Source organism: Arthrobacter sp. 05L417 (genome assembly GCF_056397865.1).
The window spans coordinates 1-54939 of sequence record NZ_JBFTOG010000028.1 but is presented as its reverse complement, the minus strand read 5'-3'; the positions used below and the strand labels follow the sequence as shown (position 1 = coordinate 54939).

Sequence of the window (54939 nt, the reverse complement as noted above, 5' to 3'; positions counted from 1 at the left end):
TGGATGACCGCGCTGTTCTGGGCAATCAGCCTCCGAATCCGGAGCCGTGCCAGTGAAGCCAACGTGCGGTACCGTTACCTCTTCATGCACCCCAGCGGCGAGGACTTGAAATTCCTGTCCCGCCTGGTTTCCGAAGGGAAACTGCAACCCGTGGTGGACAGCAGCTATCCGCTCGAAAAGATCGCCGACGCTTTCGCCGCGCTGGAGCAAGGACGCGCCAAGGGCAAGATCGTGGTGACCATGGACACTCCCGGCTGGGCCCATTCTGTCGGGTTCCCTGGCCGAGTGTAGCGAGGTTAGGGGGTAGAAGGTGGGCCCATTCTGTCGGGTTCCCTGGCCGAGTGTAGCGAGGTTAGGGGGCAGAAGGTGGGCCCATTCTGCCGGGTTCCCTGGCCGAGTGTAGCGAGGTTAGGGGGCAGAAGGTGGGCCCATTCTGCCGGGTTCCCTGGCCGAGTGTAGCGAGGTTAGGGGGCAGAAGGGATTAGGCTGTCCGGGTGGATGCACAGACGATTGCCCCTGGATTCGAACCGGTAGCCGAACTCTTTGGCCGTTTCCTCAGCGAGGACCCGGAATATTCAGCCCAGCTCGCGGCCTACCACCGCGGAGTCAAGGTATTGGACATCAGCGGCGGGCCGCACCGCCGCCCGGATTCCGTAACCGGTGTCTTCTCCTGCTCCAAGGGAGTGTCCGGGCTGGTCATCGCACTTTTGATCCAGGACGGCTTCCTGGACCTCGACGCCGAAGTGGTCAAGTATTGGCCGGAATTCGGCGCCGAAGGAAAGGCCACGATTACCGTGGCCCAGCTGCTCTCCCACCAGGCCGGGCTTCTGGGAGTTGAAGGCGGACTCACCCTGGCGGAGTACAACAACTCCGAGCTGGCCGCCGCCAAACTCGCGCAGATGCGGCCGCTCTGGAAACCCGGGGCCGCCTTCGGATACCACGCCCTGACCATCGGCGTCTTCATGGAGGAGCTTTGCCGCAGGATCACCGGGTCCACCCTCCAGGAAATCTACGAACAACGCATCCGCTCGGTCACGGGCGCCCAGTTCTTCCTGGGGCTGCCTGAGTCAGAGGAGCCTCGCTACGCCACCCTCCGTTGGGCCGAGGACCCCTCCCAGCCGTGGATTGATCCCGCGAGCCATTTCGGCCTTTCGGCAAACTCTGCGGTGGGGGACATCCTTGACCTGCCTAATATCCGCGAGGTCCGCGCAGCCGGCCTGAGTTCCGCCGCCGGGGTCGCCAGCGCCGAAGGCATGGCCCGCGTCTACGCTGCGGCACTCACCGGACTTGGCCCCGACGGCGACCGACCCGCCGTCGCGCCCCTCCTGAGCGAAGAGACCATCCAGGCCGTCTCGGCCGAGCAGGTCTTCGGCATCGACCGCGTGTTCGGCGAGACCAGTTGCTTTGGGACGGTGTTCATGAAATCGCATGCACGCTCGCCTTACGGCAGCTACCGGGCGTTCGGGCACGACGGCGCCAGCGCATCTTTGGGGTTCGCTGACCCTGTGTATGAACTCGCCTTCGGATACGTGCCGCAACAGGCCGAGCCGGGTGGAGCAGGATGCCGCAACCTCGAGCTGAGCGCCGCCGTGCGGAAGGCAGTCACCGAACTGGCGCAGAAGGATGAAAAGTGACCTTCACTGTTGAAACAGCCATGGTCCTTGCCGGGGTGGCGCACAACCGCCAGAAGGACAAACTGAAACGGCCGCACAGTGAGCACGTGATGGCGGTCGGAGATGCGCTTGCCGATTTCGATGACGATATCCGGATCGCCGGCTACCTGCACGACATCGCCAAGGACACGCCCATCACCAAACAAGCATTGCTGGACATGGGCGTTTCCGAACGCGCCGTAGAAATCATCGAACGCGTGACGCGCCGCTTCCAGGACGACCCGGCTAACGATGAGGCCGTCATTCTGCATATCGCGCAGGACCACGATGCCACCTTGGTCAAGATCGCCTGCAATGCCCACAACTCCTTGCCGGAGCGCGTACAGGCATTTGCGGAGAAGTGGCCAGACAAAGTGTCGCCCACGCGCTACGCGGACGCCCGGAAAGTGCTCTACAAGGCGGTGCCCCGGGGCGAAAGCCACTTGATCGTGGAGCGCATCAACACGGATCTGCTGTACGAGCTGGATCAGTTGGCGGACTAGCAGTTCGACCCGGTAGGTCCCACCTGCCTACGGTTTCGTCGGGTCATCCGGCCGCGGGTTGGCAGCGGCAACCGCCTCTCGCGCGGTGGGCGCGGTGACCTCCGCGAGGACCCGCTGGTGGATCTGGGCGGTGAGCTCGTGAATCGCACGCGTCAGCTCGGTGTTCTCCTCGAGCAGCTGCTCCTGGGCGTTGTAGTCATGGTCCGCCTTCACTTGCTGGAAAGCCGCTTGACGGTTCTGTCCGATCATGACGAAGGTCGAGAGGAAGATCGCTTCGAGCGAGACGATCAGGGTCAACGTCGGCCACGGACTCTGCTCGAACACGAGCATCCACACGGCGAAAAGCAAAATGTGCAGGTAGACGAAGTTCATCGATCCGGCGAAGGCCGTGATTGCGTCCGCGACTCGAAGCTGAATGCTTGCGGCCCGGCGCTCGGCCTCTGCCAGGACGGATGGGTGGAGCTTTGAACGCTCGCTTTGGGAGAGCAACCGCGTAGGTCTCAGATAAGAGCGCGAATGCGGAAGAGCGCCCGTCGTGGATGTCGATTGGTGTCCGGCCTGCTGTGCCATACGTTCAATCCCTTGGCTCGCGGCGAGCCCGTCTCGCCTCTGAGAGCGAGCCTAGCGTCGCCATGCGGGTGAACCTTGGATTGAACGGTTGATACTTACACGCGGGATCTTCCACGGAGGAAGTGGAAAATCAGGACGATCACCGCAACAACCAAAAGCAGGTGGATGAACCCGCCGCCGATGTTGCCAATCAATCCGAGAAGCCAGAGAACAGCGATAATGATGGCTATCCAAAGCAACATGAGGGTCTCCCTTGTTAGTCTGCGGATGCAAATGCTGATTCTGCGCCAGGCCGCTCCGCGACCCACGCAGATATCGTTTGGTGCCCTTACTTTATGCCACGATCGGGCTGGTGTTAACGGGTACGCAATAAGCGATAGTTCAACTGCCGCTTTGACCCCTGGTGCAGGGAAAGTTACCCGCCCATCAGCCTTCGCCGATGCTTTAGCTCCTTGATCCAGTCCCTTGTCTGCACCGCCCCGAAAGGCGAGGCGCCGGCGTCGAGCTCTGCGATGAGCGGTCCCGAAGCCTTGAGCGCGAGTCCCAAAACTCCCTCCGCTGCGCGCTCCGTCAGTCCGAGCTTCCCGGCCCAGGCAAGGAAGTGCTTTCGGGAGATTCCGCTCTTCTTGCCGCCGATTCCGAGCGCGAGCGTCTTGTCCCCATAGACCACCGTGGAGGGGATGTCGTAGACCGGGGCGATGGTGTACTCGCCCTGCGGCGACTGAACCCCTGCCTGCGACTGAAGCATGGACACGTTTTTCGCGTGGAGGTCGCCGTTGCCGCTGAGCCAAGCGAAAGCCAGTTGGATGGCCAGGTTCCGCAAGGCCGGCAGCGGCGCGGAACAATGCGCCGCCAAAGCCGCGCAAACCTCGCCGAACGGCACGCTGTACTTGTCCGCAGGATAGAGTCCCAACACTTGGGCGCCGTCCTCGACGGCGAGACGCACGGGAGTGCCGTCGGCTCCGGTGAGGCGATCGAAACGCTCGACGAGCAGCCCGGCTCGCCCGCCGACGTCGTGCACCAACTGCACGCTACTCACCGGGATCCGGAGCTTGCGCGCAAAACGGAACATGAGGAACTCGTTTTCCACCACGAACGGGAACTCGGGCGCATTGAGTTTGAGGATGAAGCGCTTGCCCGCTTGCGCCACCGGAAGCGAAATCATCCCGGCCGACAACTTGTCCTGCACACCCGCCAACGCCACAGGATCGATAAGGCCCGAATCGCCGAGCAGAGCGTCGAAGTCGAGCGGCAGCTTCGAGTCGAGCACGACGGCGGAGCCTCCTTCCGTGGGCGGCTCGCCGTGGGGGACCGTCTGGACATCGCCCACGGCGTCCCCGCCCGCGCCCATGAGGAGCGCGAGCTCGTCGTCGGCGCTGGCCTTGACCGCCCGGCGCAGGGAATTCAGGCGGCGGCCTTCCGGGAGGAGACCCGTGAAGTAGGGCGGAACCGCGCCGCTCGGGGTGAACACTGCTTCATTTGTCAATGGGAGCGTAGTGGCAACGGCCGGACCGCCTGATTCGAGGTACCGCGGCAAGTAGCTGAACTTGGTGCCGCCTTCATGCCGCTCGATGCGCGCCGCCAGGACGCCCTGCTTGTAAACGTCGGCGATGCGGTGGAAGGTCATGACTGGCTGGATTGCTTGCCCGCGGGTTGCACTTTGAGCTCAAGGCCCAGTGTGCCGAGGACCGCGAGGAGTGGCTCCAATTGGACCGTGGTCTTCCCCTGCTCCACGAAGCGGACGAATCGTTCCGAGACTCCTGCGAGGTCTGCGAGGTCGGACTGGCTCAGGCTGAGGGAAACGCGGCGGGCACGTACCTTGGCTCCGAGGGACTCGGTAAATTCCCAGGGGGACATGTCCATCCTTCGTTGTGTTCTGTGGGCATCCGCGTTGTGCGTGTCCGGTACGTTCGTGCCGGTTTCATCATTTTCCGCTTACTTGGGAGGCGAATCAAGGATTGGCGGCAGGGAATCGGTACGTTCGTGCCGGTGAGCCCGCCGCGACATCGTGCGTGCGGGCCGTCCGCTGCGTGCCGCCGGTACAGCGGTCCCGAGCCCAGACCCACGAATTCGCCTAGGTGGCCGGGTGTGCCCTCAGCCTTTCCAGGGCTGCTTCCCGGCGTGCGGTCCCGCGCCGTTCGTCGATCACGATCGAGATAGCCAACGCCGCCACAATCACCATCATGCAGACAGGAACAGAGACGTCCAGGGCGGCCAAGCCCACACTGCCGCAGAGCAACACGACCACGAGAGCCGTGACTCCGAGGAGTGCGCGGTCGAAACCCAACAGGTAGCCGTACAGCGAACTCAGGGCTACCTTGAACAGGGCCACGGGTACGGCGATGGTGGCCACTACAATGGTGGCGCTGATGTGGGCAGAATGATCGATGAAGAGGGCCGCGACGTGAAGTCCGCCGCCGGTGGCTGCGATCGACCCGAAGATGAACATGTGGCCGTATCCGAAGGCGAATGCCCGGTGCCGCTGGTGATGCAGGGCGTGGCCGGACGGAAGGATGAAGTAGATCCACCACATTCCAAAGGCCAGCCCCGTACCGCCGAGGCCAACGAGGGCGGCGTCAACGGACCAGCCATGAAGGGCCACGATCGCCCGAAGGGATTCAATGGCTCCAATCAAACACTCGCCCAGGGCGATGATGGCCAGAAGTCCGTAGCGTTCCGCGATGTGGTGTGCGTGCCACGGTGTCTTGGCTTTGCGCTCGGCGATTGTCGGCGTCGCCATTTCCAGCAGGAAAAGCGGGACGGCCATGAGGAAATTCGTCAGGATGTCGGCGTGGACAATCAGCACCACCACCCAGCCGATCTGCGCCACCACCAGGAACTTCGCGTAGGTGAGGCAAGCGCTTCGGCGCTCCGGATCCTGCTTCGCGGCGCGCAGCCACTGGAACACCAACGCCAACCGCATGATGATGTAGCCCAGCACCATGGTGGAGTTGTCCACGCGGTGGCCCTCATCGAGGGATTGGAACATCGGTTCGATGCCCATGGCAAGGATGAGTACACCCACCATCTGCACCATGGTGACAACGCGGAACACCCAGTCGTCAGTGTCGTAGGCGCTGGCAAACCACGAGAAATTGATCCAGGCCCACATGACGGCGAACATTGCGAAGGTGAAGCCCATCAACCCGGAGCCGAAACGGGCCTCGGCCAGCTCATGCGCGAACTGGCTGCCGGCAACCCCAAAGGCGATAACGAACGTCAAATCAAAGAAGAGTTCCAAGGGCGTGGCTGTGCGATTCAGCTCCAAGGGATCGCGCCCGCCCATGCGCGACAGTGCATGGCGCAATGGATTCATGGACATGGTTCAGGGTACCGCCGGGAGGCCCCCCGAGTCCCGATCCCGCGAGAGGGCGCCCGGGTTTCTCTTCGCCCATAACAGCAGCCCGATATAGCTCAGGTCGAAAATGCTGCAGAGGACGCCGATGCCCAGGATGAACAGTGAATTCTCGAGGACCCCGAAGGTGATGGTGGGCGCGAGGGTTCCGATCCATTTCGCCACGGCGATCACCATGGATTGGCCTCGCAAGCCCCGCCGGGCCGCGAACATGGCAATGAATAGCCCGGACATCAGGAGATTCTGCAGAAAAGCCGCGTACCGGGATGCGGGATCCCAATCGAACTCGGTGATGAAGAGCCACTGCACAGCGAACGAGGCCAGGCCCAGCAGAACCGCCCATCCGATGAACAGGGGCCGCGTGACAAATCCGGGAAGTTCCCGCCTGCCGAACGCGAAGAACGTGTAGACAATCGCGACGTCGGCCAACGCCCAGGCAATGTTGATGACGCCCTGCACGGAGAGCCTCGTGCTGAGCGAATGTACCGAGTAGATGACCTCCCACGCGAAGTTCAGGCCCAGCGCCGCCGCCGGGATGGCATATGTCTTGTCGCGAAACCCGATCCGGATCGCGCAAATGTAGACCGTCGTCCAGGCGACCCCGCTCAGGATTGTCAGAAACAGGTTCACGGTTCCTCCTTTTCCAACGCGGGGTCACTTAGCGCCCATCCCGGGGCCGAACATGGGCCGTAAGTGACCCCGCGTTGCTCTAAACGCGGCCTAGTACGTCGATGTCTTCGAGGAAGTCCTGGTGGACTTCGTCGCTGACGGTAGTGCGGGTATCGGCGATGGCGTCGAGGTAGTCCTGCGTGACCGGTCCCTTGCGGGCATTCGACGCCGGTGCGGCGCCCCCGGCGGAGGCGTCGGGAGCGCCGGACGTGTAGACGGCTTTTTCCAAAGCACGCTGTGAGGCGCTGCGTGCCGCGTACTCAATGTCCGCGGGGGAGAAGCCCTCCGTCCGGGAAACCAACAGCGCCACGTCCACCGAGTCCACCACGCTGGCCGGGATGAAGCGCTGCCACATGGCCTCGCGGGCATGGACGTCGGGCAGGCCGATGGGGATGACGTAGTCGAAGCGGCCGTGGCGCAGGAAGGCGGTGTCCAGGGCCCGGATGAAGTTGGTGGCGCAAACCAGCAAGCGGCCCGGCTGTTCGCGGAAAGCCGGGATGATCTTGAGGAGCTCGTTGGTGACGCCCTGCAGAGGCGACGGAGGCTCGCCCGACCGCTGGGACGCGATTTCCTCCACCTCGTCGATGAACACAACCGCGTGCTCGAGTTCGGCGATTTCCAGGAACGTCTCGCGCAGCGCCCCGGCCAGGCCCTTGGGATCAGAGGCCAGGCGGGAGGGGAAGACCTCCACGAACGGCCACTCGAGCCGGGACGCGATCGCCTTGGCGAACGTCGTCTTGCCCGTCCCAGGCGGGCCGAAGAGCACGACGGCGCGAGGCGGCACCACGCCGAACTCATCGGCGAGATCGGCCTCAGCGAGGGGAAGGACCAGGCGTCGTTCCAGCAGTTCCTTTTCGCGGCGCATGCCGGCGACGTTTTCCCACAGGTCACGGGCTAGAATGCGGCCGCCGAGCTGGCTCAACGGCTCGAGTTCCTGGCGCTGCACCGGAATGGTCCGCTCGAAGTAGTGCAGGTTCTGCTTGAGCAGGAAGCCGCGGCCCAGGAACGCTTCGACACGGGTCTCGGACTCCGGCATGAGCGCCGAGAGCTTGTTGAGGCCGTGCGGAGTCATCCGGTTCTCGACGGCGGCCAGCAGCGAGGTGCCGATCCCGCGGCCACGGAACTCTGGCAGAGTGGCCAGGAAAACGATCCAGCCTTGGTCATGGGCCGCGCGTCCGACGGCGGCACCCACCACCTGCTCGCCCTGCACCGCCACCACGGCGTGGTCTTTCTCGCACGACGCGAGGACCTCGGAGAGCGCATAGACCGGCTCGACATTGTCCGCTTTGAGCGACTCCCAAAGGTGCAGGATGCCGTCCATGTCAGACGAGTGGAAGTCCCTGATGCGCCAATTGCTCATGCCCTGCTCCTTGGTGGATCGCCATCGATTGCCTGGTGTTGAGCATAGGCGAACCGGCCGTGGAGAGGGGTTGCGCGGGCGTTGCGTTACGCGGCTACCCCACCGGGCGCAACCGCAGCCCCTGCATCCCGCCGTCGATCGCCAGCGACGTGCCCGACGTCGAGCCGGACAGCGGGCTCGCGAGGTAGGCGACGGCGCCCGCCACCTCTGCGGCCTCCACCAGGCGGCCGTGTGGCTGGCGGGCGTTGAGCGCGGCGCGTTCGGCGGCGGGGTCGGCGGAGGAATCCAGTAGCCTGCCCACCCACGGCGTGTCCACCGTGCCCGGGTTGACACAGTTGACGCGGATCCCTTCGCGAACATGGTCGGCCGCCATGGCCAGAGTCAGGGACAATACGGCGCCCTTCGACGCCGAATACAAGGCCCTTTGCGGTAGCCCGGCGGTCGCGGCGATGGAACACGTGTTGACGATCGCGGCCGCCGGCGATTCGCGCAAATACGGGAGGGCCGCACGGCTGACGCGGGCGATGCCCACCACGTTGATGTCCAGCACACGGTGCCATTCGTCGTCGTCGTTCGCCGAAATATCACCTTGGGCGCCGATCCCCGCGTTGTTGACCACCACGTCAAGGCGGCCGAACTTCCGGGCGACAGTGTCGACGGCGGCACGCACCGAGGCGTCGTCGGCCACGTTGCATTCGACGCCGAAGTGCGGGGTCCCGGACGGGTTGAGGTCGAGCACCGCGACCTGCGCCCCGCCTGCGGCGAGCCGGTCCGCGATAGCCGCGCCGATGCCCGACGCCCCGCCGGTGACCAGCGCTACGAGGCCCTCGAACTCGGTGCTCACCGCGTTGCCTTGTCTGTGCCTACTGCTGCAAGCGAACCAGAGCGGGTCCTGTAGAACTCCTGCCGCTGACGGCCGAGCCCCTCTACCTCAAGCTCCACCACGTCGCCGGGCTGAATGTACGGGAAACGGCCGGAGAGCGCCACGCCTTCGGGAGTGCCCGTGAGGATCACGTCGCCGGGCTCCAGGACCATGTACTGGCTGAGGTGGTGGACCACGGTAAGCGCGTCGAAGATCATGTCCGAGGTGTCCGAGGACTGGCGGATCTCGCCGTTGACCCAGGTGCGCAACGCGAGGTGTCCGGCGTCGAGCTGGTCTGCTGGAACCAGCCACGGGCCCAGGGGAGTGGACTGCGGAAGGGACTTGCCCTTGGTCCACTGGCCAGCGGCGCCGGGCAGTTGGTAGTCGCGTTCGGAGAGGTCGTTGGCGACGACGTAGCCCGCGATGCAGTCTGCGGCCTCGTCGGTGCCTGAAAGGTATGACGCTTCACGGCCGATGACGATTCCGAGTTCCACCTCCCAGTCGTACTTTTCGGACAACGGCGGGATGGGCGCGGCGTCGAACGGTCCACTGACCGTGTTGCTGGGTTTCAGGAACACCACGGGTGATTCCGGGGGCGTTGCTCCGGATTCGGCTGCGTGCGCGGTGTAGTTGAGGCCGATGCAGACGACGTTTCCGGGCCGGGCGATGGGTGAACCGATCCGGAGTCCCTCGGCTGGAATCTCGGGCAAAATGCCTGCTGCAAGGGCTTCTTGGGTGCGTGCGATGCCGTCCGCGGCGAGGAACTCTCCGTTGATGTCCTTCGTCAGCGGGTCAAGGCTGAAGTACTTTTCGGTGCCGTTGGCGTCTTGGGCGATGACAACCGGCTTTTCATTTCCGGCAGCGCCCAGCCGGGCGAATTTCATGTTCATGCATTCCTCCGTGCTCTGGCTCTTACATCCGAGCTCTAGTCTGCTGTTGCTCTCCATAATACGGAAATGTGACCCATTGACAATGCAGACATCGGATGTTTACGCTCTTCCCAGCAAACTACCTGCTGCCAAGCAAGGAGCACAATGAGCGTCATCACCGCAGTGGATACCTTCGATATCCGCTTTCCCACCTCCCAGGAACTGGACGGATCGGATGCCATGAATCCGGATCCGGACTATTCGGCGGCATATTTGGTGATCAAGACCGATGCCGCTGACGGTCACGAGGGCCACGGTTTCGTCTTCACCATCGGGCGCGGCAATGAGGTGGAAGCCGTGGCGATCGAGGCCCTCCGCCACCACATCCTGGGCCGCAACGTCGAGGAGTTGCTCGGCGACATGGGCGGCACCTGGAAGCTCCTGGCCCACGATTCCCAACTCCGCTGGCTCGGCCCCGAAAAGGGCGTGATGCACATGGCGATCGGCGCCGTCGTGAACGCCCTCTGGGACCTCAAAGCCAAGCGGGCCGGGCTACCTCTCTGGGAGCTGCTCTCCGGGATGAACCCCGAGGAGATCGTGGCACTCGTGGACTTCCGGTACCTCAGCGATGCCCTCACACCCGAAGAGGCGCTGGGAATATTGCGGACGGCGGAGCCGGGGCGCGCCGCCCGCAGGTTAGCGCTTCTCGCGGAGGGATACCCCGCATACACCACGACGCCGGGCTGGTTGGGTTACAGCGACGACAAACTCGTGCGTCTGGCCAAGGAAGCCGTTGCGGACGGTTTCGGGCAGATCAAGCTCAAGGTGGGGGCCTCGCTGGACGACGACATCAGGCGCGTCCGCACGGCCCGCGATACGGTGGGGCCGGACATCAAGATCGCCGTGGATGCGAACCAACGCTGGGACGTCCAGGAAGCGATTGACTGGATGGCGCATTTGGCTCCCTATGACATTGCCTGGATTGAGGAACCCACCAGTCCGGATGATGTCCTCGGCCATGCCGCGATTGCCCGGGGCGTGGCGCCGATCCCCGTGGCCACGGGTGAGCATGTCCAAAATCGCGTGATGTTCAAGCAGATGCTGCAGGCCGGATCCCTGCAGGTCTTGCAACTGGATGCGGCGAGGGTGGCGGGAGTGAACGAGAACATCGCCATCCTCCTGCTCGCGGCGAAGTTCGGCGTCCGCGTCTGCCCACATGCAGGTGGAGTTGGCCTCTGCGAGGCCGTCCAACACTTGTCGATGTTCGATTTCGTGGCGGTATCCGCCGACAAGAATGGTCGGATGATTGAGTTCGTCGACCATCTGCACGAGCACTTTGTCACTCCGGTGGATGTCCACGACGGCTCGTACTGGCCGCCGTCGGCACCAGGTGCCGGCAGTGAAATGGTCGGCGGCACGTTGGCCGGCTACGGCTTTCCCGATGGCCCTGTGTGGGCCGCGGGATCCCCTCCTTTGACTCCCCAGCAATAACCATTATCGAAATTCCTCGAAAGCACAGTTCCCTACTGAAAGCACGTGGTGAAAGATATGCGCAAAGAAGCGTTGGTGGCAGGTGCCTTGGCACTGGGCCTCATTGGACTCACAGGCTGCGGGGGCAGCTCGTCCGGCAGTACCGCAGACGGCAAGACCGCCATGACGTGGGCCATGTGGGTCGGCGGCACGGAAGACCAGAAGAACTGGGAGAAAGTTGCCGATGACGTCAGCAACACGTTGGGCGATGTGAAGATCACCCTGCAGGGTTCTACCTTCCAGGACTACTTCACCAAGATGAGCACCCAGCTCAGCTCGAACACAGCCCCGTGCCTGGTGGCGGTCCAGAGCCTGCGGACAGCGCAGCTCAAGGATGGCATGCTGCCGCTCGATGACCTGGTGAAAAAGAACAACCTGGATTTGAGCGCCTTCGACTCCTCCATGATCAAGGGGCTCAGCGCCGACAACAATCTGTACGCCCTGCCGTATGACGTGGGCCCGGTGATGATGTTCTACAACAAGGACATGTTCGACGCCGCGGGCGTGCCGGTCCCGAAGGCGGGCTGGACGGCCGACGAGTTCGTGGCAGCCGCGAAGAAGCTGACGGCCAACGGCAAACATGCGATCGCACCGAACACGGCCGATCTCTTCGTTGAATCGCAAGTCCTCGCCTACAACGGCGGACGCGTCTTGAAGGAAGACGGCACCATGGACGCGAGCGATCCGACCTTCGCCAAGGGACTCCAGTGGGTTTCCGACCTGACAAGCAAGGAGAAGGTCTCCCCCGAACTGCCCGGCGGCGACACGGCATTCAGCGCCAATGAATACATGGCCGGCAATACCGCGATGAGTATCGACGGTCCGTGGTCCCTGCTGGACGTCAAGGCCAAAGCGAAGTTCAAAGTCGGCGTCACCACCCTTCCCGCCGGCCCTGGCGGCGGGAAGACGTTCAGCGCCGGCTCCGGCTGGGGCATCTCCAAGCAATGCGCTACTCCGGACAAGGCCTTTGCCGCCCTCAAGGAAATGACCGGCGACAAGGTCCTGGGGAATCTGGCGGCAGCCGGGCGCGCACTGGCCGCACGCACCGCCCAGCAGACAAAGTGGATTGACAACGCGGGCATTCCCGGAGTCGCGGAGACCCTTAAGAGCGCCGAGGCCACGGCAGTGCCGATGCCAAGCAACACCAACAGCGACCAACTGGGCCAGCTTTTCAACCAGTACCTCGTCAAATCCATCAATGGACAGCAGAGCGCAGCGGATGTCATGAAAGACATTGCGGCCCAGCTGCCCCGATGATCAGTGTGATGCCTGCCTGGCAGTGCCCGAGCAACAGCCGGGCAGGCACGCACTCTTCGCAAAGGAATGAGAAATGACACTACTCAAGCCCGCAAAGGCGCCGCTTCCTGAAGTAACGGCTGCCACCGCCAGTGGGAAGGCGAAGGCCGAGACGGATGCACAGCTCGGCCGGAGGACAATGTGGGGACCGGCCTTTGCCCTGCCGCATGGCCTCGGTCTCGCGATCTTCACGCTGCTGCCGATCGTTGTTTCCCTCGTCATCAGCTTCTTCCGCTGGCCGCTCCTGGGAACCCCGAGTTTCCTCGGCCTGGGCAACTACGAGAAGCTGTTCAGCGATCCGATCTTCGGGCAGGTTGTCGGGAACACCGTGCTCTTCGTGGTCCTCTATGTGCCCCTGAACCTGGTTGTTTCCCTCGGCCTTGCCGCGTGGTTGACTCCGCGCATCAAGGGGCGCCACATCTTCCGGGTCATCTTCTTCATTCCTTCGATCACCCCGGTGGTGGCCAACGTCGTCGTCTGGAGGATGCTGTACCAACCCGGTGGATTCATCGACGGCACCCTGCAAAGCGCCACGGGAATTTCAGCGCCGAACTTCCTCGGAGACGAACACTGGGCAATGATGGCCATTGTCGTCATGAGCGTGTGGCAGGGGTTCGGCTACAACATGCTGGTGTTCTCCGCCGCCTTGGACGCAGTTCCTGAGAACCTCACCGAAGCGGCCGCAATCGATGGCGCCCACGCCTGGACCATCTTCTGGCGCATCAAGCTCAAGCTCATTTCGCCGTCCATCTTCTTTGGCACGATGATGACCCTCATTACCTCGTTCCAGGTCTTCGCCCAGCCGTTCATCCTCACCAAGGGAGGGCCGGGTTCGGCCACCTCGACGATCGTCCTCTATATCTACAACCAGGGTTTCCAGTTCCACCAGCTCGGCCTGGCATCCGCGGCTGCTTGGATCCTGTTCGTCATCATCCTCGGCGTGACGGCAGTCCAGTTCCTCGGACAAAAGAAGTGGGTCCACTACGATGCTTGAGACAACCAGCCGGATACGCCCTCTCACAGCCCGTCCCCGTGGCTCCGGAGCGCCCGGAAGACGATGGACCACGAGGATCCGGCCCGCCATCGGATACGTGATCCTTTGCCTTATCGCGCTGCTCTTCCTGTCGCCGCTCATCTACATGTTTGCGACATCGTTCAAACCCCCTGCTGAGATCTTCAGCGCCCCGCCGAAGTTGTTCGGCTCGGAATTCCGGTGGCAGAACTACCAGGAGGCCCTGAACTACATGCCGTTCCTGCGCTTCATGGGCAACGGACTCTTGGTTTCGGCCGCTGGAACGGCACTCACCCTGGTGGTTTCCGCTTTCTCCGGCTACGCCTTCTCCCGGCAGCGCTGGCGGGGACGGAACCTGGTTTTCATGGTGTTCCTCGCAACGCTGATGATCCCCCAAGAAGTCCTGATTGTCCCGATGTTCGTCATGATGCAGAAGGTGGGCTGGGTGAACACCTTCCAGGCGCTCATTGTGCCCTGGGCGTTCACGGCATTCGGTGCCTTCCTGCTCCGGCAGTTCTTCCTTGGCGTACCCCAAGAACTCGACGACGCGGCCAGGGTGGACGGCGCGGGAACCCTGAGGACCTTCCTGTTGGTCATGCTTCCACTGGCTAGGCCCACCATGGCCGTCCTGGCGGTCTTCAGCTTCATCAGCTACTGGAACTCGTTCCTCTGGCCATTGGTAGTGATCAACGACGTCAACAACCTCGGCACCATCCCGCTGGGGCTCCAGATGTTCTTCGGCCAACAGGGCAATCAGTGGCACCTGGTCATGGCCGCCTCCGTGATCTCAATGGCTCCCACCCTTCTGCTGCTGATCCTCCTGCAGAAACACCTCGTCAAAGGCATCGTCACGAGCGGCTTTGGCGGCCGCTGAAGCGTTACCTCCAAGGCCGCACAACACTCAACAACCCAAAGACCCGCAACAACCTTGAAGGAGTAACTACCAATGATCGCCCAAGCACCTTGGTTTACGGAGTCCCGGTTCGGCATGTTCGTCCACTGGGGCTTGTACGCCCTGCCGGCCCGGCACGAGTGGGTCATGAACCGCGAACGCATTCCTGCCGAGGAATATGAAAAGTACTTCCAGCACTTCAACCCGGATCTCTATGATCCGCGGGAATGGGCCCGTGCTGCGAAGGACGCCGGGATGAAGTACGTCGTGCTGACCACCAAGCACCACGAGGGCTTCTGCCTGTGGGATTCCGCCCTTACTGACTACAAATCCACCAAGACTCCGTCCGGCCAGGACCTGGTGGCCCAGTACGTTGAGGCATTGCGGGAATTCGGCCTGAAGGTGGGTTTCTACCATTCACTTATTGACTGGCACCACCCGGATTTCACCATCGACGGGTTCCACCCCGAACGCGACAATCCCGAGGCCGAAAAGCTCAACGAGGGCCGCGATATGGCCCGCTACCGCGAATACCTCCATGGCCAGGTGCGAGAACTGCTGAGCAACTACGGCCAGATCGACTACCTCTTCTTCGACTTCTCCTACACCAGCGAGGACCACAAGGACATTTGGGGCGGCAAAGGCCGCGAGGCGTGGGGTTCAGTGGAACTCCTGAAGATGGTCCGGGAACTTCAGCCGGGCATCATCGTCAACGATCGCCTGGACATTCCCGGCGACTTCGCCACGCCCGAGCAGTACCAGCCTTCCGGGCCTATGGTGGTGGACGGCGTCGAGGTGCCTTGGGAGGCGTGCCAGACCCTGAACGGCAGCTGGGGCTATGACCGGGACAACCTGGACTACAAGTCCGTGGACCTGCTGGTGCGCATGCTTGTGGATGGAGTGTCCAAGGACGGAAACCTGCTCCTCAACGTCGGCCCCACTGGCCGCGGAAATTTCGATCCCCGGGCCGTGGAGTCCCTCCGCGGCATCGGCGACTGGATGAAACTGCACGCCCGGGCCATCTACGGGGCCGGCCCTGCGGCCTGGACCCCGCCAGCCGACACCCGGTATACGCGCCGCGGTGACCGCCTCTACGTCCACTTGTTCGCGTGGCCGTTCGAATACGTCCACCTCCCCGAACTCGCCGGCAAGGTGGAATACGCCCAACTGCTCAACGACGCTTCCGAAGTCGCCATGCTGGAGATCGCCCCGGACCGGGAAGCAATCAACACCACCCCTGGAGGACAGCCAGCAGGTACCCTGACACTGAAGCTGCCTGTCCAGCGACCGGACGTGGCGGTGCCCGTCGTCGAACTCTTCCTGAAGCCCGGGGTATAGCGTGCCGGAAACCATCGCTCTTCACACCCGGCTCAAACCGGGTGCCGAGCAGGACTATGCGGATGCCCATGCGGGGATCCCTGCCGAACTCGTCGCTGCCCTGAAAGAGGCCGGCGTGGGCAATTGGAGGATTTGGCGCAGCGGCCAGGATCTCTTCCATCTTGTTGAGGTGGCGGACTACCGGGCCATGCGCCGGGCGCTCGCGGACCACCCCGCCAATGTTCCGTGGCAAGCCCGCATGGCGGAGCTGCTCGAAGTCCAGGATGACTATTCGGGCAACGACTCGGGTATCGAGTTGGTATGGGAGCTGGAATGAGCGGGACAACGTGGACCGAGCAACTGGGCAAGCTCGGCTTCGGCGCCGCTGGCATCGGCAACCTGTACCGTGCCATGCCGGACTCCCGGGCCGCCGCCACCGTAACGGCCGCCTGGGACTCCGGGGTCCGCTACTTCGACACCGCCCCGCACTACGGCTTGGGGCTGTCCGAGCGAAGGCTCGGTGCCGTGCTTGGAGACAAGCCGCGCGGTGAATTCACCGTGTCTACCAAAGTAGGCCGGCTCTTGGTGCCCAACACTGCCGGGACCAACGCGAAAGACGACGAAGGCTTCGACGTCCCGGCGACGAGCAAACGCCAATGGGACTTCTCAGAAGCAGGGATCCGGCGGAGCATCGAGGAATCGCTTGAACGTCTCGGCCTGGACCACGTGGACATCGCCTACCTGCACGATCCTGATGTCCACGATCTTGCCAGGGGAATCGGCGAAGCGCTGCCGGCCTTGGAAAAGCTGCGTGCGGACGGCGTGGTGAAGGCGATCGGCGTCGGGACCAACTCGGCGGAAGCCGCCCTCGAATGCGTCGAAGCGGCGGATCTGGATCTGGTGATGCTCGCCGGCCGTTACACCTTGCTCGAGCAGCCCGGCGTTCCCTTCCTGGACCGCTGTGTGGCGCGCGGTACCGGCGTCGTGAACGTGGGCGTGTTCAACTCCGGCCTGCTGGCGCGACCCGAAGTACCCGAGGACGCGCATTACAACTATGCGCGTGCCCCGCGGGCGCTGGTGGAGCGTGCCCGGGCGCTCGCCGGCGTGTGCCGGGACTTCGGGGTGGAGCTCCCGACGGCGGCACTCCAGTTCAGCCTGCGGCATCCCGCCGTCGTGAACGTGACGGTGGGGGCGAGCACCCCGGAGCAAGTGTCCACCAATGCTGCGAGGATGCGTGAGGACGTGCCCGAAGAGCTGTGGGCGGCTTTGGCAGGTGTGCCGGGGTGATTGATTCCCACCTGCATCTGTGGGAGCTCGGGCCGGGGGCTTATTCGTGGCTTGGCCCGCAGCATGGCGGACTCTTCCGCAGTTACCGCGAGGCTGAGGCCCAGGAAACCTTGGACGCGGCCGGAGTCAGGGGAGCGGTGCTCGTCCAGGCTGACGACACCGTTGCGGACACTGAGTTCATGCTCGCCGTCGCCGACCGCAACTCCTGGGTACTCGGCGTCGTGGGCTGGATTCCCCTCGAAAAGCCGGCCGAGGCGGAGAAAGAACTGGAACGGTTCCTCCGGAATCCTGCGTTCCGGGGTGTCCGGCACTTGGTCCACGACGATCCGCGGGACGACTTCCTCGAATTGCCCGTGGTCCGCGATTCCTTGCGTATGCTCGCTGGCCACGGATTGGCGTTCGACGTCCCGGACGCCTTTCCGAGGCACCTCGGGGGTGCGGTCCGGCTTGCGAGGGAACTGCCGGAGCTGACGGTTGTCCTGGACCATCTCGGGAAGCCGCCGTTGGCCGACGCTGCGGCGATGGACTTGTGGCGAACGGAATTCCGGGCCTTGGCCGAGCTGCCCAACACTGTGGCCAAGGTGTCAGGCCTGCACTTGCCGGGCGTCCCCTATACGGCCGAGGCCTTGCGCCCACTCTGGGACGAGGCCCTGGAGGCTTTCGGTCCTGGACGGCTCATGTTCGGTGGCGATTGGCCTGTCAGTACCTTGGGTGCGCCATACGGACGCACTCTCGAGGGGCTGCTCGAACTGGCCGCGGAGCTCACTTTGGCCGAGCGCAGGGAGTTCCTTGAAGGGACCGCCGTGCGGACGTATGGGCTTCAGAAACGAAGCATGGACGCCAGCTAGAGCGCCTGGCGCAACCAGCTTTCGACGCCGCTGATGTGGACCGTGACGAGCGCCCGGACCAGCTCGGCGTCGCCGCGTTCCAAGGCGTCCGCGATGGCCTTGTGCTCGGCGAGGGTATGCGCCACGGCCTTTTCCTGGGTCAACCCGCGCCAAATGCGTGCCCGGACGGTGCTGCTGGAGAGGGCTTCGAGCAGGCCGGCGAGGTAGTCGTTGCCGGCGGCCTGGGTGATGATCCCGTGGAATTCGAGGTCGTGGGCAACGAGTTCCTCGACGTCGGTGTTCTCGTCGATCCCGTCCATCGTGGCGCGCAGCTCCGTGAGTGCCGTGGGAGTGATCTTGCCTGTGGCGATGAATGCGGTGGCGGGCTCAAGGATCCGTCGGACCTCAAAGAGTTCCAGGATGGAACGGTCCTGATGCAGATCAACGACGAACGCCACGGCTTCGTTGAGCAACTTGGCGTCAAGGCTCGTGACGTAGGTGCCGTCCCCACGCCGGACGTCCAGGACACGGATGAGCTCGAGGGCTTTGACGGCCTCGCGCAAGGAGCTTCGCGAGAGGCCGAGCCGTTCACTCAGTTCCTTCTCCGGCGGGAGGCGGTCCCCGGCCTTGAGTTCGCCGCGGATCAGCATGTCCTTGATCTTGCCGATCGCTTCATCTGTGACAGCCATGGCTACATCCTAACGGCGAATGATCCGATGTCTGGCACCCAACTGACTCGCATTTGTTGTCGTTTAGAGGTCTCATAACGACAACAAATGCGAGTCAGTTGGGCAGTACTGCAGGGCCTAGATCTTGTCCTCGGCTCCGGCAACCGGCAGGTTGGCGATCACGGGGGAGCTGCCGGTGTAACCGTCCCGGGCCGCAGCGATCTCGTGGATTTGCTTGCGGCACATGTACCAACCAACCACGATGAGCGCACAGGCGATGGCCGTGACCAGCATGGTGAGTGGAGAGTCGATGAACACCATTACCAGCACACCCGCGAGGAACAGCAACGAGAGGTAGCCGGTGTACGGGGCGCCGAACATCCGGAAGGATGGACGTTTCAGCCAGCCTTTGTCCGCCCAGCGCTTGAGCTGCATCTGGCACAAGACGATCGTGGCCCACGTGACGATGATGCCCACGGAGGCGACGTTGAGGACGATCTCGAAGGCGTCGGACGGTACGAGGTAGTTCAGCGGGACACCGAGCAGGGAGACGCCGGCCGTGATGGCGATGCCGCCGTAGGGGACGCCGGCTTTGTTCATGCGCTGGGCGAACTTTGGAGCGGATCCGGCCACGGACATGGAGCGCAGGATGCGGCCGGTGGAGTACAGGCCGGCGTTCAGGGAGGACAGGGCAGCCGTGAGGACCACGAGGTTCATGATCACGTCTACGCCCTGCACGCCGATGTGCCCGAAGAAGGTCACAAACGGGCTGACACCCTTGACATAGGAGGTGTACGGCAGCAGCAGCGCCAACAGGATGACGGAACCGACGTAGAAGACGGCGATGCGGAAGACCACGGAATTGATGGCCTTGGGCATGATCTTCTCGGGGTTCTCCGTTTCGCCCGCTGCGGTACCCACGAGCTCAATCGAGGCATAGGCGAACAGCACACCCTGCATGAGGATGATCATGGGCAGGATCCCGTTGGGGAAGATTCCGCCGTGGTCCGTGAGGAGGCTGAAGCCGACTTCCTGGCCCGGTACCGGCGTGCCGAAGACGACGAAGTAGGTACCGACGAACAGGAAGGCCACCAGCGCGGCCACCTTGATGAGCGCGAAGTAGAACTCCATTTCACCGAAGACCTTGACCGAGACCAGGTTCAGGCCAAGCACCACCAGAAGCGCGATCAGTGCCCAGGCCCATTGCGGGACGACGCCGATCCAAGGGACGTATTTGCCGAAGAAGTTCATGTAGAGGGCCGCGGCCGTGGTGTCCACGATGGTGGTGGTTGCCCAGTTGATCCAGTAGAACCAGCCGGAGACAAACGCAGCCTTCTCGCCGAAGAACTCGCGGGCGTAGGAGACGAAGGAGCCCGACGACGGGCGGTGCAGCACGAGTTCGCCGAGGGCGCGCAGGATCAGGAAGGCAAAGAAGCCGCAGACCGCATACGCGATGACGAGGGAAGGGCCCGCAGCGTTGAGGCGGCCGCCGGCACCCAGGAACAGGCCGGTGCCGATGGCGCCGCCGATTGCGATCATCTGGATCTGACGCGGCTTCAGGCTCTTGTGATAGCCCTTGTCCTCGGCGTGGAGGAGCTTTTCAGTGGAGTGCGCCTGCGGAGGGACCGTGTGGTCCGTGATGGGTGCATTGGTCATGGGAATCCTTAGGGGTGTCCTGTTGGGGGTCCGGATCTTGCCGTCCGGCCTGTTTCTTCGCGCGCTCAGGCCCGACGGCGGCTGGTGGGTGCCGCCGTCGTCGGACGCTCTGGGCGGCTCAGCTTAATTGCTGAGGTTGGCCAGGCGTTCGGGGCGGAGGAGCTCATCGAGCTGCTCCGAGGTCAGCAAGCCGTGTTCGAGAACGAGCTCGGCGACGCCCTTGCCGCTTGCCAGCGCTTCTTGGGCAATGGCAGTGGCGGAGGCGTAGCCAATGTGCGGATTGAGTGCCGTGACGAGTCCGATCGACTGCTCTACCGTGAGGCGCAGGTGTTCGGTATTCGCGGTGATGCCCCGGATACAGCGCGACGTGAGTGTGCGGCACGCGGCTTCCAGGTGGGAGATGCTCTTGTGGAGGCTGTGGACGATAATCGGTTCGAAGGCGTTCAGCTGGAGCTGTCCGGCTTCGGCTGCCATGGTGACTGTGACATCGTTGCCGATGACTTCATAGGCCACTTGGCTGACCACTTCCGGGATCACCGGATTGATCTTGCCTGGCATGATGGACGATCCCGACTGCACAGCCGGGAGGTTGATCTCGCCCAGTCCCGCACGCGGTCCGGAGGACAGCAAGCGGAGATCGTTGCAAATCTTGGAAAGCTTGACGGCGACGCGCTTGAGCACGCCGGAGAGGTGGACGAACGCGCCTACGTCCTGGGTGGCCTCGATGAGGTCCACCGAGGTGACGAGGGGCAAGCCGGTGATCTCGGCCAAGTGCCTGCAGGCTGCTGCGGCGTATCCAACGGGGGCGTTCAGGCCGGTCCCGATGGCGGTGGCGCCGAGGTTGATCTCGTGTATAAGCAGCTGGGACTCGGCCAGTCGCGCCCGGTCCTCGCCCACGGTCACTGCGTAGCCACCGAATTCCTGGCCGAGGGTCATGGGGACGGCGTCCTGCAACTGCGTGCGGCCCATCTTGACCACCGCGCGGAATTCCTGGCCCTTCTCCGCGAAGGCGACCTGGAGTTCCTGAAGAGCCTCCAGAAGGCCCTGGACCGAGAAAATGGTGGCCAGGTTGACGGCGGTGGGGTAGACATCGTTGGTGGACTGGCTCAGGTTGACGTGGTCGTTCGGGTGCAGCCTGGCGTAGTCGCCCTTGGGGTGGCCAAGGATTTCAAGGGCCCGGTTGGCAATGACCTCGTTGGCGTTCATGTTGGAGCTGGTGCCGGCGCCGCCCTGGATAACGTCCACCATGAACTGCTCGTGAAGCTTGCCGTCCAAGATGTCCTGGCAAGCCTGCTCGATCGCGTCCGCCCGTTCGTCGTCCAGGAGGCCGAGCTCGCGGTTGGTGCGGGCGGCGGCGAGCTTGACTGCGGCGAGGCCTTTGACGAGGTTGGCGTTGCTGGCCAAGGGGTGGCCGGTGATGGGGAAGTTCTCGATGGCACGCAGCGTGTGCACGCCCCAGTAGGCATCAGCAGGGACGTCGCGGTCACCGAGGAGATCGTGTTCCGAGCGGAACCGTGGAATTGTCGTGGTGGGCACGGCAGATGTCATTGCTGTCCTTAGGTCTTTTGTGCTTGTTTGGCTGCGTCAGTTGGACTCAGTCGAAGTCAGTTGGATGCGAGGAAGTTCGCGGCACGGAGCACGCCAACAGGGTGGCCGCCGCCCAACACAGGCGCGCTGGCAAGCGTGGCGAGCTGGCCGCCGTCGAGCCCTAGTTCCTCAAGGACGCGGACGGTGACGGGCATGCGGGCTCGATCGCCGCCGTCGGAGATCTTGATGGCGACGCCGGTGCCGTTCCGCAGGCCGATGAGCTGGAGGCCTTCGAAGCCGTCCTTGGCAAGCAGCCCTGGAATCGTGCGCATGATCGCTGTGACGTCGCGACCCTCGCCGGCCACCATCTCGGGGAAAGCGCGCATCGCGTGGGCTACTTGGCCTTCTGCTTGCGTGTTGTCCGCCGCCGCCATGCGGCCATAGGCCCGCGCCATGCCGTGCAGGCTGTGGGCAAAGAGCGGGGTGCCGCAACCGTCCGTGCTGATGGCCGCTGAGTCTTCGCCCGTGAGTTCGGTAATGGTGTCCTTCACGAGCACCTGCAGGGGATGTTCGGGATGCAGGTAGCCCTGGACAGGCCAGCCGTTGATCACGCACGTGGCGGCCATGGACGCGTGCTTGCCGGAACAGTTCTGTGCGAGTTGGGTGGGCTTGCCGCCGGCGCGGAGCCATTCTTCACGCTCGGCGGTGCCATAAGGGAGGTCGGTGCTGTTTTCCAACGCGCTTTTGTCCAGGCCGTGCATTTCGAGGATGCGTGCGGCACCGTCAAGGTGCATAGTGGCGCCGGAGTGGCTTGCAGCGGTGAGGGCGAGGAGGTTCTCCGGAAGCTTGAGCCCCGCGCGGACCATGGCGACCGCCTGCAGCGGTTTGAGGGAGGACCGCGGGTAGAACGCGGCGTCGGGCTCGCCCGCTTCGAGGAGGGTTTCACCGTCAGGCCCGACGGCGATCAGGGAGCCGTAGTGGACGCTCTCGACCAGGCCGTCGCGGGTCTGTTCCGCGAGGGGGACGTGGCGCGGGGTTGGCGGAATCGTCCCTGCCGGGGTGGTTTCGGGCATAGCGGTGCGCGTTGCATGCGGGGTGGGCATGACTTCCTTCAGTTGGTGGATCATTTGCTGAGGATGGTGTCCAACGCAACGCTGACGGCGCTGAGATGGTCGGCCATGGCGGCTTCGGCGGCTGAGGCGTCACCGGCTTCGATGGCTTCGACGATGCGGAGGTGTTCATCGTCTGAAACATGCTGGCGGTCGGCCACCATGTTCAAGGTTTCGGATTGGTGGGCAAGGGCTTCGCGGATGTCTGCGACGACGCTTTCGAAGACCTTGTTGCCGCTTGCGCGGGCAATGGCAGAATGGAAACTGGCGTCGAGGCTGACCCAGGTCTCAGGGTCGGTCTCGACTGCCATTGAACTGACGATTTCCTTGAGGTGTTCAAGTTCTTCCGGGCTGCGGCGTTTCGCAGCCAGGCCAGCTGCCGGGACTTCGATATGCGGGCGTGCCTCGTTGAGGTCCCGTGCCGAGTACTGGCCGAGTGTGAGGTCATTGGCTACCCGGTCGGCGACGACGAACGTGCCTTTGCCGGTCTTGGTGACCGTCAGCCCGAGCGCAGTGCAGGAGCGGAGCGCCTCACGGATCACCGAGCGGCTTACCCCGTACTGCGCTGCCAGCGTGGCCTCAGAACTGAGTTTGGCCCCCACTTCCACGTTTCCGTCTTCGATGTCCTGGCGGATGGCGCTGAACACAGCTTCCGCGGCACTGAAGCGGGCGAGGGGCCGGGGGCTTGATGGCTGGGCCACTTGGGCCGGCCGGGGGACGGCGCCGCTTGTGGCGGTGCGCTGGCCAGCCGCAGCTTTCTGGCTGACGGCTGGCTGTCCAGTGGCGGCCTGTCTGGCTGTCCGGCTGTCTGACAGGTTCACTCTACGAATATGGCACGGGTCACAGGGCGGTGTCAAGATTCGCTGGCTTGTCGGGTGGCCCTCGACTTAAAAGCTGAATGCCCCAGATTTAATTGTCTGACGCTCTTATGGCGGCGAGTTGGTTGATTTCTAGGGGCGGGACCGGGCGTTAACTTAATTGTTATGACTACCCTGGCGAAAATCTCGGTGCGATGAAGCCCATCGAATTTCCCGACTTCCTGTTCAGCTCTCCGCTCGCCTAGGCCATCATCGAGCTTGAACGGATACGTAGCGACATGGGCGAGGGAACGGCTCATCCTGCGATCTTTTCGCAGTTGAAGGACCTCTTCCAGCTGATGTCGAACATCATGAGTGCGCGCATCGAAGGGAACCGCACATCGATTGTCGACGCGGTGGCGGGCGTGGAACGGGCCGATCGCTATGGCGACGTGCAGCAAAATGATGGTGTTCAATAGATCGTCCAGTTGCAACAAGCAACGGCCTTCGTCGATGCATCGGTTAGCCCGGGAACTACGCTGACACACGGACTTGTTCCAGATGGGATTCCTGCCCCAGATATTGAGAGAGCCTCAATAGGCCAGTCGGTCGAACCGGCATTCGTGAGGCGAACGAACTGCTGCCGGAGCATAATTACTCCCATGGCCAACCGTCCGCGCGGGGGATGGGATTCAACGACACAGACAGCACCGCCCATCACAGTGGAGGTGCCGGTCCTCGGTGTCGGGGCAGGGCCTGCGGACTATGAGGAGTTGTCGCGGTACGTGTTTGCCTTGCGCAGGCAGCGGGGATTGCACATGACGCTATTGCATTTGGGCGTCCTGGATGACTTTTGCCGGGACGTGGCTGATTGGACCAAAGGCAACACCCGCGCCGATTCGGCCATGCTCAGGACCGTCGCGTGGCTTGAGGCGCTGCCCGTACTGGAGGCCTTCTCCGGCAGCGCCGAAAGGCTGATCGTCCTGGGCAGCGGTGGAGTGTGCGGACTGGAAGTAGATGTGCCCGCCTCGGTGCATGACTTTCAGGTCTCCCTTGTACACGCGCTTCATGAACTCCTGGATGAACTGCTTGTCGACAACATCGACGACTTCATCCTCAGCTCCCCTGCCCTTGGATTCCGCTCGCCTCGCTGGGTACCCCATGTGGCTGTGGGCAGGCCACTGCACCGGGGACGCGGGCCTTGGGAGATCGGCCAGGTGGGAGTTGACTTCGGCGAATCGCGGATCAGGAACCGCCAGCATTTCCCTCAATTGCCGTAGTGGTACCTGCAAGCTCACGCGAAACTCCTTATCCGTGGCCTCTTAGCCGGATCGTTCTGGCATGGTGGATGGCGGCCAGCGCAATCGCGCTGGCGGTGAGCCGGAGGGCGTGGACCCTGTACCACCGCTTCAACAGGGGCTTGCGTTGCGTCTCGTCGAGCGGCTGGGGGCTGAAGAACAGCTTGGGGTTGACGGACCGAAGCAGGTACGCCGTAGCGGCCGCCCCCGTGGCGGAGCTCGCGGCACCCACCATCAGCCAAGCCCGATTGTCGGAATGCTTCCACCCGGCGACAAGGGCAGCGACGGCGGCAGGGGCGCTGAGAGGCGCGATCGGCGCGTAGTAGCGCCCGGGGCTTCCCGCTCCGAAGGGGGTTCGAGGGACTTCCCTGCTCGCTTCCAAGGACGCGACCCGGTCCGGGATTTTGACGATGGCCTCATAGAGATTGCCGAAGAACCAGTGTGCATGGGTGAACTCCGCGACACCCAAGATCCAATCAGCGAACACATCCCGACGGTCTGAAGAAGTCTGTCCCATGCCCACAATCTACCGCCGATGCCCCGAGCCGGACATGCAGTTCACCTTCCCCGTCACCCGCCCGGGTTATATGGTCAACACCACGGTCTGAGGACTGTGAGGCCAAACAGCCGGCACGATGGAAGGGAGCAGCCCGTGGTCAAGATCCGCATGATTTCGCCCGCGAATGTGCGCCATCGTTCCGGGGGAAACATCTACAATTCGAGGCTGGCTGCAGCCCTTCGGGGCCTGGGCGCGGAGGTCTCGGTCTGCAAGCTCGACGGCGACTGGCCTTCGGGGAGTGCCGGAGCCCGGAACCGCTTTGCAGCTGCACTTGCCGGAAGCGGTCTCGCCATCTACATTGTCGACGGCCTGATTGCCTCGGGTGCACCCGCGGAAATCGAGACCGCAACCGCTGCCGGGTGCCGTGTCTGGGTGCTGCTCCACATGCCCCCTTCCGGGGAGGAGCCAGTGGAAACGAGCGCGCTGCGCGCTGCAACAGGTCTTCTCTGCACTGGTTCCCGGACTGCCGAAACGGCCAGAACCCTAGGCCTGGGCAACGTGCACTTGGCGACCCCGGGGGTAGATCTCCCATCGAAAGCACGCCCGAGTCCACGAGCGACAGCGGCGCCGCATTTCATCATGGTGGGCGCCCTACTGCCCAATAAGGACCAGATCTTCTTTGTCGACGCGCTGGCCCGGATCAAGGATCTGGCGTGGACCGCAGCGCTGGTCGGATCCACCAAAGCAGACTCCTCGTACGCCGCCGCTGTGCAAGAGCGCATCCTCCGGAACGGACTGGAAAAACGGGTGGAAACAACAGGCGAGCTCTCCGGCCCGGCCCTGGAGGAGCAGTGGAACCGAGCTGACCTCAGTCTGTTGATCTCACACTCGGAGGCCTTCGGCATGGTGGTCCAGGAGTCCCTGGTTCACGGCATACCGGTGATGGTCCGAAAAGGAACCGGCGCCGTCGAAGCGCTCGGAGCCCACGGTGCCGGTGAGGCGATCGATCTCACCACAGGAATCGGATCGTTGGAGAAGTTCCTGCGGAGATGGCTCAGTGACCCTGCCCTACGGGAGGGATGGCAGTCAGCAGCCGAGGCGGCCAGCAGTGAGTTGCCACGATGGGAAGACACTGCAAGGGAAGTCCTTCGCGCCGTGGTGGCGGCCTAGTGGCTTCCCCAGCTATAGGTGCTGGATGCCTGCCCGCTGCATGGCGTCCCTGTAAGTTTCGATGTTCTTTGCCAGGAGTTCCTGCTGCTTCGCTTCAGACAGGGCAAATGCCCGTCCGCCGAGCGCGCTGGCCTTGTAGACCTTGATCCCGTGCTGCCGGAGTGGTGAGTGGTAGGTCTTCTCAAAGAGCGCCAGGAAGGCGGCGGCCTCAGCACCGTGCGCGACGACGGCGGAGACTCTCTTGTTGATCTTCAGGAACTGGCGGAAGGGGCGGAGCCCGTCGGTCTTCTCCTGTGCGCTCAGCGCCGGCGGCAGTTCCGGGTCGCGGACCCAAGGGTAGCAGTTCCACGGCATGACATAGCGGACGTCCAAGTCGGCCGAGTCATAGATCAGCTGCGCACGTCGGGCGGCGTCGTCGTCGTTGAGGTGCGATACGAATCCCGAGGTGGGGGCGCGCCCGGGACTGGTCTGGAGGGTGACGATCCGGCATTCATCTTCGTCATGCACTGGATCGATGTAAGGCACGGTGGAACCGGGCCGTTTGGCCATCAGTTCGTCGCACAGCTGCGTCACGGCAGCAATGTTGGGCTCCTGTAGCAAGGCCCTTTTTTCGTCCCAGTCAATGGTCACGTTCTCTCCTTCGGCAGCGCGGCGTCCAGAATCGGCGTCCCTTGCCACTTTACGCGTCGCTCACGCTCCTGCAGAGCCGAGGGACAAAACTGCCCGACGACGGGCCGAACAGTGAGCCTCCCGCCCCGCCTGTCGGGCGGGCTACTGTCCCTTGAGCTTCTGCATGTCGCGCCGGTCCTTCTTGGTGGGCCGACCTGCGCCGCGATCCCGCTGCGGCAGCCCGAGGGCCGGTGCTGCGGGGCGCTCGGGAGTGTGGTCAGTAAAGCAGTGGGATGCTGCTTCGGCCCCCACCCTCTTCGCAATGAGCCTCCGGACCTCAAGGATGCGCTCGAAGCCAGGCTGCCTTACACGGATGGTGTCGCCGATAATCACGGACTGGGACGCCTTGACCGGGTTGCCGTTGATTCGCACATGCCCCGCCCTGCAAGCGGTTGTGGCGGCGGAACGGGTCTTGTAAGCGCGGATCGCCCAGAGCCAGGCGTCAATGCGCACATTGCCGGCTTTTGATGTTTGGGCGGAAGTTGGAAGGCTAGTCATGATTGCGAACGAGTATAGTCGGCGCGCGAACCTGCGGCTCCAACGAAAAGCCGATTACCGGCGTCGAAGTTCCGCGTATTCAAGGTGCGGGACGACCGTCCCAGCGTCCCGCTCCAGGAAGTTGGTGCCGGGCGCCACGATCTCGTCAATGGCATCCAGGACGGCGTCGTTAAGCACAACATCGGCGGCCTTGAGGTAATCGACCAGATGGTCCTCCGTGCGTGGACCGATAACCACGCTGCTGACGGCCGGATGATTCAGGGCGAAGCCGACAGCAAGCTGAATAAGGGTGAGCCCATGCCGTTCGGCGACGCGGCCCAAGGCATCGGCTGCCAGGAGTTTGTTCCTGTTGAAAGGTGCCGAGACGTCGAAGCGCCCGGGAACGGCCGACGCACGGGAGCTTGCGGGCTGGGGGACTCCCACGCGGTAGTTCCCGGAGAGCCAGCCGCCGTCGAGCGGTCCATAGCTGAGCACGCCAAGGTTGTATTGCTGCGTGATCGCGAAGACGTCCCGCTCATTCGCGCGGACCAACAAGGAATAGGGCACCTGGTCCACCACTGGCGGAATGAGGTGGTTGGTGGTGGCGATCCACTGTGCCTCCACAAGCTGCGACGGCGTGAATACCGACGTTCCGTAGTAGAGGATCTTGCCCTGCCGGATGAGGTCGTTAAGGGCCGTGATGGTTTCCAGGACGTCTGTGTTGTAGTCCGGACGGTGCGCCTGGTAAAGGTCGATCCTGTCCGTCTGCAAGCGGTGCAGGCTGCCTTCCACGGCTTTCATGATCCAGCGCCGGGAATTGCCTGCATGCGCGGGATTCGGCCCCATTTGTCCGTGGAACTTGGTCGAAAGGAAAACGTCATCCCGCCTGCCTTGGAGGGCCCGGCCTACGATGGCCTCTGCCTCGCCTTGCGAATAGATGTCGGCGGTGTCGACGCTAGTGATGCCGGCGTCGAGGGCCGCATGGATAATGCGGATGCTCTCTTCGGCGCCCGTGGGCGCCGAGCCTGTCCCGAGGTTAAGGGTTCCCAGGGTAAGGGGGCTGATCAGGGCGCCTGTGCGTCCCAGGGTTCGAAGCTCGCTGAGGCTCATCTCCGGCTTCCTCCGTGAAGAATCAAGGCTGTGCAATGGATTGACACGACGCTACACATATCGTGGCCGGGGCACTCGAAAAACGTACAAATTCTTCGCTTTTCGTATTACGGGGTAATGAAAACAAGGAATGACGAATTATGAATTGACTTCATTCGACACGCGAATACACAAATATTGCCGTTATCGGCGTCGAGTGAATTAGTAGAAAGGCAGGCACGAAACCACAGAGAAAGGAACCCGCCATGACCCAGGTAACGGTGGATGGAGCCGCTTCGATCAAGCAGGCATTCGCGCAATTTCCCTCAGGCGTGGCGGCCTTCAGTGCCATGGTCGGCTTCGCGCCGGAGGCCCTGGTGGCATCGAGCTTCACAGTGGGAGTCTCGCTCGAACCACCGCTGGTCATGTTTGCGGTGCAGAACTCCTCCACCACGTGGCCTAAGCTCCGGCGCGCCCCTCGACTGGGTGTTTCCGTCTTGGCCCAAGGTCAGGAAGCCTTGTGCCTGCAGCTCTCCTCGCGGACCCAGGACCGATTCGCCGGCCTTGCGACCTCAACGAGCGACGCGGGCGCAGTGTTGATCGACGGCGCGGCGCTGGTGCTTGAATGCGAAGTGGTCTCAGAAACCCCCGCGGGTGACCACGCGATCGTCGTCCTCGAAGTGAAGTCCGTGGAGATCAACCACGACGCCGAGCCCCTCATCTACCACGGGGCCGGGTTCAGGCAACTGGCCGCCTGAGGCTGGACACACCCCAACTGACTCGCAGTTGTTGTCGTTATGAGCCTCCAAAACGACAACAAATGCTAGTCAGTTGGGTCAGCCGGGCACTGCGGATTGGGTCAGCCGGGCACTGCGGGGCGCTAGGCCCGGGGGCGGGACCCTGCTGAGGCCGTCACACGGCCGGAAGATACGGGTTTGCCGCCATGTGGTTCTCCCCGGTGTTCGCGTACCGGCACGCCAGTTCCGGATGACTCCGCTACATTCCCTTCTGCGGGTTCCTCGGAAGTCGGCGGTTCAGGGTCTGAAGCTGACGCTTCCCCGGCCCGTTCAGCTTCGCGTGCCGCAGCCCGGGCATCGGCCTCGGCGACGGCGGCAGCCCACTGGCTGTTCAGGACCGGAGGATCCTGCTTTATCGCGACCACAAAAGGATGTTCCTTCGCCTGGGTTGTGGCTGTGGCTGCGATACCGTCCTTGATCTGGGCAGGCTTGGGCCACGTCCGTGGGTTGACCAGCGACTTCCAAGGGACGTTCCGGACGGCTGACCACGACGCCGACCACAGCAGCTTGGTGGTCCCAACAAACCCAGGACGCGGTTTCCCGGGGACGAAGGGACCTGCGCCCAGCAAGCCGTCGTCCGCCGTCGTCGATTCCTCGGAATCCGAAAGCGGGACGGGCGCGCGCCGAGGCCGCGGGGGCAGGTGCACAACCGGCACGGCATCGCGTTTCGGGAAGATCCCGAACATCGCGAGCAGGATAATCGAAACCAGCTTCGCAACGCCGGCCAGCACCAAGGTGACAACCATCAGGAAGCCCAAACCAAGGAACATCAGCAAGGCCAGCCCGAGCGTTCCAAAAAAGGTCAGATTGAGGCCAAGTGTTGTTGGATCCTCCACGTAGCCTCCCCGAGCCAGAGTTGTGAGGTGAGCGCCGCAACCGAAGGTCTGCGGGCATGTCTTCTAGCCTAAGGGCGAAATGTGAATGAATCATCCGCCAAAGTCCGGCTCGCCGAGGTTGTTTCGAAGCTGTTATCTGCTGTGACAGAATTTGTTGCCTAGCTCTCACCTTCTCTTCCAGATAGGGCTTCAATGCCACTCGATCCGGCTCGCCTCCGACTCGGCGCTTGCCCTTGTTTGTCCGGGGAGCAGTACACCGAGTGCTGTGGACGCTTCCACCGCGGAGACGCCGACGCGCCTACGGCAGAACAGCTCATGCGTTCGCGTTACTCGGCCTTTGTAGTCCTCGACAGCGATTACCTTTTGCGCACGTGGCACCCGGACACCAGGCCTGCCGTGCTGGACCTGGACCCGGACATTGAATGGCGCCGGCTGGACATTCTGGCGACGCGCCAAGGCGGTCCCTTGGACACGGACGGGACGGTCGAGTTCGCGGCGCACTACCGGTCCGGCGGCGAACGTGGAGTCCAACGCGAAAACAGCCGCTTCCAGCGGATCGACCGGCGCTGGTACTACGTCGACGGCGACGTCGGCTAGCGGTACTTCCTGTGAAGGCTCTCCTTCGACGAGGCGCCGGGGGTGGCGTCGGCGATCCACGGGCCCGTCCCTTCGGATTGGTCAAGGATTCCGGCCTCAAGCCACGCATAGTCACCTGCGAGGACGTTCGAGGACAACTCATGATCGACGTCGTCGGTGTTCCGCCACAACTGATCGAAGTATCCGTCCACGCGAATCCGGGCCTGCTCGCAGTAGGCCTCGGCAAGTTCGTACGCCGCCGCACCTTGTTCCGGTGCGGTCTGCAGCAGCATCTCAGCCCGCGAGCAGCACGCTGCCATGGCAAACAACTCGGCCCCGATATCCACAATCCTGCCGAGGAACGCTTGTTTGTATTCAAGCTTCGCCTGCCAGCGGCCCATCCCGTAGAACGTCTGCCGGGCGAGCCGGCGCGAAGCCCGCTCGACATACCTCAGTTGTTTCGCGAGACGCCCGAACTCACTGTAGGACCGGGGGTCCAGGCCTGCTCCGGCCACGAGCTTAGGGAGCCATTTGGCGTAGAAACCTGAGGCGCCGACGGCGGCACGCGCCTTCTCCTGCAGCGTTGCGTCCGCTGAAGCGAGCTCGCCCGCGGCCGAAAGGTGGGCGTCGACGGCTTCGCGGGCGATGAGCAGGCGCATGATCTCGGACGAGCCTTCGAAGATCCGGTTGATGCGCATGTCCCTCAGCAGTTGCTCGGCGGCCACCGCCCGCTCCCCGCGGGCCTCCAAGGAATCCGCCGTCTCAAAGCCACGACCACCACGGATCTGCACCAACTCATCGGCCACCGTGTAGCTCAGCTCAGTGGACCAAAGCTTGGCCAGCGCAGCCTCGATTCGCACGTCCTTCTGACCGGCATCGGCCATCTCGGCAGAAAGTTCAAAGACGGCTTCAAGGGCAAAGGTGGTGGCGGCGATAAAAGCGATCTTCTTGCCGACGGCCTCGTGTTTTCCGACCGGACGGCCCCATTGGGTGCGGGCGTTGGACCATTCCCGGGCGATCTTCAATGACCATTTGCCCGCAGCCACGCACAGTCCGGGGATGGAGAGACGGCCAGTGTTGAGGGTGGTGAGCGCGATCTTGAGCCCTTGGCCCTCCCGGCCGAGCCTGTTGGCTGCCGGTACGCGGACCTGGTGGAACCGCGTCACGCCGTTCTCGATGCCGCGCAGGCCCATGAAGGCGTTGCGGTTCTCCACGGTGATGCCGGGCGAGTTCATCTCCACAACGAACGCCGTGATCCCGCCCTTGAGTAACGTGCCGTCGGATGCGGTGCGGGCAGGAACAACCGCCATGACCACCACCAGTTCGGCGATCACGCCGTTGGTAGTCCAAAGTTTGACGCCGTCCAAAAGGTAAGACTCGCCGTCGTCGCTTGGCACTGCGGTGCAGCCCATCCGGGCGGGGTCGCTGCCGACGTCGGGCTCTGTCAGCAAGAAGGCCGTAATGGCGCCGGCGGCGCAACGCGGCAAGTACTCCTGCTTTTGCTCGGGCGTGCCGAACACTTTGACCGGCTCCGGGACGCCGATGGACTGGTGGGCCGAAAGCAACGCGCCAAGGCTCGGATGGACTGATCCCAAAAGCGCCAGCGCCCTGCCGTAATACACCAGCGACAGGCCCAAACCGCCGTACTCGCGCGGAATCTTCATGCCGAAAACGCCTAATTCGGTGAGGCCCGCGAGGTATTCGTCCGGGATCTTGGCGTCGCGTTCGATCATACGGCCGGACATGGTGCCGCAGAACTCCGTCAGCTTCGCCATGAACTCTTCGCCGCGCTCGACGTCTTCAGCCCTTGCCTGGGGCCAGGGATGGATCAGTCCAAGATCGAAGTCTCCCAGATACAGCCCCTTGGCGAAACTCGGGCGGTTCCATTCGGTGTCGCGGGCGGCCTCTGCGACGGCGCGGGCTTCTGCGGCCGTGACGCCGTTGCTCTTGTTGTCAGTGGCGGAGGTCATGGGAGGACTCCTCTTGCCGGTTGTGCCGGTTTGAGCCCAGGATCCGCCTCGGGTGGCGGACCCTTCAGCTGTCCCTCAATGCTACCCGCGGGTAGGTACCCGTGCTAGGGGCCGTTTGCGATGGGAATTCCATCGGCAGTTCCACTTTTCCGGCCTGGTGCACCAACTGATCCCACGCAAAATTGATGCCGTGGACCAGCCCACCCAACACGTTCTTCACGGTGTACCAAGCGAGGCTTCCCGCTCCGATCAACGCAAGCGTGGCCATGGCGGCTACCGCGATGAAGGCTGCCAGAACCAGCCCAAGGATCAGTGTTCCCACGAAGACATAGATGCTGGTGTCTAAGGTCGTTAAGTCGAACTGCATTGGGTCCCCTCCGCAACGCTGCCAAATCCGACGTCGGAGCGTCGACGTCGTTGGTGTCGACATTAGGGTCGGCACCGGCGGTTCAGCCAGCAACAACACCGGCGTCGGGCCTGTTGATACGCGATCGAAACCCTACCGGCAGGTAGATCACGGAAGGGTTGCGGCGCACCCTGCGTTAACCTTGTACGGGGCAGTTTTCGGGATTTCCGCTGCCAGAAGGTTCCGCGGCAGCTGAAGGAGAGTAAGTGTCCCGCTCAGCAATGTCCTCAGCCGACGCCATCAGTGCGCGGCTCAGGGACCTCGAACTCTTGACCAAAGGCCCTGCGTGGGCCCTCACTCGCTCGGCACCCTGGGTCATCGCGGTGCTCCAGGCATCCTTTACCCGAACAAGACCGCAGCTTCCGCTCGAGGAGTTCCATGCCGACGTCGACGCTTTCCTCGAGCAGCTCCGCAGGCAGGATCCCGGGCTTGGCGGCCAGGGGAGCGGCAAGGCCTTCGCCGACGAATGGACCCGCAAGCAGTTCCTGACCCGTCGCGGCCAGTCGGGACAGATCGTCTACGAAATCACCGAGGCCGCCGCACGCGTCCTGGCTTTCCTGGACAGCCTGTCCAGCGAACGCTCCACGCTCAATGGTTCCCGGCTCGGAACGCTGCTGGGCGACGTCGAAAAGCTCGCCAACGAGACGAACCCGGACCAAAGCGCCCGTTTGGAATCCCTTGAAGAGGAGATCCAAGAGCGCCAGCAGTTGATCGAAGACATCAGTTCCGGCGACTTCGACGGTCTTTTGGACGATGAGCAAGCCGTCGAAGCAGCCGGGAACATCCTCGACCTTGCGGCGAGCCTGCCGGCAGACTACAAGAAGATGCGCGACCGCATCGAGGAACTGGTCGGCGAGCTCCGCAACCAGATCATCGAGGAGTCGCTCAGCAAGGGCGCCACCATGGCGCAGGTCCTTGAGGCGGACAAGCGCCTGCGGCAGAGCCCTGAAGGCCGCACATTCCGCTCCTTCACGGCGTTCCTTGAGGACCCGCAGCAACAGTTGCGGTTCCGTTCGGCAATCGGTGACGTGTTGAGCCGCCAATTCGCCGACGAACTCAGCCATGAGGACCGGGAAACCCTCAAGAACCTCGTGGCGGAACTGCGCACCCAGCACAGCCAGATCCAGCGGATCTACGGCCGGTTGTCCGAGAGCCTGAATAACTACATCCAGAGCGACGACATCCGCCAGTCCGTCAGGCTGCGGGAGGTCCTGCGCGAAGCCGAACAGGCTATCCGTTCCATGCCCTACGAACGCGACCGTCCCGGCCTGGTCCGCGGTCCGGTGTTGTTCAATGCGGGATTCGAATCGCTCGCCATGGTCAAGCTCTTCGATCCGGATGAGTTTGCGGCACCGCCAAAGCTGGCCGACCCCATCGCCTTCAGCGATTCGGACCGCGTGCGTTCGCTGCGCTCCGCAAAGGCAAGACCCGACGCCGTCCGCTCGGCAATGGCGGGTGCCTCGACGCTGGCGGGGGCTTGGGCGAACCTCCCGGAGGAAGAACGGCACATCAACACGGTCCGGGCCCTCCTGTCCGAAGCGCTGCACGGTGGTGCGGCGTTCGACCGGGCCACCTGGGAAAACATCGACTTCGAACAAATCGATGGCAGCACACGCACCGCGTACCTGCCGCTCGTGACCCTGACTAAGGATTCCGATGACTGACGCCCACCCCACCGAGCATGCCCCCTCTTCGGAACAAAGAGTGGACATAGCGCAGCATGTCCACTCCGATCCCTTCCGCGTCACGCCGCGCGACACATTCGTAGACGGCGCGGCGTTGTTCCCGGGCGACACCGGCGTGCTGCCTATGAAGGTTCGCCAGGCGCTCGTGCGGCTGCTCAAGGGTCCGTATGTCGACGGCGGCCGCGACGAAAAGCTCTGGACCACCCTTCTGGACAACCAAGTGATCCTCCGCAGCCGGCTTTCGGAGCTTTTCCTGAGCATGCAGCTCGACCACGAACGCAAGATCGCGGTGCTCCGGCCCGTCGATCCCGAAGCTATCGGAGGAAGCGCCCGCTCAAGCATCCTTCGCCAACAACGCGCGTTGAGCCGTGTGGAAACCATCGTGCTACTGCGCCTGAGGCTCCTTCTCGACCGCCATGTCACGGCCCAGACGGACCCGGTGATCTCTCGCGAAGAAATCGCCGAACTCGTGGCGCACTACCAACCATCCGGCCAACAAGATGCCCTCCGCGACACCGACGTCGTGAACCGCACCATAACGAAACTCCTGGCCCGCCAACTCCTCCTGGCCACGGGCATCGAAGACACGTTCGCGATCTCCAAGGCCCTCCCCCTGGCTCTCCCCTTCGAAAACATCGGCGACATCCCAGCCCAAATCGAAGCCCTGATCGCCGTAGCGGCCGACGAATCAGGCACGGAACCCCTCATCGAACTAACAGAAACAGACGACGACGGCGACCCGACCGGCGAACTGCCCGACGTCGTGGTGGATGACGACGGGGAAGAGGACGGCTCGGTGACTGACCGCAGCGGCGATGAACACGCCGCAGCATCCACCGCGGAGGCAAACGCAACCGCGGCAAACGCAACCACAACTGACGCAACCACAACACCCAAGACCATCAAGGAGGCAGCCAAATGACCATTGCGACGATGCTTCCGATCGGCGAACTCACCAACCCGGGCCAGATGCGCCTAGCCTTGGTCCAGGTGGTCAACTGGGGCACGTTCCATGGCGCCCATACGATGCACGTGGACCGCAACGGCACGCTGCTGACAGGCAATTCGGGAGTCGGCAAGTCGACGTTGTTCGATGCGATGTTGCGCGTCTTCGATGCCCGTCCGCGCTCCAATGAGGCTGCCGCGCAGCGCGCTGGCGGGGCTGTGGAGGACAAGAGGACCACGTTCACGTACATGCGTGGAAAAGTGGGCGACAAGGCCGTGGGCGAGGGTTCGGCCAGTGCCTTCCAGCGCCCGGGTGCCACGTGGTCCGCCGTCGCCCTGACGTTCGACAATGCGGTCGGCACCAAGATCACCATCTCGGCCCTCTTCGACCTGCCCAAGAACGGCACGGAGTCCAGCGTCGGCCGGTTCTACGTCATTGACAACAAGCCCTTGGATCTCGGCGCCATTGAGGGCATCGCGGAGAAGCGCTTCACGAAGGGCGCGCTGGAGACCATATTCCCGGACGCCCAGATCTTCGATGTGCACAAGGCCTTTGCGGAGCGTTTCCGCCGGCTTCTCGGCATCAACTCGGACCAGGCGCTCCCGCTTTTGCGTGTGATCCAGGCCGGTAAGGGGCTCGGCGGCAGCGTCAACACGTTCTTCCGCGACCAGGTGCTCGACGCGCCCGCGACGCTCACTGCTGCGGACGACGTCGTCGAGGAATTCAGCAACCTCATGTCCATCAGGCAGCGGCTGGAGGACGTCCGCCAGCAGCGCGACCAGCTGGCCCCCGTGCCCGGGATGAACAAGGAGTATGCCCAGTCGTTGCTGGAGGCCAACCGGCTCCGGGAGCTCAGCGGCGAGGAATTCGACGCGTACAAGCAGCAGCTCTCGGTCACGGTCCACGCCAAGACCTTGGCCCGTTTCAAGGACCTTGCCCAGGCGAAAGCCAAGGAACTCAGCGCCGAGCGGGCCGTGCGGGACGCGCTCGCCAAGGAGCTTCGCCAGCTCGAATCGGATTACAACAACCAGGGCGGGAACGCGATTTCGGCGATCGAGCAGTCGCTTGAAAACGCCCGGGTCGGCCTCAAGCTCCGGCAGCAGGTGGAGGAGTCGGCCCGCCAAGCATTGGCCGACGCCGGACTCAACCTTGAGTGGACGGCTGAGGGGTGGGAGCAGGCCCACGAGCAGGCAGCGAGCCGCTCTGCCGAGCTCAAGGACGATTCCGAAGCGCTGCGGGAACTCCGCTTCGAAGCTTTCGACGGCCACGCGACCAAGAAACGCGAACTCGCCGCGGCCCAGCAGGAGCTCGTCTCGCTGAAGACGCGCAAGTCTTTGCTGCCGCCGTCGAGCATTGAAAACCGCGCCGCGATCGCCGCAGCCACTGGCGTTCCCGAGGACCGCATGCCCTTTGGAGGCGAGCTGATAGACCTCGCCGAGGGGGAGGAACAGTGGCGGCCCGCGGCCGAGCGCGCCTTGCGGAACCTCGCCACGACGCTGCTGGTTCCAGGCGAGCACTTCGCCGCCGTCACGCGCTACCTGAACGACAACACCGTCCGCGGCGCGCTGCGGGCAGTGGACGTCTCCAAACCGCTCGCGGGCGGCGCTTTGGCTGTGGAGGACGTGTCCGACGGCGACCTGCTGACCAAGCTGAACATCCTCACCTTGGGGGCGAGGGGCGACTCCGTCGTAGAGGCAGCTGAATGGATCCGCGAGCGGATCGCCCTCGATTTCGCCTACCCGTGCGTGGAAGATCCGGACGAGCTCGCGAAGCTGGACAAGGGCCTGAGCCTGGGCGGTGTGGTCAAGCGCAACAGGCACACAGTGGAGAAGGACGATCGCTTCACGAGCCGGCAGGACTACGTTCTCGGTTTCGACAATGCTTCCAAGCTGGAGCTTGTGGCCGCGAAGGTCGGCGAGCTCGAAAACGAGCTTCTGAAGGCCGCCGAACTCGCCCAAAGCCGCGAGGATTCGCACCAAGGCATGACTCGGCAGCTCGAAGCGTTGCGCCGCATCGCCGACGACGAACGTGGCTGGGAACAGGTCTCCGCAGCGGTGGCGGCCGAGGAGCTCGCGAAGATCGAACAGCGGCTCAAGGACGCCTTGGCCGCGCAGGCCGACTTGGAACCCTTGCGTGCAAACATCGAGGCCGTACGCGAAAGGCACCAGTCCTCCACAGGGTCGGCGGCGGTTCTGCAGAGCGAATACAAGACGCTCGACCAGCAGATGACCACGGCTGACGCCCTCCTCGATGCCGCGCGCAAGCGCCTTGACCAGGCGCCGCCGTCGGGCGCTACTGTCACCGCCCTCGAGCCGTACTTCAGCGCATTCGGCGAGGTGGGCGAGCTCCACGAACTCGACACCCTGGCTGCCGAAGTTCGGAGCAAGCTCTTGGCGGAACTGCATGCCGCCGAGTCGCGCGGTCAGGCGTTGGCCGAGCGGCTGACGCGGATGTTCGAAGGATTCGTGCGCGAATGGGGCACCGCCATTTCCGCGGACCACGGCACCTCGATCGGTGCTGCGGGGGAGTTCGAGTCCCGTTACCACCAGATCGTCAGCGAAGGGTTGCCCGCGCAGGAAGCCGAATTCCGGCAGTTCTTCAACCAACGCACGCACGAATCGTTCAGCACCTTGCTGCACTTGCTCGACGAGGAACGTCGCGCGATCACGAGCCGCATCCTGCCGCTCAACGGCATTTTGTCCGAGGTCAACTTCCATGAGGGCAGCTTCCTCGAACTCGATATCAAGCAGACCCTGCCCGGCACTGCGAAGCAGTTCAAGGACGCTATCCACAACGCGTTGAAGACCCGACACACCCGGCCCTCGCGTGCGGCGGGTGCCGCTTCGGGTGCCGGAGCCTCGACGGAGGCGGACGACGACGTCGAACTCACCAACCGTTACAAGTCGCTCGAAACCCTGGTCAAGCGGCTCGGCTCGCAGACCCCTGAGGACCGGCGCTGGCGTGCTGAGGTGCTGGATGTCCGCGGGCACCTTTTCATCCAGTGCAAGGAGCACCGCTCCGTCCAAGGCCCGCGGGGTGGCAAGAAGACCGAGGTGTACATGCACGCAGACACCGGATCGATGTCCGGTGGCGAGCGGCAGCGCTTCACGGCGTTCATCATGGCGGCGGCCCTGAGTTACCAGTTGGGCATCGCCGAGCAAGGTTTCACGACTTACGGAACGGTGATGATGGACGAGGCGTTCGTCCTGGCCTCGGAGGAGTTCGCCGGTGCAGGCATCAAGGCGCTGCACGAGTTCGGCTTCCAGTTGTTGCTGGCCGCGCCCGAAAACGTGATCGACCTTTCCCGTCATCTTGGTTCGGTTACGGAAATCCTGCGCGATAAGAGAACAAACCGCTCCGGCGTGCTCACGGCTCCGGTGATCGGCACCCCGGGCCTGCCGGGTGAATGGCGTTCCGAGGCCAACCCCGTGGACATCGTGCTCCGCTAGCCCCGACGCCCGCTCACCTATGTCGGGTTTCCCCCGGGACGCTCGCTCACCTATGTCGGGTTTCCCCGGGACGCTCGCTCACCTATCTCCGGTTTCCGGCGGACCGGCTACTTTCCTTGGACCCGCCCCAGGAACTTGGCGGTCCGGGACTGTAGCCCGGCGATTTGGCGAATGACGACGGCGGCCGGGTCGGGATTGATCTCATTCGCCGGGGGCTCCTTCCGGACGTTGGCGCAGCAGCCGAATTCTGCACAGATCAACGTCCCCACGGTGTTGCCGTCGCGACCCGATTGGCCCGCGCGCTTGGCAACCCAAAGATAGACATCGTCCTTGGAAAACACGTCGCGGCACAGTTCGCAAAGGACCGAGCGCTTCCTGTCGGAGCCTCCCTCGGGTGCGCGCAGCATGATGCCAGTGAGGGAATCATCGTTCGGGAGGACGAGGTAGCCCCGCATGGGCATCTTTTCGTCGCGCCAGCCAAGGAATTCGAGGTTGGCCCAGTCGAGGGAATCAAAGTCCTTCGGGAGGCTGAGTTTGGCGGCCTCCGAGCGGCTCGCATTGATGAATGAGGAACGGATTTGTTGAGCGGTGATTTTCTGCACGGCAAAGTTCTTTCAGATCGTGTGGGCTCCGAAGAGCAAGGACGCTGGCGTCTGGCGATCCGAGGGCACGGCAAAGGAACCTTAGCGTGCTTCTAGTGCAGGGACGGCGGGGTTAGTTCCCCTGACCGCCGAGCGGGATGGCCGACGTAGAGGGGGCTGCAAAGCAGGCCAAAACGGCCACCTCGCCAACCATGGCAGTGCCAACGTGTGTAGTGCGCATGCTCATCCTCTCGATCTTCGCCGCTTTCACGGCCCTGGCCAGTTCGTTGAATCAACCGGCTCTGTCATCTTTGCAAATGCGGTACCCGGTGTCCAAAGGATCCCGTGCGTTCTAGTCGCGGCGAGCCCTGACGCCCGCTCACTTTTGGGGCATTTACTGACGACGGTCGCTCACTAGATGTGAGGGAGCGTCCGCGTTTTGGCCGCGATACGTGAGCGAGCATCGGGGGGTCCAAGCGAAGCGAATTACGCGACGCAAACGTTTCGTAATTATTCGAAGGGTAGGCTAGCCTTACTTAGGTTTGCATCACTTACCTAAGGAGTCCCGTGGCTTCCCGCCCCTCACGCCGTGCCCTGCTGAAGACCGCAGGTGCAGCGACCGCAGCCCTTGCCGCCGTCGCACTGTCACTCACCGCTTGCTCGACCGGCTCAACAACCGCCAGTTCTGCGACAACGCCGGCCTCCAGCGGCCAGTTCCCGGTCACTATCAAGAACGTCTTCGGTGAGACCACCATCAAGTCGCAACCGCAACGCGTGGTAACCGTCTCGTGGGTCAACGACGACGTCGCCTTGGCTCTCGGCGTCGTGCCCGTCGGGGTCCCGAAAAACGAATGGGGCAACAACGGCAAGGGTTCCACCCCCTGGAAGGACGCCGCGCTTGAGAAGTTGGGTGCCGGCTTTGGCACCGCGAAGGCGCCAGCCCAGTTCTCCGAGGCCGACGGCATCAACTTCACGGAGATCGCCAAGCTGGCACCGGACGTCATCCTTGCCGCCTATTCCGGCCTGACCGAGGCGGACTACAAGAAGCTCTCCGAAATTGCCCCCGTGGTGGCGCAGCCCGAACTCGCGTATGGCACGTCGTGGCAGGATGCGACCACCATCATCGGCAAGGCCCTCGGAAAAACCCCGGAGGCAGCCAAGCTCGTCTCGGACACTGAAGCTACCATCAAGAACAAGGTTTCCGCGTTCCCGCAGCTCGCCGGCAAGTCGTTCATCTACGGCAACCTTGAGCCTGCGAAGGGCGACGGCGTCAACGTCTACACAGCCAACGACAACCGACCGCGTTTCCTCTCCGAAATCGGCATGACGCTCGCCCCCGTGGTGCAGAACGCCAGCAAGGGCTCCAAGGAATTTTTCGTTCCGTGGTCCGCCGAAAAGGCCAACGAGCTTTCCTCGGACGTCTTCGTGACCTGGGTACCGGATTCCAAAACCACTGACCAAATCATGCAGGACCCCCTGCTGGGCCAGATCCCCGCCATCAAGAAGGGCGCCCTGGTCGCCGACTCCGACAACACCCTCACCCTGGCGATCTCCGCATCCTCGCCCCTGAGCCTGCCGTGGGCACTGGACATGTTCCTGCCCCAGCTCGCCAAGGGCGCCGACGCGGCCGCCAAGTAGCGATACGCCTGACATGACACAGAGCACGACGACGGCGGGCCCACCTTCCGCGGGCGGAACTGCGCGCGAACTGGCAGCTCATGACCGTCAAATCGCCTCCAAAGGGCAACACCTGCCAGTTCGCGCGAAGGCCGGGCCCGACGTCGGGGGCCGGGGACGCGGCAACCGCGCCACCTGGCTGGTGGCCGCCGTCGTCGTGCTTGCGCTTGTCTGTGCGGCCTCGCTCGCGATCGGTGCCAGGGACATGTCCATTGAAACCGTCTGGCAGGCACTCACACAGTTCAATCCCGATGACGGCAACCACGCGGTGGTCCACACCCGCATTCCACGCACGGTGCTCGGCCTCGTCGCGGGAGCTGCCCTCGGCCTTGCGGGCGCCGCGATGCAGGGAGTCTCCCGGAACCCCCTGGCCGACCCGGGCATCATGGGCGTCAACGCGGGGGCGGCACTGGCCGTGGTCGCCGGGATCTACCTTTTCGGTATCTCGGGGGCGAGCGGCTACATCTGGTTCGCTTTCGTCGGTGCCGCGGCGGCCGCCGTCGTCGTCTATCTGATTGCGTTGATGGGACGGGACGGTGCGACGCCGGTGAAGCTCGCTTTAGCGGGGGCGGCGCTGAGCGCGGGACTCTACTCGTTGATGAACGTCATCCTGGTTTCGAGCCAGGACACCCTGGACCGCTTCCGTTTCTGGCAGGTGGGTGGAATCGCCGGCAACGACTGGTCGGTGGTGTTGACCGGGCTGCCGTTCCTGCTGCTTGGGGCGTTGATCGTGCTGGGCAGCGGCCGGATCCTCAACAGCCTGGCCCTCGGTGACGACGTTGCCCGCGGACTCGGCCAGAATGTGGTGCTGGCCAGGGGCGTCACCGCGCTCGGAATCGTGCTGCTCTGCGGATCGGCCACGGCGTTGGCTGGTCCCATCGGATTCGTCGGACTCGTGGTTCCACATGCCGTGCGCTTCTTTACGGGCCCGGACTACCGCTGGATCCTGCCGTTCTCGATGGTTCTCGCACCGGCACTCCTGCTGGTTTCGGACGTGATCGGCCGCGTGGTGCTGCTGCCGGGCGAAGTTCCCGCGGGCATCATGACGGCCATCGTCGGTGCTCCCGTCTTCGTGTGGCTCGTCCGCCGGGGCAAGGGGGCCTCGCTATGAACCCCCGCAGCAGGACCGCACTCCTGGGCGCCGGCGTCGTCATCCTCTTTGCGGTGACGGTGCTCCTTGGCAGCTACACGGTCACCATCCCCGATTTCTTCAGGATAATTGCGGTCCAGCTGGCGGGCGGCGAGAAGATCCCGGGCGCAAGCTTCATCGTCATGGAGAACAAACTGCCAAGGGCCGTGCTCGGAATCTTGATCGGTGTCGCGTTCGGCCTCTCGGGCGGGCTCTTCCAGACCATGCTCCGCAACCCGCTCGCAAGCCCCGACGTCATCGGCATCAGTTACGGTGCGAGCGCTGCGGCGGTCCTGGCCATTGTCGTGTTCGGCGCATCCGGTGCCGCCGTGTCCGCAGCCGCGCTCGCTGGTGCGATCGGCGTCGCTGTTGTCATCTACGCCATTTCGCGCGGCGGCTCGGGCAGCCGGCGCGCGAACGCGGCAGGCAATCGACTGATCCTCGCCGGAGTAGGTATCGCCGCCGCATTGGGGGCGGTGGTGAACTTCCTCATGACCCGGGCGGACATCCGGACAGCCTCCGAGGCCCTCATTTGGCTCAACGGTTCCCTGAATTCAGCCAATTGGGAGCGCGTGGGCGTCCTCCTCGCTTCGCTCGCGGTGCTCGTTCCCGCCCTAGCCTTCCTCGCCGGACCGCTGCGCATGCTCGAACTCGGGGACGACGCCGCGGCCGGACTGGGAATCCGCGTGAACGCCGTACGTTTCGGACTGGTGATCACCGCCGTCGCGCTCGCAGCAGTGGCGACGGCGGCTGCCGGGCCGGTTGCCTTCGTCGCCTTCCTTGCCGGGCCGATCGCGCGGCGGGTTGTCGGGTGGCCCAGCCTCCCGGCGTCGGCGTTCACTGGCGCCTTGATCGTCCTCGCGGCCGACTATTTCGCGTACAACGTGGCACCCCTGATTCTGGCCGGTACCGTCCTGCCGGTCGGCGTCATTACCGGCGCCCTCGGTGCTCCATTCCTGCTGTGGCTCCTGGCCACGTCCAACCGAAAGGAAGCCTGACATGGCACAACTGAGCGCACGCGGCTTGACGCTCCAATACGAGCAGCGAAGGGTGGTCGAAGGACTCTCGACGCATATCCCCGAAGGCAAAGTGACCATGATCGTGGGCGCCAACGCCTGCGGAAAATCCACCTTGCTCCGAGGGCTCTCCAGGCTCTTGAAGCCGAGCACCGGCGTCGTCACCTTGGATGGCAAGGACATCCACTCCCGCCCGGCCCGCGAACTCGCCCGCACGCTCGGCCTCCTTCCGCAACACCCCCTTGCCCCGGACGGCATCACCGTCCGCGAACTCGTGGGCCGCGGACGGTATCCGCACCAAGGATTCTTCCGCAGTTGGAGGACTGGTGACCTGTCGTTGCATGATCTCGCGGTACAGCGCGCACTCGAGACCACTTCTACTCTTGAGCTTGCTGAACGGAACATCGATGAATTGTCCGGCGGGCAACGCCAAAGGGTATGGATCGCCATGGCCCTGGCACAGGAGACGGACGTCCTGCTCCTCGACGAGCCCACCACCTACCTTGACCTGGCACACCAAGTGGAGGTGCTGGACCTGGTCACCGATCTTAACCGCAGCCGCGGAACCACCGTGGCCATCGTGTTGCACGACCTCAACCTGGCCGCGCGCTACGCGGACCACGTCATCGCCATGAAGGCAGGGGCAATCGTCGCCGAAGGGCCCGCACTCGCAGTGGTCACCGAGGACCTGGTTCGCGAAGTTTTTGGCTTGGAGGCCCGGGTGGTTCCGGATCCAATTTCGGGCACCCCGCTCATTCTCCCGATCGGCCGCCACCACACCGCCGCTCCCGCAACACCCCTCGAATTGGAGTTCGCATCATGAACGCAGACGCCGCTGTGCGGAACGCCATCACGGAGCCGATGACCCTGGCCTTCGACGTCACTGTCACCGCCGTCGAGGATCTAGGGCCCAATTTCCGGCGCATCACCTTCGGGGGATATTGCCTGCGCGGATTCGGGGTTTCGGGGGACACCCTGGACCTGCGCATCAAACTCATGATTCCCTCGCTCGACGGCGACAGTCGCCCACTGCCGTTGCCCGCCTTCAACACGGGCGACGCCGGTTGGTACCAAGAGTGGTTGGCGATGGATTCCGCGGTGCGCGGATCGATGCGGACCTACACGGTGCGGAACGAGAGGCTCGACGCCGTTCACCCGGAAATCGACGTCGACTTCGTGATGCACTTCGACGACGACGACGGCGGCGGTGGTGGTGGCACCCGCGGCGCTAGCGGCGGCGCGGCGCGGCCCGGCGTCGACGGCGGTGCGGCTCACCTGACAGGCGGCCCTGCGGCCAACTGGGCGCTCGCCGCGAAACCGGGGGATTCGATCACCATCATCGGCCCTAACAACCGGGCAGCCCACTGCGTCACCGCTGAAACATACTCCGGCATCGAATGGCGTCCCGGCTTGGCGCAACGGGTCCTCCTTGCCGGCGACGAAACAGCAGTCCCCGCCATCGGCGCGATCCTGGAGTCCCTGCCCGCGGAAATCACAGGGCATGCCTTCCTTGAGGTGCCCGAGGCCGGCGATTTCCAAGACCTCGCCACAGACGCCGACATCCAAATCACCTGGCTCGCGCGCGGCGCGGCGCTCGGCCGGTCCCGACCCCACGGTGAGTTGCTCAAGGAAGCCGTCCGCGGAGCTGTACCCGTCCCGGGGTGGGTTGGCATCGTCTCGCTCGACGGCGCCGCCGGCCCTGAACCCGAAGACGTCAACGTTGACCAGGACATCTTGTGGGAAACGCCGCTGCGGATGGACACGGCCGCGATCGAAGCGAGCCGCAACCCGGGCCTTCCCGCTGGCGCTTTGCCGTTCTACGCCTGGATAGCAGGCGAGGCAGGGGTCATCAAAGAGCTACGCCGGTATCTTGTCCGGGATGTGGGGATCGACCGGAAGCAGGTGGCGTTCATGGGCTACTGGCGCAAGGGGAAAGCCGAACTCTGACCCGCCCCTCCGACGCTCGCTCACGTATATCGGCCTTTTCTCCGACGCTCGCTCACGTATGCGGCCGAAAGCGGGAACGCTCGCTCACAGCACAGGTGAGCGAGCGTCCGGCCGAAAGGCGCTATAGGTGAGCGAGCGTCGAATTAACCTGGGCTTTGCCGGCGGGCAACCGGGCGGGGCTACGCTGGCGTCGTGGCTGGGAACGTGCTTGATGCTGACCAGAACGGACGACGGCGGTTTGTTGCCTTGGGCGATTCCTTCACCGAGGGCGTGGGGGACCGGAACGAGGCCCTACCGAACGGCGTCCGGGGCTGGGCCGACCGCGTCGCCGAGAAACTGGCCAAGGCCGAACCGGGCTGGGAGTACGCCAATCTTGCCGTGCGGAGCAAGCGGCTCCGCCATATCGTCGAAGAGCAATTGGACCGTGCGTTGGCCATGGAACCCACTCTCATCACGCTTTACGCTGGCGGCAACGACATCCTGGACTTCGGCACGGACATGGACCTGCTCATGGCCGAGTACGAAAGACTCGTGGGCCGCCTCGCAGCCACGGGAGCCACCTTGGTCTTGTTCACGGGGTACGACGTCAAGGTCTCGGCCGTGCTGGAACCCTTCAAGAAGCGGAATGCCCTCTACAACGAGCGCGTCCGCGAACTGGCCGCCAAGTACGGGGCCGTGCTGGTGGATTATTGGTGCCTTGACGCTTACCACGACCGCCGGATGTGGGCCTCGGACCGCCTCCACATGTCCAAAGCCGGGCACAAATACATGGCGGCGCAGGTACTTGATCACCTCGGCGTACCGCATAAGTTCTCGCCCAAGGACTGGGAACCGCCGCAACGGCTCAGGTTGCGCGATTGGGTACGGCGTCAACGCCGCTGGGTGAACGACTGGGTGCTGCCCTTGTTCGGCCGGAAGCTTCGCGGTGTCACGCTCGGGGACAGCCTTGGCCCACGCTGGCCGGAGCCCGTGAAAGTGCCACGGAAGGCCGGGCTGCGAAAACTCGCGGAACGCCAAGCCGCCGCTGCGGGCTCGGCTCACGCCGGAAGCAACGCACAAGGCAAGGCTCAAAACAACGGGGGGACATGACCATGGCCATGCATACACCGCTGCGATTCGTCGCCGTCGGAGATTCGTTCACTGAAGGTGTCGGCGACACCGACCTTCGTCTGCCCAACGACTGCCGCGGCTGGGCCGACCGTGTGGCCGAGGAACTGGCCAGGCACCGGCCGCAGACGCAGTACGCCAACCTGGCCCTCCGGGGCCGTCGCCTCAAGCAGATCGTGGCTGAACAACTTGAGCCGGGACTCGCGATGGCTCCCACGCTGGTCAGTTTCCACGCCGGCGGCAACGATCTCCTCGGCGCACGGCTGGACATGCGCACACTGGTCCGTGGATTCGAGGACGCCGTTGCCCGGATCGCCCAAAGTGGTTCCCAGGTCCTCCTGTTCACCGAGTACAACGTGCCGCTCTCGCCGGTGTTGGAGCCGCTCAAGCTGCGCACGGCGGTTTTCAACAAGCACATCCGGCGCATTTCCGCAGCCTACGGAACGCTTCTGGTGGACCATTGGTGCTTCGAAAAGTACCAGGACCGCCGGATGTGGGCTCTGGACCGGCTGCACATGTCCGGCATCGGACACGAATACATGGCCAAGAAAGTCCTGGAGGTGTTGGGTGCCGCGCACTCGCTGGGCTCTCCGGGGCTCGGGCCGCTGCAGCCGCGGGGCCGCGCCGAGAAAATGGCCGACGACGCCGCGTGGCTCAGGCGCGACGTGGCGCCGTGGCTTTCGCGTCGCTTCAGGGGAGTGTCGAGCGGGGATCACCTGAGCGCCCGCTGGCCGGCCCTTATGCCGGTGGTCTTGCCGGAGCGACTGGGCGCGTCCCCTGAGCCAGCCAGGCTTTGAAGGGGTCAGCGTCACGCCTGACAACTTTTTGGCGGCGGTGTGCTCTGCGTGACGCCCCGGAGCTGTAACCCGACTAGTCCAGCAGGTTTTCGAACCCCGCAGATGCGCTGGTGACCGTGAATTCGATGATCTCGAAGTCGGCTACCCCGTTGACGTAGAACGGATCCGTCGCCAGGGAAGCGTCCAGTGTCGCACGATCGACGTTGGACAACAGCACACCCCCGATGGCTGGAACGCGACGTCCGGATGCAAGGAAAGTGCCGGCGTCGAACGCTTCTTTGACCCAATCCATGTGTGCGGGGCGGTGGAAATCGACGATCTCGTCAGGAACTTTGTATGTCAGCGAAACGACGAACATGCCGCCCAGCCTACAACGCGGAGGGCGGCCGCAACGGGCCGCCCTCCGAAACCAGAAGACCTTACGGCAGCAGCTTGACTGCAGAGTTCCAGTTGAAGTCGGGGTGAGTGTCGCTGATCTGGAGCGTCATGACGAGCAACTGGAAGGCTTCCAGCTCACGCGATCGGCGCAGCGGTCCGACGTTCACCGGACGCAGCCCGGCACCTTTGACGAAGTCGACGACGGCGGCCGTCGCCTCGGTGTCGTCGCCCGCCACGAGTACATCGAGGGTCTGGCCGTCCACTTCGCCCTCCGCGAGCGTGGCGGCGAAGACGGTGTTGAAGGCCTTCACTACCGATGCGCCGGGGACCAAGGCCTGCAGTTCTTCGGCGGCCGAGGTCCCGGCGGGAACGGTGAGGGAATCGAAGGTCTCGAAGTTCACGGGGTTGGAGATGTCCACGATCGTCTTGCCGTTGAGCGCTGAGCCATAGGAAGAAAGGACTTCTTTGGAGGCCTCGAACGGAGTGGCCAGAACCACGATGCTGCCTTCCACCGGAGACCCCGTGATGCCGGAGGTTCCGTTGACCGTCGCCGCCAGTGCAGCAGCAGAGCCGGCGTCGCGGCTCAGGACCTGGACGCTTTTGCCTGCCGTCGCCGCGCGGGCCGCAATGCCGGACGCCATGTTGCCGGTACCGATGATGGTGATGTCAGCCATTGTTGTTTCCTTTGCTCGAGTGCCCATGATTAGTTCATGTTCATTTAGTTGAAGCTTCAACTAAAACAGTAATGATCTTAAGTTGAAGTGTCAAGCATTGATTTCCTTCTAAGATGAATCCATGACCGAACCGCGCTGGCTCAATGCCGACGAACGCCGTGCCTGGCTGGCCCTCCTGAGCATCAACACCCTTCTGCCCGCAGCCCTGGACACCCAACTGCAAGCGGCCGGCAAATTGTCGCTGTTCGACTACAACGTGCTCGCCATGCTGTCCGAAGCGGAGGGGCGTTTCCTGCCGATGAGTGAGCTTGCCGCCCGCACCAGTGCTTCCTTGTCGAGGTTGTCGCACGTCGTCACCAAGCTGCAGAGACGCGGTTGGGTGGAGCGTGAGGCCCATCCGGGCGATGCACGCGTCACTGTGGCGCACCTGACGGAGGCAGGCATGGACACCATCGTGTCCCTCGCCCCGGGGCATGTGGATGCGGTCCGTGCCTTGATGTTGGACGCCATGACCGACGACGACGTTGCGGACCTCGCGCGGATCGGCGAGAAGATCGTGGCCCGGCTGGACGACGACCACTGGATCCTGCGCGAACGCTAAGCCTCGCGCCGGCCGCCAAACCGCGGGCGGGCGGCTGCGGGCGCCGGCTGGCGGCGACGCTTACGATGGCCGCGCCCTGAGCAGCCGCCACCGCGCGTGACGGCCGCCCCGCACGGATGAAAGACTGGCGCCATGGATTTTTCTGCCCGGTATGTGGCATTGGGTGACTCTTTCACCGAAGGACTTGGCGACGCTGACCCATCGCGCCCCAACGGAGTCAGGGGATGGGCGGACCTCGTCGCCCATCAATTGGCACAAAGCAACGACAATTTCGGCTACGCCAACCTGGCCATCCGCGGCAAGAAGCTCCGGCAAGTCATGGCAGAACAGGTGGACTCCGCTGTCGCGCTTCAACCGACGCTGGTGACCCTGTACGCGGGAGCGAACGACATCTTCCGACCCAAAGTCGATATCGACAGGCTCATGGAGGACTACGAAGCCGGCATCGAGAAGCTAAGCGCTACCGGCGCCACGTTGCTTCTCTTTACCGGTTTCGACGCCCGCAGTTCCAAGGTTTTCGGCACCATGCGCGGACGCACCGCGATCTACAACGAGCTGGTGCGGGAAATCGCTGAAAACCACGGTGCGCTGCTGGTGGACTATTGGCGCTTCAGCGAATACCACGACTGGCACATGTGGGCGCAGGACCGGATGCACATGTCCACTGCTGGCCACATCAACATGGCCAACCGTGTCCTGGCCGTCCTGGAGCACGAAGGTTCCCTTGAAGTCCCTCCTCCTGTCACGCAACCCCAGCTTGCTCGGGCGGAAGCGTTGTGGGCCAACGCGCGTTGGGCCCGTGAACATGCCGCCCCGTGGGTGGTCCGCCGCGTTACGGGCAAGTCTTCAGGTGACGGCCTTAGCCCGAAGTACCCGCAGCTCACCCGGCCCTAACTGGGCTGAGCGGCAAGTTTCCGGAAACCCGGCGTAGCGAGCAGTCCGCCGTCGTTCTTCACCGCGAGCACGTCAACGTCCCAGCGCGACGCAGTCAGCGTGAGCGTTCCGGCACCGCCCGCCATGATGGCCGTGGCCAGGACGTCGGCCGTGATGATGTCGGCCGCTGCCACTGAAACCTGGCGGAACCCCTGGTCCCGCGCCGATTGGAGGCCCGCGGACCAAATGTGGTGGCCGCGTTCGCTCGTTCCCGAGGTCGCCAGCGCGTGCTTGCCCTTGCTGCCGAGCGGAAACGCAGTCAGGAGCGTCGTCCGATCCTCCGGGTCAATAATCCCTGCCAGCCACGGCCGCGCAGTGCCCGGCGTCGGCGAACCGGCCACAAGGACATCCCCGCCCGCGTTGAGGCACCAATCCTTCAGCCCCAGCGCGAGCAGCGACGTTCCGGCTTCCCGTATCGCATGTCCCTTGACGATCCCGGCCAAGTCCACGACGCCGTCGGGCCGTTCCGCCGTGAACGCACCTTCCGTGAGGCTGCGCCAGTGGACAGCCTCGACATACAGCCGGCGCATGTCCACGGAGGCGTCCCTCAGGGCCAGCTCGCCCCGCGCCATCGCGCTCGCCTCCGAGTCGGGACGGTAGAGGCTAAACGTCCGGTCCAACCCCGTGAACAACTGCTCGACGACGGCGGTGGCCGCCTCGAGTTCCTCCACCGCGGCTTGGGGAGCCGTCCTTGTAGCAGCTGGGATGGCGAGGCTCACCACGGTGCCCATGCTCGTGAACGTTCGGGAGCGAAGACGGGGCTCCGCAGCGTCTTGTCCGGGCCCGTTGGGCTTAGAAATGGGCTGCATCGAGGGCCGCCTGGAGGGATGTCAAATATGCCTCGCTGGTATAGGTGGCCCCGCCGATGGTCTGCACGTTCGCCGACTGGGCGCTCAGCACTTCGGAGCGGAGCAGGGGTGCTGCCCTGGCGCTGATCTGGACGGATCGTTGCTCTTGGTCGGTCAGATGCAGGGCTGTGACATCCGTGATCACGCCGGCCTTGATGGTTACCTGGACCTGGACCGTTCCGAATCGGGTCTCCACCGCCGTGCCCGCGTAGGTGCCGCCTGCCTTGGCCGAGGCCCCCAGAGTGGAACTGGAACTCGACCCCGTGCTGGAACTCGACCCCGTGCTGGAACTGGAGCCGGCTCCGGTTCCCGAGGACGATCCTGAAGCGCTGCTCCCGGTGGTTCCATTCGCCGTCGAGCCCGTGCCTGAAGCGGTACCGCCTGTGTCTCCCGTGGAGGAGGTCGTGACGGCCGATGCGTTCGAGTCCGCCACGTGCGCCCCTGCCTGCCAACCGACCAGGAGGATGGCGGCCGACGCCAGCGCTGCTGAAATTCCTGCCCTGAGTCTCACCAGTCAAACCTTTCGTAGTGGAGTTGTTCCTCCCGGACGCCGGACCTTTTTGCCTCAGCCAGCACCTGGCGGGCCCAAGTAGATGGGCCGCAAATGTACACATCCGCGTCGGTGATGGCCGGTACGAAGTCGCGCAGCCGCGAGGTGCCGGCAGAGGCTGGCAACCAGGCGCTTTGAGGATTCCCGGACCGCGGGCCAGTCAGATGGAAGAGCGTGGCACCACGCTTCCGGCACAATTCAAGGATCTCGTCGCCAAGGAATAGCTCTTCCTTGCTGCTGCCGCGCAACAGGACGGTCGCCTGGCCGGGAGCGAAGGGTGTGGATTCCAGGAGCGCCCGGAGGGGCGTGATTCCGATTCCTGCGCCGATCATCACGACGTGTTCCCGGCTCCGGGCTGCCGTGCTGAAGACCCCGTACGGACCTTCGATGGCTACCTTCGTTCCCGGTTTGAGCGAAGCCAGCCGGGCCGAACCCGCACCCAGGTTCCGGACGGTGATCCGCAAGGTGGGCTGTTGGGCGGGCCGCCCATATGACGTGCCCGACGGCGGCATGATCGGTTCCGCCGACAGGCTGAACGGATGCGCCTGCCACCACATGCCGGGGGCAAGGAAGCGCCAGACGAAGAACCGGCCGCCGTTTCCCGACAACTTATTCAATCGCAGGCCACTCATTTCGATGCTGAAGACGCCAGGCGCAAGGGGTACCACGCGCCGCACGGTCAGTTGGTGCCGGTAGGTAGCTAACACGGGCTGGGCAATACGGAACCAAGCCAGCGCCGAGCCTGTTCCTATGTAAAGCAGCAGCCAGTACCAGCGCTGCCAGGTGCCTTCGGCGAACAAACCGCCCACACTGAATTGGTGCGGTAAGGCGACGGCTACTGCCAAATACGTGAGCAGGTGGACGAAGTACCAGAATTCGTAGGGAAAGCGGCGCCGAACAGCCACAAGCGAGGTGACCACTACGGCAATGAACAAGGCCATGGAGACGAACGCCAACCACATATCGGGTACCAACACCCAGAGCGAAACGGCCTCGCTCACGGGGTTCAGGCCCTCGGCCATGCCGTAGCCGGTTGCCACGAGAAGTCCATGCGCCAGCAACAGGTACAGTGCCGGTTTGCCTAGCTTCCGGTGGAATTCCAACGCCCTGTCATGCCCCACCGCGCCGTCCACGAAAGGCAGGCGCGCCGCGAGCAGAAGCATCAGGAAGACCAGGTCCATGCCGGCAAGCCCGGCCAGGATCCCGACGGCGGTGACCGCTTGGGTGAGGTTCCCGACCGACGACATCCCGCCGTCGGCGAGCCACAAAGCCAGCGCCGCTGCGAGGGAAGCCCACAGCGCAACGGTGAGCATGTCCGTCCGGAACATGCGTCGGCGATGCTGCGCAGCGAACCTTCCCTTGGCGGAATTGCGCCGCTCGGGCGCTGGAGGCTGACCCGGGGACGCACCCACACGTTGGCCTGGGGAGGCGAGGAGTTGTGACTTCATGTCTCAAGATTGAACTCTCAACCTTTCGATCTCCTGTGAGGGGACTAGCCTCCGCTTATGATTTGAGGAACTGGTTCTTATACACGCGATTGGTCTTAATTTCCCCCAGCCCCTAGACTTATTAGGCGCTAGGTGGCGCGGAGCGTGTGCAATTGCTCCGGTTGGCGGTGACTGTTGGCAACAACAGGAGATCCGCGGGCCGGTAGTTAGGGGCTCAAGTTGCGTGCATTCCAGTATTCGCCCAGTATTCCGGCCTGTTGTCCGGACCCACTACCTTCGCCGCAGCGGTGATCATTGGCTGATTTCAGTCGAGGGATGCACCCTGTGGGAACTACCGAAAACGGTGTGGACTGGTTGCGGACGTCGCCTATTGCACGGGAAGTAGGAACTCTGCTTGCCGTTTCATTTTATTTTTTAGGAGAGTCGTCATGGCAGCAAACTGCCAGGTGACCGGAGCCGAGCCGGGCTTTGGACACAGCATTTCGCACTCGCACCGCCGCAACAAGCGTCGGTTCGACCCCAACATCCAGAAGAAGCGCTACTGGGTTCCGTCCCTGCGCCGTAATGTCACGCTGACCCTGTCGGCCAAGGGCATCAAGACCATCGACGTTCGCGGCATCGACGCAGTCGTCGCCGAAGTTCTGGCTCGTGGGGTGAAGCTCTAGTGGCAAAGGACAAGGACGTACGTCCGATCATCAAGCTGAAGTCGACTGCGGGAACCGGTTACACCTACGTGACCCGCAAGAACCGTCGTAACGACCCGGACCGCCTGGTCCTGAAGAAGTACGACCCCAAGATCCGCCAGCACGTCGAATTCCGAGAGGAGCGCTAAACATGGCTAAGAAGTCCAAGATTGCTCGCAACGAGCAGCGCAAGGTCATCGTTGAGCGTTACGCTGCCAAGCGTCTCGAACTGAAGAAGACCCTGGTTGACGCCAACGCGACTGACGAAGCACGCGAAGAGGCTCGCCTCGGCCTGCAGAAGCTGCCCCGCAACGCCTCCCCGATCCGTCTGCGTAACCGCGACATCATCGACGGCCGCCCGCGCGGTACCTTCCAGAAGTTCGGTATCTCCCGTGTTCGCTTCCGCGACATGGCTCACCGTGGTGAGCTCCCGGGCATCACCAAGTCTTCCTGGTAATCCAGAAGCACTAGAAGGGCCGGCGACCGTTTGGTTGCCGGCCCTTCTTGCGTTTAAGGCGACGGGTTCCGGGCTCCGATGCGTCGGGTGTCCGGATTCGGCGGGTTTCGAGGCTTGGCGATTAGTGGTGCAGCACACAGTGCCGAATTACGACGCCGGCGGCTTCCTTTTGCGCTCGACCGACTGTTTTGTCCCGGATTACCGCGGTTCTTGCTCGCCTGAGGCGTGATTTGCGTGGGGTCTTTGGGGTGTGTAAAGTAGATCGAGTCGCCGCCGCTGATGCGGAAAAATTGCGACGGACTCCCTTTCAAATGGAAACCAAATTCCTGGTTCGCTTTTTTGCGTTCCGGTGCGGTTTCCGGGGGTCGCGGATGGTGTTTTGTCCGGCGTGGTTCCCGGTTTCGGGAGTTGTGCGGGGAGAGCGTGTCTGGTAAGTTTGGAAAGTTGCTCCGGAGCGATCCTGGACCCTTTGGTGGGTGTGGGTGGTG

58 protein-coding genes (1 of these 58 only partly in view) are annotated in these 54939 nt (G+C 63.7%); 31 read left to right on the top strand and 27 right to left on the bottom strand.

Annotated elements, in window-relative coordinates:
• The 3 genes from AC1DJW_RS18290 to AC1DJW_RS18280 form a co-directional block, all read left to right on the top strand.
• Nucleotides 1–291, top strand: the 3' end of a protein-coding gene (locus tag AC1DJW_RS18290; protein WP_390282775.1) for an NADP-dependent oxidoreductase. It extends 756 nt beyond the left edge of the window; only the last 291 of its 1047 coding nucleotides appear in the window; its start codon lies beyond the left edge, outside the window; the stop codon is at nt 289–291.
• Between the two features lie 203 nt (nt 292–494).
• Nucleotides 495–1634 (top strand): serine hydrolase domain-containing protein, encoded by a 1140-nt coding sequence (locus tag AC1DJW_RS18285; protein ID WP_390282774.1) that lies wholly within the window; start codon nt 495–497, stop codon nt 1632–1634.
• Nucleotides 1635–1654: 20 nt separating this feature from the next.
• A complete protein-coding gene (locus AC1DJW_RS18280; RefSeq protein ID WP_284755791.1) occupies nt 1655–2155 on the top strand; it encodes an HD domain-containing protein in 501 nt (166 codons plus the stop codon).
• A 27-nt stretch (nt 2156–2182) separates the two neighbouring features.
• Here the strand turns inward: AC1DJW_RS18280 and AC1DJW_RS18275 are convergent, their stop codons facing one another.
• The 9 genes from AC1DJW_RS18275 to AC1DJW_RS18235 form a co-directional block, all read right to left on the bottom strand.
• Nucleotides 2183–2725, bottom strand: a complete 543-nt coding sequence (locus AC1DJW_RS18275; protein WP_284755785.1) for a DUF1003 domain-containing protein — start codon at nt 2723–2725, stop codon at nt 2183–2185.
• Nucleotides 2726–2820: 95 nt separating this feature from the next.
• Nucleotides 2821–2967: a lmo0937 family membrane protein gene (locus tag AC1DJW_RS18270; RefSeq protein WP_284755784.1), complete on the bottom strand. Its 147-nt coding sequence runs from the start codon at nt 2965–2967 to the stop codon at nt 2821–2823.
• Nucleotides 2968–3140: 173 nt separating this feature from the next.
• The gene (locus AC1DJW_RS18265) at nt 3141–4352 is read right to left on the bottom strand and encodes a type II toxin-antitoxin system HipA family toxin (protein WP_390282773.1); all 1212 of its coding nucleotides are present in this window, start codon (nt 4350–4352) and stop codon (nt 3141–3143) included.
• Nucleotides 4349–4582: a helix-turn-helix transcriptional regulator gene (locus tag AC1DJW_RS18260; RefSeq protein WP_390282772.1), complete on the bottom strand. Its 234-nt coding sequence runs from the start codon at nt 4580–4582 to the stop codon at nt 4349–4351. The genes AC1DJW_RS18265 and AC1DJW_RS18260 overlap by 4 nt, the downstream gene beginning before the upstream one ends.
• A 217-nt stretch (nt 4583–4799) precedes the next feature.
• Nucleotides 4800–6047 carry a low temperature requirement protein A gene (locus AC1DJW_RS18255; RefSeq protein WP_476902099.1) on the bottom strand — a complete coding sequence of 416 codons (1248 nt, stop codon included), beginning with the start codon at nt 6045–6047 and terminating at the stop codon, nt 4800–4802.
• Between the two features lie 3 nt (nt 6048–6050).
• Nucleotides 6051–6710, bottom strand: coding sequence for a transmembrane-type terpene cyclase (locus AC1DJW_RS18250; protein ID WP_284755779.1), 660 nt, complete (start codon nt 6708–6710; stop codon nt 6051–6053).
• A 79-nt stretch (nt 6711–6789) separates the two neighbouring features.
• Nucleotides 6790–8109: an ATP-binding protein gene (locus AC1DJW_RS18245; protein ID WP_284755778.1), complete on the bottom strand. Its 1320-nt coding sequence runs from the start codon at nt 8107–8109 to the stop codon at nt 6790–6792.
• 94 nt (nt 8110–8203) lie between these two features.
• A complete protein-coding gene (locus tag AC1DJW_RS18240) occupies nt 8204–8953 on the bottom strand; it encodes an SDR family NAD(P)-dependent oxidoreductase (protein WP_284755777.1) in 750 nt (249 codons plus the stop codon).
• Nucleotides 8950–9861, bottom strand: coding sequence for a fumarylacetoacetate hydrolase family protein (locus AC1DJW_RS18235; protein WP_476902098.1), 912 nt, complete (start codon nt 9859–9861; stop codon nt 8950–8952). Before AC1DJW_RS18235 ends, AC1DJW_RS18240 begins: the two co-directional genes overlap by 4 nt.
• Nucleotides 9862–10005: 144 nt before the next feature.
• On the opposite strand from AC1DJW_RS18235, the gene AC1DJW_RS18230 reads away from it, so the two are divergent.
• The 8 genes from AC1DJW_RS18230 (at nt 10006) to AC1DJW_RS18195 (ending at nt 18022) form a co-directional block, all read left to right on the top strand.
• Nucleotides 10006–11331 carry an L-fuconate dehydratase gene (locus AC1DJW_RS18230; protein ID WP_284755775.1) on the top strand — a complete coding sequence of 442 codons (1326 nt, stop codon included), beginning with the start codon at nt 10006–10008 and terminating at the stop codon, nt 11329–11331.
• Between the two features lie 57 nt (nt 11332–11388).
• Nucleotides 11389–12627: an ABC transporter substrate-binding protein gene (locus tag AC1DJW_RS18225; RefSeq protein ID WP_476902097.1), complete on the top strand. Its 1239-nt coding sequence runs from the start codon at nt 11389–11391 to the stop codon at nt 12625–12627.
• A gap of 73 nt (nt 12628–12700) precedes the next feature.
• Nucleotides 12701–13660 carry a carbohydrate ABC transporter permease gene (locus tag AC1DJW_RS18220; RefSeq protein WP_476902096.1) on the top strand — a complete coding sequence of 320 codons (960 nt, stop codon included), beginning with the start codon at nt 12701–12703 and terminating at the stop codon, nt 13658–13660.
• The gene (locus AC1DJW_RS18215) at nt 13653–14552 is read left to right on the top strand and encodes a carbohydrate ABC transporter permease (protein WP_476902095.1); all 900 of its coding nucleotides are present in this window, start codon (nt 13653–13655) and stop codon (nt 14550–14552) included. Before AC1DJW_RS18220 ends, AC1DJW_RS18215 begins: the two co-directional genes overlap by 8 nt.
• A 72-nt stretch (nt 14553–14624) precedes the next feature.
• Entirely contained in the window at nt 14625–15908 is a 1284-nt protein-coding gene (locus AC1DJW_RS18210) for an alpha-L-fucosidase (protein WP_284755771.1), read from the top strand.
• A 1-nt stretch (nt 15909) separates the two neighbouring features.
• Nucleotides 15910–16224 carry an L-rhamnose mutarotase gene (locus tag AC1DJW_RS18205; protein ID WP_284755769.1) on the top strand — a complete coding sequence of 105 codons (315 nt, stop codon included), beginning with the start codon at nt 15910–15912 and terminating at the stop codon, nt 16222–16224.
• Nucleotides 16221–17174: an aldo/keto reductase gene (locus AC1DJW_RS18200; RefSeq protein WP_476902094.1), complete on the top strand. Its 954-nt coding sequence runs from the start codon at nt 16221–16223 to the stop codon at nt 17172–17174. The genes AC1DJW_RS18205 and AC1DJW_RS18200 overlap by 4 nt, the downstream gene beginning before the upstream one ends.
• Nucleotides 17171–18022 (top strand): amidohydrolase family protein, encoded by an 852-nt coding sequence (locus tag AC1DJW_RS18195; RefSeq protein ID WP_284755767.1) that lies wholly within the window; start codon nt 17171–17173, stop codon nt 18020–18022. The genes AC1DJW_RS18200 and AC1DJW_RS18195 overlap by 4 nt, the downstream gene beginning before the upstream one ends.
• Here AC1DJW_RS18195 and AC1DJW_RS18190 read toward each other — a convergent pair.
• From AC1DJW_RS18190 to AC1DJW_RS18170, 5 genes are all read right to left on the bottom strand, one after another.
• A complete protein-coding gene (locus AC1DJW_RS18190; RefSeq protein WP_284755765.1) occupies nt 18019–18690 on the bottom strand; it encodes a FadR/GntR family transcriptional regulator in 672 nt (223 codons plus the stop codon). The genes AC1DJW_RS18195 and AC1DJW_RS18190 overlap by 4 nt on opposite strands.
• Nucleotides 18691–18807: 117 nt before the next feature.
• Nucleotides 18808–20325: an amino acid permease gene (locus AC1DJW_RS18185; protein WP_390282760.1), complete on the bottom strand. Its 1518-nt coding sequence runs from the start codon at nt 20323–20325 to the stop codon at nt 18808–18810.
• A gap of 123 nt (nt 20326–20448) precedes the next feature.
• Nucleotides 20449–21873, bottom strand: coding sequence for an aspartate ammonia-lyase (aspA, locus tag AC1DJW_RS18180; RefSeq protein ID WP_284755762.1), 1425 nt, complete (start codon nt 21871–21873; stop codon nt 20449–20451).
• 56 nt (nt 21874–21929) lie between these two features.
• Nucleotides 21930–22955, bottom strand: coding sequence for an asparaginase (locus tag AC1DJW_RS18175; protein ID WP_476902104.1), 1026 nt, complete (start codon nt 22953–22955; stop codon nt 21930–21932).
• 20 nt (nt 22956–22975) lie between these two features.
• Complete coding sequence (locus AC1DJW_RS18170; protein ID WP_476902093.1) at nt 22976–23782, bottom strand: FadR/GntR family transcriptional regulator; 807 nt, start codon at nt 23780–23782, stop codon at nt 22976–22978.
• 275 nt (nt 23783–24057) lie between these two features.
• Here AC1DJW_RS18170 and AC1DJW_RS18165 point away from each other — a divergent pair, with 275 nt between their 5' ends.
• Together AC1DJW_RS18165 and AC1DJW_RS18160 are read left to right on the top strand one after the other, a co-directional pair.
• Nucleotides 24058–24237, top strand: coding sequence for a hypothetical protein (locus AC1DJW_RS18165; RefSeq protein WP_476902092.1), 180 nt, complete (start codon nt 24058–24060; stop codon nt 24235–24237).
• A gap of 183 nt (nt 24238–24420) precedes the next feature.
• Nucleotides 24421–25038 (top strand): hypothetical protein, encoded by a 618-nt coding sequence (locus AC1DJW_RS18160; RefSeq protein WP_476902091.1) that lies wholly within the window; start codon nt 24421–24423, stop codon nt 25036–25038.
• A gap of 28 nt (nt 25039–25066) precedes the next feature.
• Here the strand turns inward: AC1DJW_RS18160 and AC1DJW_RS18155 are convergent, their stop codons facing one another.
• On the bottom strand, nt 25067–25573 hold the full coding sequence (locus AC1DJW_RS18155; RefSeq protein WP_476902090.1) for a hypothetical protein: 507 nt from the start codon (nt 25571–25573) through the stop codon (nt 25067–25069).
• Nucleotides 25574–25708: 135 nt separating this feature from the next.
• Here AC1DJW_RS18155 and AC1DJW_RS18150 point away from each other — a divergent pair, with 135 nt between their 5' ends.
• A complete protein-coding gene (locus tag AC1DJW_RS18150; RefSeq protein WP_476902089.1) occupies nt 25709–26725 on the top strand; it encodes a glycosyltransferase family 4 protein in 1017 nt (338 codons plus the stop codon).
• Nucleotides 26726–26737: 12 nt separating this feature from the next.
• Here AC1DJW_RS18150 and AC1DJW_RS18145 read toward each other — a convergent pair whose 3' ends face one another.
• The 3 genes from AC1DJW_RS18145 to AC1DJW_RS18135 form a co-directional block, all read right to left on the bottom strand.
• The gene (locus tag AC1DJW_RS18145) at nt 26738–27355 is read right to left on the bottom strand and encodes a uracil-DNA glycosylase family protein (protein ID WP_059388685.1); all 618 of its coding nucleotides are present in this window, start codon (nt 27353–27355) and stop codon (nt 26738–26740) included.
• A 141-nt stretch (nt 27356–27496) separates the two neighbouring features.
• Nucleotides 27497–27892, bottom strand: a complete 396-nt coding sequence (locus AC1DJW_RS18140; protein ID WP_284755756.1) for an RNA-binding S4 domain-containing protein — start codon at nt 27890–27892, stop codon at nt 27497–27499.
• A gap of 54 nt (nt 27893–27946) precedes the next feature.
• On the bottom strand, nt 27947–28981 hold the full coding sequence (locus AC1DJW_RS18135) for an aldo/keto reductase (RefSeq protein WP_390282755.1): 1035 nt from the start codon (nt 28979–28981) through the stop codon (nt 27947–27949).
• 245 nt (nt 28982–29226) lie between these two features.
• Here AC1DJW_RS18135 and AC1DJW_RS18130 point away from each other — a divergent pair, with 245 nt between their 5' ends.
• The gene (locus AC1DJW_RS18130; protein ID WP_284755752.1) at nt 29227–29718 is read left to right on the top strand and encodes a flavin reductase family protein; all 492 of its coding nucleotides are present in this window, start codon (nt 29227–29229) and stop codon (nt 29716–29718) included.
• Nucleotides 29719–29840: 122 nt separating this feature from the next.
• Here AC1DJW_RS18130 and AC1DJW_RS18125 read toward each other — a convergent pair whose 3' ends face one another.
• Nucleotides 29841–30593, bottom strand: a complete 753-nt coding sequence (locus AC1DJW_RS18125) for a hypothetical protein (RefSeq protein WP_284755751.1) — start codon at nt 30591–30593, stop codon at nt 29841–29843.
• A 192-nt stretch (nt 30594–30785) separates the two neighbouring features.
• Here AC1DJW_RS18125 and AC1DJW_RS18120 point away from each other — a divergent pair, with 192 nt between their 5' ends.
• On the top strand, nt 30786–31190 hold the full coding sequence (locus tag AC1DJW_RS18120; RefSeq protein WP_476902088.1) for a YchJ family protein: 405 nt from the start codon (nt 30786–30788) through the stop codon (nt 31188–31190).
• On the opposite strand, the gene AC1DJW_RS18115 is transcribed toward AC1DJW_RS18120, so the two are convergent.
• The gene (locus AC1DJW_RS18115) at nt 31187–33139 is read right to left on the bottom strand and encodes an acyl-CoA dehydrogenase family protein (protein WP_390282752.1); all 1953 of its coding nucleotides are present in this window, start codon (nt 33137–33139) and stop codon (nt 31187–31189) included. The genes AC1DJW_RS18120 and AC1DJW_RS18115 overlap by 4 nt on opposite strands.
• A gap of 64 nt (nt 33140–33203) precedes the next feature.
• Entirely contained in the window at nt 33204–33506 is a 303-nt protein-coding gene (locus tag AC1DJW_RS18110; RefSeq protein WP_284755745.1) for a hypothetical protein, read from the bottom strand.
• A 245-nt stretch (nt 33507–33751) separates the two neighbouring features.
• On the opposite strand from AC1DJW_RS18110, the gene AC1DJW_RS18105 reads away from it, so the two are divergent.
• From AC1DJW_RS18105 to AC1DJW_RS18095, 3 genes are read left to right on the top strand one after another with little or no spacing between them, the layout of a single operon-like run.
• Nucleotides 33752–35209 carry a DUF3375 family protein gene (locus AC1DJW_RS18105; protein ID WP_284755744.1) on the top strand — a complete coding sequence of 486 codons (1458 nt, stop codon included), beginning with the start codon at nt 33752–33754 and terminating at the stop codon, nt 35207–35209.
• Nucleotides 35202–36152: a DUF4194 domain-containing protein gene (locus AC1DJW_RS18100; RefSeq protein ID WP_476902087.1), complete on the top strand. Its 951-nt coding sequence runs from the start codon at nt 35202–35204 to the stop codon at nt 36150–36152. Before AC1DJW_RS18105 ends, AC1DJW_RS18100 begins: the two co-directional genes overlap by 8 nt.
• Nucleotides 36149–39625, top strand: coding sequence for an ATP-binding protein (locus tag AC1DJW_RS18095; RefSeq protein ID WP_476902086.1), 3477 nt, complete (start codon nt 36149–36151; stop codon nt 39623–39625). The genes AC1DJW_RS18100 and AC1DJW_RS18095 overlap by 4 nt, the downstream gene beginning before the upstream one ends.
• A gap of 107 nt (nt 39626–39732) precedes the next feature.
• On the opposite strand, the gene AC1DJW_RS18090 is transcribed toward AC1DJW_RS18095, so the two are convergent.
• On the bottom strand, nt 39733–40227 hold the full coding sequence (locus AC1DJW_RS18090) for an FBP domain-containing protein (protein WP_476902085.1): 495 nt from the start codon (nt 40225–40227) through the stop codon (nt 39733–39735).
• 546 nt (nt 40228–40773) lie between these two features.
• On the opposite strand from AC1DJW_RS18090, the gene AC1DJW_RS18085 reads away from it, so the two are divergent.
• From AC1DJW_RS18085 to AC1DJW_RS18055, 7 genes are all read left to right on the top strand, one after another.
• On the top strand, nt 40774–41844 hold the full coding sequence (locus AC1DJW_RS18085; protein WP_459342701.1) for an iron-siderophore ABC transporter substrate-binding protein: 1071 nt from the start codon (nt 40774–40776) through the stop codon (nt 41842–41844).
• A gap of 13 nt (nt 41845–41857) precedes the next feature.
• The gene (locus AC1DJW_RS18080) at nt 41858–42994 is read left to right on the top strand and encodes a FecCD family ABC transporter permease (RefSeq protein WP_284755738.1); all 1137 of its coding nucleotides are present in this window, start codon (nt 41858–41860) and stop codon (nt 42992–42994) included.
• Nucleotides 42991–44010, top strand: a complete 1020-nt coding sequence (locus tag AC1DJW_RS18075; RefSeq protein ID WP_476902084.1) for a FecCD family ABC transporter permease — start codon at nt 42991–42993, stop codon at nt 44008–44010. The genes AC1DJW_RS18080 and AC1DJW_RS18075 overlap by 4 nt, the downstream gene beginning before the upstream one ends.
• 1 nt (nt 44011) lies before the next feature.
• A complete protein-coding gene (locus AC1DJW_RS18070; protein ID WP_284755736.1) occupies nt 44012–44851 on the top strand; it encodes an ABC transporter ATP-binding protein in 840 nt (279 codons plus the stop codon).
• On the top strand, nt 44848–45975 hold the full coding sequence (locus AC1DJW_RS18065; protein ID WP_476902083.1) for a siderophore-interacting protein: 1128 nt from the start codon (nt 44848–44850) through the stop codon (nt 45973–45975). Before AC1DJW_RS18070 ends, AC1DJW_RS18065 begins: the two co-directional genes overlap by 4 nt.
• Before the next feature lie 192 nt (nt 45976–46167).
• Nucleotides 46168–47064, top strand: a complete 897-nt coding sequence (locus AC1DJW_RS18060) for an SGNH/GDSL hydrolase family protein (RefSeq protein ID WP_476902082.1) — start codon at nt 46168–46170, stop codon at nt 47062–47064.
• Nucleotides 47065–47066: 2 nt separating this feature from the next.
• Nucleotides 47067–47879 (top strand): SGNH/GDSL hydrolase family protein, encoded by an 813-nt coding sequence (locus tag AC1DJW_RS18055; RefSeq protein ID WP_350225173.1) that lies wholly within the window; start codon nt 47067–47069, stop codon nt 47877–47879.
• Between the two features lie 73 nt (nt 47880–47952).
• Here AC1DJW_RS18055 and AC1DJW_RS18050 read toward each other — a convergent pair whose 3' ends face one another.
• Nucleotides 47953–48237 carry a YciI family protein gene (locus AC1DJW_RS18050; protein ID WP_284755731.1) on the bottom strand — a complete coding sequence of 95 codons (285 nt, stop codon included), beginning with the start codon at nt 48235–48237 and terminating at the stop codon, nt 47953–47955.
• Nucleotides 48238–48298: 61 nt separating this feature from the next.
• Nucleotides 48299–48931 (bottom strand): NADPH-dependent F420 reductase, encoded by a 633-nt coding sequence (locus AC1DJW_RS18045; protein ID WP_476902081.1) that lies wholly within the window; start codon nt 48929–48931, stop codon nt 48299–48301.
• A 121-nt stretch (nt 48932–49052) separates the two neighbouring features.
• Between AC1DJW_RS18045 and AC1DJW_RS18040 the strand changes: the two genes are divergently transcribed.
• Nucleotides 49053–49532 (top strand): MarR family winged helix-turn-helix transcriptional regulator, encoded by a 480-nt coding sequence (locus AC1DJW_RS18040; protein ID WP_234754501.1) that lies wholly within the window; start codon nt 49053–49055, stop codon nt 49530–49532.
• A gap of 132 nt (nt 49533–49664) precedes the next feature.
• Nucleotides 49665–50426, top strand: a complete 762-nt coding sequence (locus tag AC1DJW_RS18035; RefSeq protein ID WP_284755727.1) for an SGNH/GDSL hydrolase family protein — start codon at nt 49665–49667, stop codon at nt 50424–50426.
• On the opposite strand, the gene AC1DJW_RS18030 is transcribed toward AC1DJW_RS18035, so the two are convergent.
• From AC1DJW_RS18030 to AC1DJW_RS18020, 3 genes are read right to left on the bottom strand one after another with little or no spacing between them, the layout of a single operon-like run.
• On the bottom strand, nt 50423–51274 hold the full coding sequence (locus AC1DJW_RS18030) for an FAD:protein FMN transferase (protein ID WP_476902080.1): 852 nt from the start codon (nt 51272–51274) through the stop codon (nt 50423–50425). The two genes, AC1DJW_RS18035 and AC1DJW_RS18030, sit on opposite strands and share 4 nt — an antisense overlap.
• Entirely contained in the window at nt 51258–51824 is a 567-nt protein-coding gene (locus AC1DJW_RS18025; protein WP_284755725.1) for an FMN-binding protein, read from the bottom strand. The genes AC1DJW_RS18030 and AC1DJW_RS18025 overlap by 17 nt, the downstream gene beginning before the upstream one ends.
• Nucleotides 51821–53311 (bottom strand): ferredoxin reductase family protein, encoded by a 1491-nt coding sequence (locus tag AC1DJW_RS18020; RefSeq protein WP_476902079.1) that lies wholly within the window; start codon nt 53309–53311, stop codon nt 51821–51823. The genes AC1DJW_RS18025 and AC1DJW_RS18020 overlap by 4 nt, the downstream gene beginning before the upstream one ends.
• A 428-nt stretch (nt 53312–53739) precedes the next feature.
• On the opposite strand from AC1DJW_RS18020, the gene rpmB reads away from it, so the two are divergent.
• From rpmB to rpsN, 3 genes are read left to right on the top strand one after another with little or no spacing between them, the layout of a single operon-like run.
• The gene (gene rpmB / locus AC1DJW_RS18015; RefSeq protein WP_078107326.1) at nt 53740–53976 is read left to right on the top strand and encodes a 50S ribosomal protein L28; all 237 of its coding nucleotides are present in this window, start codon (nt 53740–53742) and stop codon (nt 53974–53976) included.
• Nucleotides 53976–54143, top strand: a complete 168-nt coding sequence (gene rpmG, locus AC1DJW_RS18010) for a 50S ribosomal protein L33 (protein WP_003798558.1) — start codon at nt 53976–53978, stop codon at nt 54141–54143. The genes rpmB and rpmG overlap by 1 nt, the downstream gene beginning before the upstream one ends.
• A gap of 2 nt (nt 54144–54145) precedes the next feature.
• Nucleotides 54146–54451, top strand: coding sequence for a 30S ribosomal protein S14 (gene rpsN / locus AC1DJW_RS18005; protein WP_028267656.1), 306 nt, complete (start codon nt 54146–54148; stop codon nt 54449–54451).
• Nucleotides 54452–54939: the final 488 nt, after the last annotated feature.

Excerpts from the sequence above, each read along its gene's own strand:
- AC1DJW_RS18280 (WP_284755791.1), top strand. The coding sequence starts at position 1,655 with ATGGTCCTTGCCGGGGTGGCGCACAACCGCCAGAAGGACAAACTGAAA.
- AC1DJW_RS18275 (WP_284755785.1), bottom strand. The coding sequence starts at position 2,725 with ATGGCACAGCAGGCCGGACACCAATCGACATCCACGACGGGCGCTCTT.
- AC1DJW_RS18270 (WP_284755784.1), bottom strand. The coding sequence starts at position 2,967 with ATGTTGCTTTGGATAGCCATCATTATCGCTGTTCTCTGGCTTCTCGGA.
- AC1DJW_RS18265 (WP_390282773.1), bottom strand. The coding sequence starts at position 4,352 with ATGACCTTCCACCGCATCGCCGACGTTTACAAGCAGGGCGTCCTGGCG.
- AC1DJW_RS18260 (WP_390282772.1), bottom strand. The coding sequence starts at position 4,582 with ATGTCCCCCTGGGAATTTACCGAGTCCCTCGGAGCCAAGGTACGTGCC.
- AC1DJW_RS18255 (WP_476902099.1), bottom strand. The coding sequence starts at position 6,047 with ATGTCCATGAATCCATTGCGCCATGCACTGTCGCGCATGGGCGGGCGC.
- AC1DJW_RS18245 (WP_284755778.1), bottom strand. The coding sequence starts at position 8,109 with ATGAGCAATTGGCGCATCAGGGACTTCCACTCGTCTGACATGGACGGC.
- AC1DJW_RS18235 (WP_476902098.1), bottom strand. The coding sequence starts at position 9,861 with ATGAACATGAAATTCGCCCGGCTGGGCGCTGCCGGAAATGAAAAGCCG.
- AC1DJW_RS18230 (WP_284755775.1), top strand. The coding sequence starts at position 10,006 with ATGAGCGTCATCACCGCAGTGGATACCTTCGATATCCGCTTTCCCACC.
- AC1DJW_RS18225 (WP_476902097.1), top strand. The coding sequence starts at position 11,389 with ATGCGCAAAGAAGCGTTGGTGGCAGGTGCCTTGGCACTGGGCCTCATT.
- AC1DJW_RS18220 (WP_476902096.1), top strand. The coding sequence starts at position 12,701 with ATGACACTACTCAAGCCCGCAAAGGCGCCGCTTCCTGAAGTAACGGCT.
- AC1DJW_RS18215 (WP_476902095.1), top strand. The coding sequence starts at position 13,653 with ATGCTTGAGACAACCAGCCGGATACGCCCTCTCACAGCCCGTCCCCGT.
- AC1DJW_RS18210 (WP_284755771.1), top strand. The coding sequence starts at position 14,625 with ATGATCGCCCAAGCACCTTGGTTTACGGAGTCCCGGTTCGGCATGTTC.
- AC1DJW_RS18200 (WP_476902094.1), top strand. The coding sequence starts at position 16,221 with ATGAGCGGGACAACGTGGACCGAGCAACTGGGCAAGCTCGGCTTCGGC.
- AC1DJW_RS18190 (WP_284755765.1), bottom strand. The coding sequence starts at position 18,690 with ATGGCTGTCACAGATGAAGCGATCGGCAAGATCAAGGACATGCTGATC.
- AC1DJW_RS18185 (WP_390282760.1), bottom strand. The coding sequence starts at position 20,325 with ATGACCAATGCACCCATCACGGACCACACGGTCCCTCCGCAGGCGCAC.
- aspA (WP_284755762.1), bottom strand. The coding sequence starts at position 21,873 with ATGACATCTGCCGTGCCCACCACGACAATTCCACGGTTCCGCTCGGAA.
- AC1DJW_RS18175 (WP_476902104.1), bottom strand. The coding sequence starts at position 22,955 with ATGCCCACCCCGCATGCAACGCGCACCGCTATGCCCGAAACCACCCCG.
- AC1DJW_RS18165 (WP_476902092.1), top strand. The coding sequence starts at position 24,058 with ATGGGCGAGGGAACGGCTCATCCTGCGATCTTTTCGCAGTTGAAGGAC.
- AC1DJW_RS18160 (WP_476902091.1), top strand. The coding sequence starts at position 24,421 with ATGGCCAACCGTCCGCGCGGGGGATGGGATTCAACGACACAGACAGCA.
- AC1DJW_RS18155 (WP_476902090.1), bottom strand. The coding sequence starts at position 25,573 with ATGGGACAGACTTCTTCAGACCGTCGGGATGTGTTCGCTGATTGGATC.
- AC1DJW_RS18140 (WP_284755756.1), bottom strand. The coding sequence starts at position 27,892 with ATGACTAGCCTTCCAACTTCCGCCCAAACATCAAAAGCCGGCAATGTG.
- AC1DJW_RS18135 (WP_390282755.1), bottom strand. The coding sequence starts at position 28,981 with ATGAGCCTCAGCGAGCTTCGAACCCTGGGACGCACAGGCGCCCTGATC.
- AC1DJW_RS18130 (WP_284755752.1), top strand. The coding sequence starts at position 29,227 with ATGACCCAGGTAACGGTGGATGGAGCCGCTTCGATCAAGCAGGCATTC.
- AC1DJW_RS18120 (WP_476902088.1), top strand. The coding sequence starts at position 30,786 with ATGCCACTCGATCCGGCTCGCCTCCGACTCGGCGCTTGCCCTTGTTTG.
- AC1DJW_RS18115 (WP_390282752.1), bottom strand. The coding sequence starts at position 33,139 with ATGACCTCCGCCACTGACAACAAGAGCAACGGCGTCACGGCCGCAGAA.
- AC1DJW_RS18110 (WP_284755745.1), bottom strand. The coding sequence starts at position 33,506 with ATGCAGTTCGACTTAACGACCTTAGACACCAGCATCTATGTCTTCGTG.
- AC1DJW_RS18100 (WP_476902087.1), top strand. The coding sequence starts at position 35,202 with ATGACTGACGCCCACCCCACCGAGCATGCCCCCTCTTCGGAACAAAGA.
- AC1DJW_RS18095 (WP_476902086.1), top strand. The coding sequence starts at position 36,149 with ATGACCATTGCGACGATGCTTCCGATCGGCGAACTCACCAACCCGGGC.
- AC1DJW_RS18080 (WP_284755738.1), top strand. The coding sequence starts at position 41,858 with ATGACACAGAGCACGACGACGGCGGGCCCACCTTCCGCGGGCGGAACT.
- AC1DJW_RS18075 (WP_476902084.1), top strand. The coding sequence starts at position 42,991 with ATGAACCCCCGCAGCAGGACCGCACTCCTGGGCGCCGGCGTCGTCATC.
- AC1DJW_RS18070 (WP_284755736.1), top strand. The coding sequence starts at position 44,012 with ATGGCACAACTGAGCGCACGCGGCTTGACGCTCCAATACGAGCAGCGA.
- AC1DJW_RS18065 (WP_476902083.1), top strand. The coding sequence starts at position 44,848 with ATGAACGCAGACGCCGCTGTGCGGAACGCCATCACGGAGCCGATGACC.
- AC1DJW_RS18055 (WP_350225173.1), top strand. The coding sequence starts at position 47,067 with ATGGCCATGCATACACCGCTGCGATTCGTCGCCGTCGGAGATTCGTTC.
- AC1DJW_RS18050 (WP_284755731.1), bottom strand. The coding sequence starts at position 48,237 with ATGTTCGTCGTTTCGCTGACATACAAAGTTCCTGACGAGATCGTCGAT.
- AC1DJW_RS18045 (WP_476902081.1), bottom strand. The coding sequence starts at position 48,931 with ATGGCTGACATCACCATCATCGGTACCGGCAACATGGCGTCCGGCATT.
- AC1DJW_RS18040 (WP_234754501.1), top strand. The coding sequence starts at position 49,053 with ATGACCGAACCGCGCTGGCTCAATGCCGACGAACGCCGTGCCTGGCTG.
- AC1DJW_RS18035 (WP_284755727.1), top strand. The coding sequence starts at position 49,665 with ATGGATTTTTCTGCCCGGTATGTGGCATTGGGTGACTCTTTCACCGAA.
- AC1DJW_RS18030 (WP_476902080.1), bottom strand. The coding sequence starts at position 51,274 with ATGCAGCCCATTTCTAAGCCCAACGGGCCCGGACAAGACGCTGCGGAG.
- AC1DJW_RS18020 (WP_476902079.1), bottom strand. The coding sequence starts at position 53,311 with ATGAAGTCACAACTCCTCGCCTCCCCAGGCCAACGTGTGGGTGCGTCC.
- rpmB (WP_078107326.1), top strand. The coding sequence starts at position 53,740 with ATGGCAGCAAACTGCCAGGTGACCGGAGCCGAGCCGGGCTTTGGACAC.
- rpsN (WP_028267656.1), top strand. The coding sequence starts at position 54,146 with ATGGCTAAGAAGTCCAAGATTGCTCGCAACGAGCAGCGCAAGGTCATC.